Raw genomic sequence first — 56746 nt, forward strand, 5'->3', positions numbered from 1 at the left:
GCAGGTCGGAGATGAGATTCTGAGGTTCGCCGGTGGTGACGCGCAGGTAGCTGTCGACGACAGTGTCGTCGTCGATGTTCCATGCGATGCGCACGAGACCACCCGGCTCGACGACACGGTCGATCGTGACCGTGGCGCGGTCGACGGCGACGAGACGGTCTTTCGCCAGGAAGACCGTCGGCGTGCCGTCGAGGCAGAGGGCGATGCCGCGATCCGTGACGGCTACCTCACCGCGGGCCCGGTATGCGAGAGGCGACACCGCGAGACGCTCGAGCGGCTGTCCGTGCCGTGTCGTCGACACGTACAGCACCTCGTCGCGGCGGGCGACCTCCGCATGCTCGGGCACACCCAGCGGGGCCGAGAACACGGAATCGCGGCGGATTCGTCGTCGCCAGGCGCGCAGCATCACCAGCAGCACCAGGAGGGCGACCGCGATGGTGATCGCGACGGCGAGATCCCGAGCGCTCATGCGCCGAGCTCCTCGACGACGCTGCCCCCGTCGACCGTGAGGACGCCGCCGTGCACCGTGTACTCCACCCGCCCGGGAAGAGCACGGCCGAGATAGGGCGAGTTCACGCTGCGACCGTGCAGGTCTGCTTCGGTGAAGACGCCGTCCACCGACGCGTCGTAGAGCGTGAGCTGCGCCGGCTGCCCGACCTCGAGCGGTGTGCCGTGGCCGGAGAGGCGTCCGATCCGCGCCGGTGCCGCACTCATCACGCGCGCGATGTCCGCCCACTCGAGCAGCCCGGTCTGCACCATCGACTGGTGCACGACGCGCAGCGCGCTCTCGAGACCCACCATTCCGTTCGCCGCAGCCTGCCACTCGCACGCCTTGTGCTCGCTGGGGTGCGGCGCGTGGTCGGTCGCGACGATGTCGATCGTGCCGTCGGCGAGGCCCTCGCGCACGGCGAGGACATCCTCTTCCCGGCGCAGGGGCGGGTTGACCTTGTAGCGCGCGTCGTATCCCCGCACGAGCTCGTCCGTCAGCAGCAGGTGATGCGGCGTCACCTCAGCGGTGACGCTGATGCCGCGCTTCTTGGCCCACCGGATGATGTCGACGGACCCCGCCGTCGACAGGTGGCAGACGTGCAGCCGCGAGCCGACGTGCTCTGCCAGCAGCACGTCGCGCGCGATGATCGACTCCTCCGCGACCGCGGGCCAGCCGGCGAGGCCCAGCTCGGCGGACACCGTTCCCTCGTTCATCTGCGCCCCCTCGGTGAGGCGGGGATCCTGGGCGTGCTGCGCGATGACGCCGTCGAAGGACTTCACATACTCCAGAGCCCGACGCATGATGAGCGGGTCGAAGACGCAGAAGCCGTCGTCGCTGAAGACGCGCACCTGGGCGCGCGAGGTGGCCATGGCGCCGAGCTCGGCGAGACGCTCGCCCTTCTGTCCCACGGTGACGGCCCCGATGGGCTGCACCGTCGCGTAGCCGGCAGCCTCGCCGAGGGCGAGCTCCTGCTCGACCACCCCCGCCGTGTCGGCGACGGGCGAGGTGTTCGGCATCGCGAACACCGCGGTGAACCCGCCGGCGGCGGCCGCCCTGGTACCGGTGAGAATCGTCTCCGACGCCTCGTAGCCGGGTTCGCGCAGGTGGGTGTGCAGGTCGACGAGCCCCGGCAGCGCGACCAGGCCCGCAGCGTCGATCACGCGCGCACCGGTGCGGGTGAGACCCGTCCCGATCTCGGCGATCCGCCCGCCCTCGATGACGATGTCGGCGCTCTCGGCACCGAGCAGCTGCGCACCGGTGATGACGAGGGTCTCGTTCACAGGTCTCCCCCTCGTTCGTCGTCTCGTTCTCCTGCGAGCAGCAGGTACAGCACCGCCATGCGGACGGATACTCCGTTGGTGACCTGTTCCAGCACCGTCGAACGGGCGGAATCAGCAGCTTCGGAGGAGATCTCCAGTCCCCGGTTCATGGGTCCGGGGTGCATCACAATGCTACCGCCCGGAAGCGCGGCCACACGCCGTGCGTCAAGACCCCAGCGGCGGGAATACTCCCGCTCAGTCGGGAAATACGCGGCATTCATGCGTTCCAGCTGAATGCGGAGCATCATGACGGCATCCGGCTCGTCCGCCAGCGCCTCGTCGAGGTCGTAGACGACCCGGACCGGCCAGAGCGACACGTTCTGCGGAACCAGCGTCGGCGGCGCGACCAGGGTGACGTCCGCGCCGAGCGTAGTGAGCAGCCAGACGTTGGACCGTGCGACCCGCGAGTGCAGGACATCGCCGACGATCACCACCCGCAGTCCGCTGAGATCCCGTCCGCGGCTTTCGGCACCGAAACGGCGCTTGCGGATCGTGAAGGCGTCGAGCAGCGCCTGCGTGGGGTGCTCGTGGGTGCCGTCTCCGGCGTTCACCACACCGGCCGATATCCAGCCGCTGGTGGCGAGGGTCTGCGGGGCGCCGGAACCCGGGTGCCGGACCACGACCGCATCGGCGCCGATGGCCTCGAGCGTCTGGGCGGTGTCCTTGAGGCTCTCGCCCTTGGAGACGCTGGATCCCTTGGCGGCGAAGTTGATCACGTCGGCGGAAAGGCGCTTGGCAGCGGCCTCGAACGAGATGCGCGTACGGGTGGAGTCCTCGAAGAAGAGGTTCACCACGGTCTTGCCCCGCAGCGTCGGGAGTTTCTTGACCTCGCGCGACTGCGTGTCGGACATGTCCTCGGCGACGTCGAGGATGCGAAGCGCGGTGGTCCTGTCGAGGGTGCGGGTGTCGAGGAGGTGTCTCATTCGCCGATCGTCACCTCCTCCGCCCCGTCGTTCTCGAAGAGGCGCACGTTGACCCGCTCCGTGCGGGCCGAGGGGATGTTCTTGCCGACGAAGTCGGGGCGGATCGGAAGCTCCCGATGTCCGCGGTCGACGAGGATCGCCAGGCGCACGACGGAGGGGCGTCCGATCGACTGGATCGCGTCCAGCGCCGCGCGGATGCTGCGGCCCGAGAACAGCACGTCGTCCACGAGCACCACGGTCTTGCCGTCGATGCCCCCGACAGGGATCTCCGTCGGCTGCGGCGAGCGGGTCGGGTGCTTCGCGAGGTCGTCGCGGAACAGCGTCACATCGAGGGAGCCGACCGGGACGGACTGCTGCGCGATCTCGCTGATCAGCAGGCCGAGGCGATGGGCGAGAGTGACGCCGCGGGTAGGTATCCCCAGCAGGACGAGGTTCTCGGCGCCTCGATTGGATTCGAGGATCTCGTGCGCGATCCGGGTCAGCGCTCGTGAGATGTCGGCTTCGTGCAGCACAGTGCGCATGCTCATCGGCCGCTCCCTTCTCCGCCTCACAGGACGGTGTTAAAGGTTGCTTGTGATGTCAGTCTATCGGAGCGCTCAGGCCTCCGCTGATCAGCTCGCCTCCTGCAGCACGGGATCGGTGACCTCGTCGATCTTCGAGGAACGGATCGGGTGCCCGGCCGTGGACAGGCAGCGTCCCGTCTTCAGGTCCCACTTCCAGTCGTGCATACTGCACGTGAGGACGCCGTCCTCGTCGACCTTGCCGGTCTTGGTGAGGTCGGCGCGCAGATGGGGGCAGCGGCGCTGCACGACCCAGTCGCCGATCTCGGCGTCCTCCGTCTGGTCGGTCTGCTCCTGGTACCAGTTCTCGACGTACTCGATCCGGTCGACCGAGAGGCACTTGAGGAACGTGGTGAGGAACTCGTTGAACTTGCCGCTGCGGCCCACCGAGAACTGCATCGAGAGGAAGATCGAGTTCGACCAGTCGATCTCGTGGTCGACGATGTTCGTCGAGACCAGATCGGCGGGGATCGTGTACCAGTAGATGCACTCCTCGCCCGCGTACTCGCGGACCTTGGCGCGGGGGAAGTCGACCACCATGTCCAGCTCGCCGATGCGGAAGCGGACGCATCCGCCGACGCCGAGTCGGATCGTGCGGGACTTCTTCAGCAGCGGCTCCCACCACTCCTTGATCGCAGCCAGCATCTCGGCCGGCGGGATGATCTCGGCGCGGGAGGCCTCCTCGTCGCGGATCTCCTGCTGACGGGATGCGCGCTGCTCTTCGAGATACTCCCACTTCTCGTCGAAGATGTGGGCGATCTCCGCTTCGGTGTACAGGGTCTGCTCGCTCGTCACCTCTCCACCCTCGACCGTGACGACGGTGCCGGGGATGAAGAGCTGTCCGTCGTACTGCGGAGCGAGCTCCTCCATATGCGCGAGGAACTGCTTCTGGTCCGTGAAGATCGACTCGCCGTTCTTTCCGAGTCCGTTGAAGTCGAACAGGTCGTCGCGGAGGAACATGGGCGGCCCTGCCATCGGGAAGACATGCGGGGCATCGACCTTCTCGATGTAGTACATGGCGCGCTTGTTCTGCGCCTCGCGCTTGAGGCGGGCGAAGTTCTGCTTGGCGTCGAGCGGCAGGTCGTAGACCATGGGCCACCAGATCGCGCCGGAAACCTGGGTGAAGTATGCGTCGGGCTTGCCGAAGTCGAGGAGCTTCTCGAGGTCGAGCGGGTGCGAGTCGTTCTGGTTCAGCATCGAGCCGGTGCCGTCGTCGACGCTCAGCGAGGAGTCGCCGATCGGCCCGTCGCTGGGTGCTCGGAGCGGCGTGACCATCATCTTCAGCTCGCCCCGCTGGATCACCTGTCCGGCCGGGGCGTAGGTGATGTTCGTGTAGCCGAGCGCGCGGATGTCCTTCTCGAGATCATCCGTCGGGTACTCGGGCAGCAGCACCTCGATGTCCTTGCGGATGTACCGCTCGAGGAGGCGCGGGTCGAAGTGGTCGCGGTGGCGGTGCGAGATCCAGAGGAAGTCGGCGTCGCGGCCGTAGCGCTCCCAGTCCAGGCCGCGGTTGTCGGGGAACGGGAACCATGATCCGTAGAACGACGGTCCGAGGACCGGGTCACAGATGATGTTCCCGCCGACCGTCTCGATGAACATCCCGGCGTGGCCGAGTCCCGTGATCCGCATTGCATTCCTCCCGAAAGTGAACCGTTCGATTGTACCGAGGGGTCCCTGTGCGACCGGTCGGCACCGCCGTGAGTATTCCGGTCAGCCGTCGAACAGCCCGCGGATATCGTCGGCGGAGAGCGACTGCGCGAACAGCGCCTCGTCGTCCAGTACCGCGGTGAACAGCCGTGCCTTGCGGCGCTGCAGGTCGAGCACCTTCTCCTCGATCGTGCCGGTGGCGATCATCCGATAGACGAACACCTGGCTGTCCTGGCCGATGCGGTGCGTGCGGTCGACCGCCTGCGCTTCGGCGGCCGGATTCCACCACGGGTCGAGCAGGAACACGTAGTCGGCCTCGGTCAGCGTGAGACCGAATCCTCCGGCCTTCAGGCTGATCAGGAACACGGGCTGCTCGCCGGACGTGAACCCGTCGACCACCTGCTGGCGATGCCGCGTGGAACCGTCCAGGTGCGCGTACGGGATGCCTGCGGCGTCGAGGCGGGCCGCGGCCAGGTCGAGGAACGACGTGAACTGGCTGAACACGAGCGCACGGTGGCCTTCCGCCTGCAGCTCGATCACCCGCTCGATCAGCACGTCGAGCTTGCGGGAGCCGATCTTCGCGTCTTCGGGATCGATCAGCGCCGGTGCGAGGCTGAGCATGCGCATCAGGGTGAGCGAGCGGAACACGATGAATCGGTGGCGATCGAGGTCTTCCAGCAGCCCGAGGACCTTCTGGCGTTCGCGCTGCAGAACCACGTCGTAGAGGGCGCGGTGGGAGGCACTGAGTTCGACCTCGAGGATCTGCTCCTGCTTCGCCGGCAGGTCCGGCGCCACGAACTCCTTCGTACGCCGGAGCAGGAGTGGTCGGATGCGCCGACGCAGCTGCTCGAGACGACGCTGGCGATAGGCTCCGCCTTCCTCGTTCTCCGGCACCTTGCCCTGCTCGATCGGCTGGATGTACTGCTCGCGGAACTTCCGTGCAGAGGCGAAGAGTCCGGGAGCGGTGAGCTTCAGCAGAGCCCAGAGCTCGCTGAGGCTGTTCTCCATCGGTGTTCCGGTGACGGCGAACGTCACATCCGCTCGGAAGGAGGCGACGGCCCGGTGCAGCTTGGTCTCCGGGTTCTTCACGAACTGTGCTTCGTCGAGGATCAGACCCGCCCAGTCGATGCCCGCGTACTCGACCTCGTCGAGACGGGCGACAGCATAGGTCGTGATGACGACATCGGCCCCACGGATGCCCTCGTCGAGGGACGGGCCCTGTGTGGACCCCCGCAGTAGCACCCGCAAGGTCGGGGCGAACCGCGCCGCCTCGTTGCGCCAGGTGGCGAGCACCGAGGTGGGAACCACCACGAGGAAGGGCCGCCGCTCCCCCGCTTCCCGCGCGTGCACGATGAGTGCCAGCAGTTGGAGCGTCTTGCCGAGACCCATGTCGTCGGCGAGGATGCCACCGAGGCGATGGCTCCACAGGAAGACGAGCCAGTCCAGCCCTTCACGCTGGTAAGGACGGAGGTCGGCAGTGATACCCGACGGCACGGCGACGACAGGCACCGAGGCGGCGGTGCGCAGGCCCTCGGCGGTCGCGCGCCAGGTGACGGCGGGCAGAGCTTCATCCGCGAGGTCTTCGAACTCCTCCCAGAGGTCCGTCTGGTAGCGGCTGATCCGCGGGCCGGTCTCCCATTCCTCGAGCTCCCCTGCCTCGTCGATCAGCTCGCGCAGCCGATCGAGGGCACGATGATTCAGCGAGAAGTAGCTGCCGTCGACGAGGAGGAGCTTCTTCCGGCCCTTGCTGAGCGCCGTGAACAGCGGTTCGAACGGGATGGTGCGTCCGTCGATCTTGACCAGGACTCCGAGATCGAACCAGTCCCGGTCGCTGCTCTCCACGGTCGACACCGTGATCTCGGGCTCTCCCGTGAGCTCGTGATAAGTCTTCCGACGCCCCGAGACCACGACCACGACGCCCTCGGCCTCGAGAGCGGGCACGAGGCGTGTGACGAACTCGGCGGCCGCGACATCATGGAACGAGCCTGTCGAGGCGAGCTCTTCTCCGAGGTGATCGGCCCATACCGCACGCAGAGTCTCGCGGAGCACATCTTCGGCGGCGGTGTCGCGCACGGCATCCCCGTCCTGCGCGAACGGAACCCTTCCGAAGCCGCGATACTCCCACTCGAACATGTACTTGACGGTGTCGCCCCTAAGGAATGACAGCGCGAGCACCGGGCGCGGGGCGGGCAGTGCGGGGAGCTCGACACGACCGGTCGGGCGCACCTCGATCCGACGTGCCAGCAGCGGGTAGGCGTCGCGGAAGAACGCGCCCTCGTCTCCCGGGGGAACCTCGAGACCTGTCCTCGCACCGAGCAGGGCGTGCACCGGCTCGCTGAGTGGCACCTCGGCGAGCGTCACCCTGATCACACTCCCCCGCTGGGAGATCTCGTACACACCGCTGTGTCCGATGGTCTGCACCGAGGAGGGTTCCGTATCGTGCCCGTCGATCACGATGTGAGGGTGCACGGTGAGACCTCCGTCGTCGCCGCGTCCGACGGTCGCGCGGATCTCGGCACGATCGGCGAGCACGACGGTCGTGCTCTTCTGCATGGCGACGAGAGGGATCCCGACCTCCGAGGCGGCGCGAAGATGTCCCCAGAGGAGCCCTGACTCGATCAGATCGGCGACGAGCCAGTCGCCGGCCGTGCCGGACAGGAGCGTGTCACGCGCGATGCTGAGCAGGTCGGCGAACCACCGTGAGCGATCACGTCCGTACTGCGTCGGTGAGCGTCGTACCGCGTCCCAGGTCGCAGTCCCCTGCACCCAGGACCCGGTCGAGGGGCTCTGCTCGAGCGGCCGGATCCCGAGCAGGATCTCGCCTGTGCGTGTCGCGACGTCGCGGGCGGTCGCGGTCCGTTGGGGACGGGATGCCCACGGATTCGCCCCGCGGCCGTCGCGCACTCTGAGCTCGATGCCGAGTGCGAGCGGCGTATCGGCGTCGACGCGCGCCGGACCGAGGATGCTCCTCCAGTTCGCCGACGATGCGTCTTCCGGACGAGTCGGGTCAGAAGCGAGGGACATGTAGCCATCCTCTCCGACACCGCCGACAGTGCCGTCACCGACAGTGCCGCCACCGACAGGGCTGCCGTGTGCGACGGATCAGGCGGCTCGGGCCACCCGCGCGAGAACGCCGTGCACGAACGCCCCGGAGTCGTCGGTCGAGAACTCCTTCGCGAGCTCCACCGCCTCGTCGATGGCGACGGCAGTGGGAACCTCGTCGTTGTGGAGGATCTCCCACACGGCGATGCGCAGCAGGGCGCGGTCGACAGCGGGCATCCGCTCGAGCTTCCAGTCCCTGCTGTGGGTCGTGATCTGCTCGTCGATCTCGTCGCGCGAGTCGATGATGCCGTCGACGATCTCACGGGCGTACAGCCACGAGGCCTCACGGGCGGGCTCGCTCGCCGCGCGTTTCGCCTCGGCAGCCAGCGTCACCGCGAGGTCGTCTCCGCGCACGTCGGAAGAGAACAGGATGTCGAGAGCGCGCTTGCGCGCCTTCGTCCGGGCGCTCACGCCTTACTTCTCGCGGCCGAGGTAGTCACCCGTGCGAGTGTCGACCTTGACCTTCGTGCCGCTCTCGACGAACAGCGGCACCTGGATCTCGTAACCGGTCTCGAGCGTGGCGGGCTTGGTGCCGGCCGAGGAACGATCGCCCTGCAGGCCAGGCTCGGTGTAGGTGATCTCGAGGACCACCGACGCCGGCAGATCGATGTACAGCGGGTTGCCGTTGTTCAGGGCGATCGTGACGTTCTGGTTCTCGAGGAGGAAGTTCTTCGCGTCGCCGACCGTGGCGGCGCCGACCGTGATCTGGTCGAAATCGGTCTGATCCATGAAGACGTAGCCGTCGCCGTCCGTGTACAGGTACGTGTAGTCGCGGCGGTCGACGTTCTCGATCTCGATCTTCGCGCCGGCGTTGTAGGTGCGGTCGACGACCTTGCCGGAGACGACGTTCTTGAGCTTGGTGCGCACGAACGCACCGCCCTTGCCGGGCTTGACGTGCTGGAACTCGATGACGCTCCAGAGCTGCCCGTCGATGCTGAGGACGACGCCGTTCTTGATGTCTGCGGTAGATGCCATGCGCTGCGAGTTCCGTTCGTGAGTCTGCGGGGTCGGGCGGAGCCGACAGTCGATTCTAAGGGATGAGTGCTGCGAGCTGCCGCACGGCGTCCGCGTAGCCGTCCACTCCGCGCCCGACGACGCGCACGGCGGCGACGTCGTCGAGGTACGAGTGGTGCCGGAACGCCTCGCGAGCGTAGACGTCGGAGATGTGCACCTCGGCGAAGGGCAGGGACACTCCGGTGAGCGCGTCGCGAAGGACCACGGACGTGTGCGTGAGTCCGCCCGGATTGATCACGATGGCCACGCAGTCTTCACGTGCCGCGTGGATCGCGTCGATCAGCACCCCCTCGTGATTGCTCTGCACTGCGCGGACCTCGAAGCCCACGTCCGCCGCGGCATCGGCGGTGAGGCGCTCGACGTCGGCGAGCGTCGCGGTGCCGTAGATCTCCGGTTCGCGCGAGCCGAGCAGATTCAGGTTCGGCCCGTTGACGAGGAGGATGCGTCGGGTCACGCGCCCACCTCCTGGTAGGCGGCGAACATCAGCGATTCGTCCGGGGCCTGCAGCACCGTCGGCTTCGCGATGTCGTCGAGCAGGATGAACCGCAGCATGCCTCCGCGGCTCTTCTTGTCGCGCTGCATCGTGGCGAGCAGCTGCGGCCAGGCACCGGCACGGTACGACGTCGGAAGTCCCAGCGATTCCAGGATGGTGCGGTGGCGCTCGGCTGCCGTGTCCGACAGCCGTCCCGCGAGACGCGAGAGCTCGGCCGCGTACAGCATGCCGACCGAGATCGCGGCGCCGTGACGCCACCGGTAGCGCTCCGCGTGCTCGATCGCGTGGCCGAGTGTGTGGCCGTAGTTGAGGATCTCCCGCAGTCCGGCCTCGCGGAAGTCGTCCGACACGACCTCGGCCTTCATCCGGATCGCGAGCTCGACGGCACGACGGAACTCCTCGGTCGTCGGGTCCACGGCGCGTGCGGGATCTGCTTCGACGATGTCGAGGATCTCGGGCGCCCAGATGAAGCCGGCCTTCACGACCTCCGCGAAGCCCGCCGTCGCCTCGTTCGGGCTCAGGCTGGCGAGTTCGTCGAGGTCGCCGACCACAGCCGTCGGTGCCCAGAACGCTCCGACGAGGTTCTTGCCCTCGGCCGTGTTGACACCTGTCTTGCCGCCGACAGCCGCGTCCACCAGTCCGAGAACGGTCGTCGGCACCTGGATGAGCTGCACGCCGCGGAGCCAGGTCGCGGCGACGAAGCCGGCGAGGTCGGTGACGGAGCCCCCGCCGTAGCCGATCACGGCATCGGAACGCGTGAAGTCGGCCTGACCCATGACCTGCCAGCAGAAGGCGGCGACCTCGATCCGCTTGCCCTGCTCGGCATCGGGGATCTCGGCGAGGAGCACCTCGCGCGGCCCATCGGCAGCATCGGCGAGGAGGCGGTCGCGCAGTTCGGCAGCGCGGGCCGCGAGGGCCGGCGGGTGCACGACGAGCACCTTGCGCACCCCCGGTGCGAGCGCGGCCGAGACCCGATCGAGGATCCCCCGTCCGACCGTGATGTCGTAGGCGTCGTCTCCGGTGACGCTGATGGTCGTCGTGCTCATCGCTGCTCTCTCCTCCATGCCACGATGTCGTCCGCGATCTTCTGCATCGGACGACGTGAGGTGTCGAAGGTGGCCGAGGAGACCTCGTCGTACCACCCTCGACGCTCCTCGAAGATCTTCTTCCAGCGCTCCAGCGGGTCCTCCCCCGCCAGCAGCGGACGGCTGCTGCCGCGCAGCCGATCGGCGACGGCCTCGGGACTCACGGTCAGGAACACCACCGGATGCTCGGCGAGCAGATCCCGCGTCGCGGCCTTCGTCACCGCGCCTCCGCCGAGCGATATCACTCCCCCTTCGGAGAGCGCCTCGGCCACGGCCGCCCGCTCGAGGTCGCGGAAGTGCTCCTCGCCGTGCTGCTCGAAGATCACCGAGATCGGACCGTGAGCGGCGACGATCCGCTTGTCGGTGTCGATGAAGTCGACTCCGAGCCGACGCGCCACCCGCCGACCGACACTGGTCTTGCCGGCGGCCATCGGACCGACCAGCACCAGCGTCAGCGGATCAGCCGCGCTCGTCATGCGCGATGAGCGCCGCCTCGGACGCGGGGGTCGTGCGCAGCTCTTCGGGGATGCCAGCCAGGTATCCGTCAAGGTTGCGACGGGTCTCGCGGATGCTGTCTCCGCCGAACTTCTCCAGCACGGCGTTCGCGAGCTCGACCGCGACCATGGCCTCGGCGACGACGCCCGCCGCAGGCACGGCGCACACGTCGGATCGCTGGTGGTGGGCGGTGGCATCGTCTCCGGTGGAGATGTCGATCGTCCGCAGCGCATGCGGCACGGTGGCGATCGGCTTCATCCCTGCGCGCACGCGGAGCACCGTCCCCGTCGACATGCCGCCCTCGGTGCCACCGGCTCGATCGGAACCGCGGGTGATGCCCTCGGCGGTGGCGAAGAGCTCGTCGTGCGCCGCAGACCCCCGTCGGCGCGTGGTCTCGAAGCCGTCGCCGACCTCGACCCCCTTGATGGCCTGGATGCTCATGAGCGCCTGCGCGAGGCGCGCGTCCAGGCGACGGTCCCAGTGCACGTGGGAGCCCAGTCCGGGCGGCAGCCCGTACGCGAGGACCTCGACGATGCCACCGAGGGTGTCGCCGTCCTTCTTGGCGTCGTCCACCTCAGCGACCATCAGCGCGGAGGTCGTCGGGTCGAAGCACCGGAGCGGATCCGCGTCCAGAGCATCCACGTCGTCCGGTGTGGGCAGCGAAGATCCCTCCGGCACGCGGACCGGACCGATCGATAACGTGTGGCTGACGAGCCGGATACCGAGCTCGCCGAGGAACGAACGGGCGATCGCACCGAGTGCGACGCGTGCGGCGGTCTCCCTGGCGCTCGCCCTCTCGAGGATCGGACGGGCCTCGTCGAAGTCGTACTTCTGCATGCCGACGAGGTCGGCGTGACCAGGACGTGGACGCGTGAGGGGTGCGCTGCGGCCACGGGACTTGTCCGTGAGCTCCACCGGCTCGGGGTTCATGACCTCGATCCACTTCGGCCACTCGGTGTTGCCGATCCGGAGCGCGATCGGACTGCCGAGGCTCTTCCCGTGTCGCACGCCGCCCGAGATCGTCAGCTCGTCCTGCTCGAACTTCATCCGTGAACCGCGACCGTAGCCCAGCTTGCGCCGAACCAGATCGGCCTGGATGGCCTCGGAGGACACAGGGACGCCGGAGGGCAGTCCCTCCATGACGGCGATGAGTTCTGGGCCGTGCGATTCGCCGGCCGTGAGCACGCGGAGCATTGCTCCAGTCTCCCACGGGTTCGACCTGCCCCGCGCCGCGTTTCGTCGTCCGCGCCGACCGTCTCAGAGAGCGGCGCGCATGGCGGCGATCACAGAGTCCTCGTCCTGCAGCGCGATCGCCGGATCTCCGTTCCGGAAGATGCGGATCTGGCGCACGGCCTGGTGCAGCAGCATGCCGAGTCCGGAGATGGCACGGTCTCCGCCCCACAGCGCGGCGAGGGCAGATGGCCAGGGTGCGTACGCCACATCGAAGAGGACTCCGCCTGACGCGGCCAGTGCTGCGGCGACATCCGCGGAGAGCTCAGCGCCTCCGGGCAGCGTCGCCACGGTGAGGTCCACGTCAGTCAGCGGCGCGTCGAAGGAGTCGACGTCGACGATCACTCCGAGCCGTTCACCGAGTTCCACGAGTGCGGCAGCGGCTTCGGGGCGCCGCGCTCGGACGTCGACACGCACGGCGCCGAGCTCGGAGGCGGCGACGAGTGCGGACGACGCCGTGGCTCCCGCGCCGAGGATGCGCACCTGCCCCGCCTCGGGCACGTCGGCCTCGGTGAGAGCGTCGACGATGCCACCCACATCGGTGTTGAAACCGGCGAGATGCTCCCCCAACAGGAGCGTGTTGACCGCTCCGGTCAGCTCTGCGTGACGATCGACCGTCACCGCCGCACGGAACGCCGCCTCCTTCAGGGGCATGGTCAGCGAGAGGCCGCGCCACGTGTCGTCCAGCCCCGCGAGTGCCGGCTCGAACTCCTCAGCGGCGACTTGACGCCGGCCATAGACCCAGTCGAGTCCGAGCACGCGATATGCAGCGGCATGGAGCGCAGGCGACTTGGAATGCCCGATGGGATCGCCCCAGACCGCCAGACGAGACCGCGTCACCGGCTCAACAACCGGCGTCGGGGTTCGCCCGGCACCACTCGCGCCATTTCTCGATGCCCTGCTCGTGCTCGGCCATCGTCTCGGAGAACTGCGTCTCCCCCGTCGCCAGGTTGATCGTGACGAAGTACAGCCACGGGCCGTCGGCGGGCGCCATCGCGGCCTTGATGGCGGCATCGCTCGGGCTGGCGATGGGCGTGAGCGGCAGACCGGTGCGCACATAGGTGTTCCAGTCGTTGTCGTCCTCCAGAGCTTCCTTGGAGCTCGAGACGACCCCCTCATGCAGCGAGCCGTACCCGTACTGCGCCGTCGAGTCCATCTGCAGCTTCATGTCGATGTCGAGACGGTTCTGGATGACCCGCGACACCTTCGCGAAGACGTCGAGCCGGCCTTCGCGCTGGATGATCGACGCGATCGTGAGGATCCGCTCCGCATCGGCCGCGGGCACGCCTGCCGCGTCGAGCGATTCCCGCGTGCGGTCCACCATGCGCTGGATCACCTGCGGCGCCGTTACTCCCGGGTCGAACTCGTACACCGCGGGGAACAGCCAGCCTTCCAGACTCGGTGCGTCCACTCCGTACGCCGAAGGATCCTGAACCGCCGCTTCGAAGTCGGCCAGCGGAAGACCGAGCGTCTCAGCCATACCGGGGAGCGACGAGACGATCGTCCCGCCCTCGGCGACGGAGACGGCGTTGGCCATCTTGTTGCCATCGTCCTTCAGCGCCGCCAGGGCGGCTTCTGCCGTCATCTTCTTCTGTAGGCGGTACACGCCCGGATAGAAGGTCACGGCGAGGTTCTCGTCGACGATGTAGTCGTAGAAGACGTCTTCGGTCTTCGTCACACCGGCTTCATAGAGGGCGGTGGACACAGGACCCCCGGTGTCCCCCTGCTTGATGGTGACGAGGGCTTCGCCGTTGGCCAGCCCGGGCTCCCAATCCTTCGACTCGCCCCACCCCATCGCATCACTGATCTTGTCGCCGTAGGTGTTCCACACCCACGCGCCGCCGGCGGCGATCCCACCGAAGATCGCGAGAACGATCACGAGCGCGATCAAGCAGCCCTTCCGCCGCTTCTTCTTCTTGGGCTTCGCATCGATGTTCTCATCGTGGGGGACGAAGAGGGCGTCGAGGCCACCGCCGATCGCGGGCCCCGCTGCATCGGCGACGGGAGCCGACGCCGGGACGGCCTCGGCTTGTGCCCGTGTCGTCGCGTCAGCCGCGTCAGCAGAGGCCCGCACCGGAATCGGAGACGGTGCCGACGCGTCCGCGCCGACGGCGTCATCGGCAGAGGCTCGCACCGGCGCGCTCGAAGGCTGCGCCGCCGGGCCGGCGGTGCCGCGGGCCGGTGTGGCCGTCCCCTCCCCCGAGGCCGCTTCCCTCGCGGCACGTCGCGATCCGGGAGCAGGCGCGCTGTCGTCCACGGTCGGAATCTGTCTCGTCGGTTCGGGCAGATTCTCGAACAGGTCCCCCAGCCGGGCATCGGTGTCGGGCTCGGGTGTGGCGCTGTCACGTTCAGACATCGTCAGGCGTGCTCCTCGTCAGGCGAGATGGTGGCACCGGCCGGGTTTCCGGTGCTCTTCTCCACGTCGATCGCCTGCTGCAGAAGCACCACGGCGGCGACCTGATCCACAATGCTACGAGACTTCTTCTGAGATCTCCCGGAACTGCGCAATGCCGCGTGGGCGGTCACGGTGCTCAGCCGTTCGTCCACGAGCCGCACCGGGAGCCCACTGCGCACCTGGAGCGCGGCCGCGAACTCGCGGGCATCCGTCGTCGAGGGGGTGTCCGTTCCCTGCATGTTCACTGGCAATCCGACGACGAACTCCAACAGGTCGTACTCCTGTGCGATCTGGAGGATGCGGTCGATCGAGGCGTCATCCCGCGGCACGGTCTCCACCGGCACCGCGAGCATCCCGTCGGGATCGGAGCGCGCGACACCGACCCTCGCTCTTCCCACGTCGATGCCGAGACGCACCCCGCGACGGAACCCGCTCACGCGCTGTGCAGCTCCTGGGAGATGGCGTCGAGCGCCGCGGGGAGTGCGGCGACATCCGCCCCACCGCCCTGTGCGACGTCGTCTCGTCCGCCGCCGCCGCCGCCGAGCACGCCGGCTGCGCGCTTCGCCAGCGCACCGGCCTTCGCGCCGGCCGACCGCGCCGCCTCGTTGGTGGCGACGACCACGACCGGGCGTCCGTTGACCACGGCGCCCAGTGCCACGACAGCCGCCTCAGAACCGAGCCGATCACGGACACCGTTGACGAGATCGCGCACGTCATCCGCAGAAGCCACGTCACCGAGGTTCTGCGCAGCCAGACGGAACTCTCCGACGCGCGTCGCAGCCTCGACGATCGACGGGACCTGACCCGCCCGCTCCTTCGCCTCGAACTGCGCGATGCGCTTCTCCGCCGCCTTGAGGCTCGCGGTCAGATCGGCGATACGCTCGGGCAGCTGCTCGCGAGGAGTCTTCAACGAACTGGTGAGCTGCGACACGATGGCACGCTCAGCGGCGAGCTCGCGGAAGGCATCGGCGCCGACGAGCGCCTCGATACGGCGGTTCGATGCCCCGACCGACGACTCGCCGACCAGGCTCACCAGTCCGATCTCGGCACTCGTGCTCACGTGCGTACCCGCGCACAGCTCGCGGGACCACGGGCCGCCGATGTCGACCATACGCACCACGTCGCCGTACTTCTCGCCGAACAGGGCCATGGCCCCGGCTTCCTTGGCCTCGTCGAGCGAGACGATGCGCGTGGTCACTTCGAGCGAGTCCTGCACCGCGCGGTTCGTGATCTCCTCGATCTCGCTTCGGGTGTCTGCCGAGAGCGCCTGCGACCACGCGAAGTCGAAGCGCATGTAGCCGGCGCGGTTCAACGACCCTGCCTGCGTCGCCGTCGGACCGAGCGTGTCGCGGAGCGCGGCGTGCACGAGGTGCGTCGCCGAGTGCGCCTGGCGGGCGGCACGGCGGTTCGCGGCATCGACGACCGTGGTCGCGATGTCGTCGACGGCGACGCTTCCGCGCGTGACCTCGACGGTGTGGCTGATCAGACCGGGAACCGGCTTCTGCACATCCAGCACTTCGAGGACGTAGCCCGGGCCAACGATCGTGCCCTTGTCAGCGACCTGGCCGCCGGACTCTGCATACAGCGTCGTCTCGGCCAGCACGACCTCGGCGATCTGACCTTCGGCGGCGCTGCGCACCGGAACGCCGTCGACGAGGAGTCCGAGCACACGCGACTCGACCTCGAGCGCCGTGTACCCGTCGAATCCGGTCTCGCCCAGGGCGCGCAGTTCACGGTAGACCGACACATCGGCGAGCTGCCGCTTGCGGTTGCGGGCGTCGTCCTTGGCGCGCTGACGCTGCTCCTGCATGAGATTGTCGAAGGCGGCACGGTCGACGTCCAGCCCCGCCTCCTCGGCGACCTCGAGCGTGAGGTCGATGGGGAAACCGTAGGTGTCGTGCAGAAGGAACGCCTCCGGCCCGCTCAGCGTCTTCCCGCCGCCCTTCCTGGTCTCGTCGAGCGCGAGGTCGAGGATCGTGGAGCCGGCGACGAGGGTGCGACGGAACGTCTCCTCCTCGGCGAACGCCGACGCCGAGAGCACCGGCCAGTCCTTCTCGAGCTCGGGGTAGGTGGTCTTCATCACGTCGCGCGACGCGGCGAAGAGCTCGGGGAAGACCGGCTCGTCGACGCCGAGCAGCCGCATCGAACGGACCGTGCGGCGCATCAGACGGCGGAGGATGTATCCGCGCCCCTCGTTGGAGGGGCGGACTCCGTCGGAGAGGAGCATGAGCGAGGACCGGACGTGGTCGGCGACGACGCGGAACCGCACGTCGTCCTCATGCTGCACGCCATAGGGCCGTCCGGAGAGTTCGACGGCACGATCGAGCACGGGCCGCACCTGGTCGGACTCGTACATGTTGTCGACGCCCTGCTTGAGGAAGGCGACGCGCTCGAGGCCCATCCCGGTGTCGATGTTCTTCATCGGGAGCTCACCGACGATGTCGAACTCGGTCTTGCCTCGGATGTTCTCGATGAAGTCCTGCATGAACACGAGGTTCCAGATCTCCAGGAACCGCGAGTCGTCGACGGCGGGGCCGCCGTCCTTGCCGTAAGCGGGGCCACGATCGAAGAAGATCTCCGAGTCGGGGCCACCCGGGCCCGGCTGACCGGTGTTCCAGTAGTTGTCCGCGCGGCCGAGACGCTGGATGCGCTCGGGCTTGAGCCCGATGATGTCGCGCCAGATCGCTTCGGCCTCGTCATCGGTCTCGTAGACCGTGACCCAGAGGTCCTTCTCGTCGAAGCCGAGACCGCCGTCGGACTCCGCGCTGGTCAGCAGCTCCCAGGCGTAACGGATCGCGCCTTCCTTGAAGTAGTCGCCGAAGGACCAGTTGCCCAGCATCTGGAAGAACGTGCCGTGACGGGCGGTGCGGCCCACCTCTTCGATGTCGTTGGTGCGGATGCACTTCTGCACGTCCGCGATGCGCGGGTGCGGAGCGGGCACGACCCCGGTGAGGTACGGGATCATCGGCACCATTCCGGCGACGGTGAACAGCAGGGAAGGATCGTCGCTGACCAGAGAGGCGGAGGGGACGATGAGGTGGTCGTTCTTCTCGAAGAAGTCGAGGTAACGCTGCGCGATTTCCGCAGTTTTCATAGGGGTGCCAGGTGTCCTAGGTCGCGTGGAGGGATGGTCGCGTTGAGCGATGCTGCGCGAGGCGCGCGGGAGGTGTCAGTTCTGTTCGGGCTCTGCAAGCCGAGCGTCTTCGGCGCGGTAGGCGTCGCCGATCAGGGAGGTGAAGCCGTTGATGCGGGCATCGACCTCGGCGAGGATGTCACGACCCCGCGGGTCCTTGTTCATGAAATGGGCCGCGACGAAGCCGCCGATCACTCCGATCAGGAACCACTGCAACTTCTTCATGACGCCATCCTTGCCTCTGAGCCGCGAAGGCGCGGTGATCCCATCGTATGCAAAAACGACGAGAGGCGTCGGGTTTCCCCGACGCCTCTCGTGTATGCGGTGTATCAGCGAGCCGCGTAGTACTCGACGACGAGCTGCACTTCGCAGGTCACGGGGACCTCAGCGCGCTTCGGGCGACGGACCAGACGCGCCTGGAGCTTGTCGAGCTCGACCTCGAGGTAGCCGGGAACGGGGGGCAGGACCTCGGCGTGACCGCCGGCTGCTGCCACCTGGAAGGGCTCGGTGCCCTCGCTCTTGGGCTTGACGTGGATGAGCTGACCCGGCTTCACGCGGAACGACGGGCGGTCGACGAGCTGGCCGTCGACCAGGATGTGACGGTGCACGACGAGCTGGCGAGCCTGTGCGGTGGTGCGGGCGAAGCCCGAACGCACGACGAGGGCGTCGAGACGCATCTCGAGAAGCTCGACCAGGTTCTCACCGGTCAGGCCGTCCTGACGACGAGCCTCGTTGAACGTATTGCGCATCTGCTTCTCGCGGATGCCGTACTGCTCACGCAGGCGCTGCTTCTCACGCAGACGGACGGCGTAGTCGCTGTCTGCCTTGCGCTTGGTGCGGCCGTGCTCACCCGGAGCGTACGGGCGCTTCTCGAGGTAGCGGGCGGCCTTCGGGGTGAGTGCGACGCCGAGGGCGCGGCTGAGACGCACCTTGCGGCGGTCCTGGGACTTCGTGGTCACGAAGCGTTCCTTCCGATGACGCGGTCGCGGCTTTCGCGACTCGCGGACGTATCGTCCGCGTTCTGCCTTGGAGCGCACGCCGGGGCGCCAGCAAGGTGTGGTGTGAACGAGGAGATGCCCGAAAACTCGGTTTCGAGCCGCTCAAGTCTAACAGATCGTGTCTCTCGACCGGATCTGCGGGTCAGCGATCGCCGAGGATGCGACGGATGCGCTCGAGCCGGGAGCCGATGTCACGCTCCGCACCGAGGTTCTTCGGCTGGTAATAGCGTCGGCCGTCCAGCTCATCCGGCAGGTACTGCTGGGGCACGATCCCGAACTCGCTGTCATGGGAGTAGACGTACCCGCGGCCGTGCCCGAGTCGCTTCGCGCCCGGATAGTGAGCGTCGCGCAGATGAAGCGGCACCCTGCCGAAACCTCCCGCACGGATGTCGGCGATCGCGGCGTCGATGCCCACATAGGCGGCGTTCGACTTGGCTGTGGTCGCCAGGTACACGGTCGCCTCCGCGAGCGGGATGCGCCCCTCCGGCATACCGATGAATGCCACGGCATCGGCAGCGGCGACGGCGATGACCATTGCCTGCGGGTCGGCGAGGCCCACGTCCTCCGACGCGGAGATGACGAGGCGCCTGGCGATGAACCGCGGATCCTCCCCCGCCTCGATCATGCGGGCCAAGTAGTGCAGCGCCGCATCGGGGTCGGATCCCCTGATCGACTTGATGAACGCACTGATGACGTCGTAGTGCTCATCACCCTGACGGTCGTACCGCAGCAGCGCCTTGTCGACCGCCTGGGCGATGTCATCGGCAGAGACCTCGGGCGGCCCCGCACTCTCGTCCTCCTCGCCACCAGCGCCGTCACCGGGCTCTCCTGTCGTGGCGTGCGACAGGGCCACGGCCGCACCGGCCTCCAACCCCGTGAGGGCGCGCCGAGCATCCCCCGATGCGAGTCTCAGGAGGGCGGATCGAGCTTCGTCGCTGAGCGTGACGGCTCCGTTGAGTCCCCTGGCATCGGTCACCGCACGGTCGACGAGCACGCCGATGTCCTCGTCGGTCAGTGGCTGCAGGGTCAGCAGCAGAGAGCGCGAGAGCAATGGTGAGATCACGGAGAAGGACGGATTCTCCGTGGTCGCGGCGATGAGGATCACCCACCCGTTCTCGACCCCGGGGAGCAGAGCGTCCTGCTGCGCCTTCGTGAAGCGATGGATCTCGTCGAGGAAGAGGATGGTGGTCTGACCGTAGAGATCGCGTTGGTTCACCGCCTCCTGCATGACTTCGCGCACGTCCTTGACGCCGGCGGTGATGGCGGACAACTCGACGAAGCGTCGCCCCGACGAACGCGCGATGGCCTGTGCCAGCGTGGTCTTGCCGGTGCCCGGCGGCCCCCACAGGATGATCGATACGGCTCCCGGCGCTGCCGCCTTCGGATCAGCGAGGGCGACGATCGGCGAACCGGCCCGGAGCAGGTGACGCTGCCCGGCGACCTCGGCGAGGGAGGTCGGGCGCATGCGCACGGCGAGGGGCGTCTGCCCGGAGAGCAGCGGCGCGGAAGGGGTCACCCGCCAAGGCTACTCGGGGCGAGCGACATCGCCGTCTCAGGAAGTCGCCGTCACTGGAAGAGGTCGACGAACTCGAGCTGCCTCGCCTGCCCGGTCGTGCCGAGGGAGATCTGGTTGCCCGGCGCCGAGGAGACCACGCGCGGTTGCCACCCGATGCTCGACACGTGTCCTCGTCCGGACACCGTGTTGCCCGGACTCCACACCCGGAGAGCCTCCATTCGAAGCCCTCGACCGGTCGTCCCCGCCGTCACCTCGGTACCGGCACCCTGCGTGCAGACGGGTGTCATCCACCCGATGTTCTGCACATGGGCCTGAAGGCAGATGACCTTGCCGGTCTGCTGCCGCACCGCGACGGCTTCAAGACCCAGCCCCTGCCCCGTGGTGCCCCCTCCGGCGATCCATCCCCGCTGAGCGACGTGGCTGCGCACGGAGGCGTCCTGCCGCGAGACCGTCGGAGTGGGCGTCGATACCGGATACTTGGCGAACACCTGCGTGGCGTAGCCGTTGACGAGACCGATGCCGATCGTCGTGTAGTCGCCGAGGATGTTCGCGCGGTGCCCGGGCGAGTTCATCCATGCTGCGACGACGGTCGCCGACGAATAGCCGGATGCGACGTTCTCGGCTGCCCTGCTCCAACCCCCGGGAATCTGGCTCGAGTACTGCGGGTTGTGGTACATCCGGCCTTCGCGGGACTGGGTCGCCGACCAGTTCTGCGCGACCGTCGTCACATCCCCGTCCAGCACCAACGGCGCCAGTCCGTTGGCGGCCCGCGCGGCGTTCGTGTCCGCGAGGATCCGTGCGACATCCGCGTTCGGTGGTGGGATCTCCGCTGCGCTCGCCGGCGGCACGACGCCGAGCACGGCAGTCGCGCTGACGACGAGGGCCGCGACCAGGTTTCGGGTCCACCGCATGAGCGTGCTCCTTTTCGTACTGAGGCGATCAATAGCCTAAAAGTAGTCGGTCCATCACGGAATGACGAGCGTTCGCCGTTGAACCGTGCCGAACGGCCGAACGCAGCGCATCGGTGCGACGGGCCGACGACGCTAGGCTCTGAGGCGAGGTCGCACAGCGACACAGTGAGGGGAAACAGGACAGATGGCAGCACGCGGGTCCAAGAATGCACAGCAGCGCACGCAAGCGGAACGCGCCCGCATCCATGCGGCCCGCAACGCCGTGCATGAAGGACTGATCCGGCGCCGCACCCGAGACAACGCGATCGGAATCATCGTCGGCGTCGTGATCGTGTCGGCGGCGATCGCGAGCCAGGTCGTGCACGCGCAGGTCACTGCCCCCGAACCCACGCCCACACCCACGGTCGCTCCGACCGGGACACCGGCCCCCAGCGAGACACCGGCTCCCACCGAGGAGCCCGTTCCCAGCGAGGAACCGGCGCCCACCGAGTAGCCTGCACACGCTCTCCTGACGAGCGCCCTCATCGGGGCTCGTCCACCGCCAGGCGATAGCCCCGCTTGACGACCGTCTGGATGAGATCGCCACGCCCCAGGGAGTCGCGCAATCGCCCGACGGCGACTTCGACCGCTCGATCGCTGCGATGGCCGCCGGGAAGCACCTGACCGAGCTCCGCGCGCGAGAGCACGCGGCCGCGGGCGAGGAACAGCGCTTCGATCAGTGCCACCGCTCCACCCGACAGGGGGACGAAGCCGTCGTCGAGAATGACGCCTCCGCTGCGAACCTCGAGGCGTCCAGCCACCGTGAGAGCGGCTCCTGCCCCGCTCCGATAGTGCGCGAGGACGCTCTCCGCCAGCCCGGCCTGCGTCGACGGCTCGACGTGTCGAGCACGCAGCCCGATCGCCCGCAGTCGGGTGGCCTCCCGTTCCTCGACGGCGATGAGGAGCAGCCTTTCCGCCTCCGTCCGCCGCCGGTTGGCGTCGAGGGCGCCGGAACTCTCCGCCGCGTCGACCCACGCCGCCGTCGACGCCGTGAACAGCACAGCGTCAGCGCCGCCGGCACCTGCGCGGTGGACGGCGCGACACAGGGCGACCGGAGCCGGTGTCGTCACTCGAGGCGTGACGACACGCAGCAGTTCCGCCCCCGCTCTTTCCAGGACGCGACGCCAGCCGTCGTCGTTCGACCCGCCCCTCCCGGCGGAGGGACCTCCGGCGGATCGCGCCTCGTCCGACACGATGATCCTGCATCCTGCGAGCACCGGGCGTGCCCCCGAACGCCCGGTCGTCATGCGGGGTTCTCCGCGCGCAGTGGCGAGGCGCGGTGCCGACCCATCGAGTGACCTCGATCGGCCCAGCCTGCGTCCATCGCTCTGACAGCGTTCCGTGCAGCATCGCTTGACGGCCTCGGATGCGGTGACACAGACTCACCGCTGGGGAGCGACTGCTCCTGGGCATCGCCCGAGCCCGTGCGCAGCGGGGACTCTTCGCACAGGATCCCGACCGCGGCCAGCCGTTCCCGCAACGCCGAACGCTGCCCCCGACGGACTCCCCGCAGCTCGATCCGCGAGTCGACGACCTGCAGCGACAGGCCGAGGTCCAGCGCGATGCAGCCGATGTCGACGAGCTGCTGCGGGCCGAACTCCCCTCCCCCCGCTGCGGAGAGGCTCACGCGACTGCCGGCAGACGCCGACCCGACCACACGACGTGCCCGCTCGCTGGAGGCGTCTTCCCCTTTCTGCGGCAACCGCTCGTCAGCCAGCTCCAAGAGCGCACGAGCCACAGCCAGACTGCAGCGCGCACAGTCGGGCTCCCTTCCAAGACGCACCCCGAACTCGGTGAATGTGGTCAATCCTTCTGTGCGGATCACTTCCCGGAGTTCGCGCGACGACATCCCGATGTGGACGCAGGCCGGGATCGTCCCACCCTCGTCCGGAGCCGTACGCCCCAGTTCCTCGGCGACCTCGCCCCGTAGCCGTTCGCCGACGGCCCGCCGAAAGGCGACATGTCCGCTCGTATCGCCCACGAGGATGCCCCCGAGGAGAGTCTGCGCATCGTCGCTGAGGACCAGCTTGCGGTAGACACCGCCGCGACGGGAGAGCGTGACGACGTCGACCGCACCCGGAGAAGCCGCCCACGGCTCGCCGAAGCTCACGATGTCGACCCCGGCGATGGTGCGGTGGAGACAGGCTTCGTGCCCCGTGAACCGCGTCGCTCCCCCGCACGCCCGCTCCGCTGCGACCTCCGCCGTGGAGTGCGCGCCCGCGGCGGAATCGACGGCACGGTCGTCGAAGCGGGCCGCTTCGCCGATCGCGAGGATGTGTGGATCCGAAGTGACGCACCGATCGTCGATGATGACCCCGCCCTGCGCGTGCACACCGAGCCCCGCGTTGCGAGCGAGTTCGTCACGCGGACGCACGCCGACCGTGAACAGCACGACATCCGCCCGTTGGAAGGTCCCGTCCTGGAACTCGAGAGCGGTGACCGCACCCGAGTCGTCCGCGTCGAGCCGCGTCGTCCTCGTACGCGTGCGCACCGCGATGCCTCGATCTGCGAAAGCGGACTGCAGCACGCCGGCACCCACCTCATCCAACCGGTCGGGCAGCACGCGATCCGCATACTGCACGATCGTGGTTGCGACCCCCGCCGCGTCCAGAGCGACCGCCGCTTCGAGCCCGCGTCGCCCTCCCCCGATCACGACGCCGCGCAGCGGGCGCCCCAGGACGCCGGATCGCGCCTCGACGAAGGTCCGGATCGCTTCCGCGTCCTCGATCGAGTGCAGCACGAAGCACCCGGGAAGCCGAGCTCCCGATACGGCAACCTGCGAAGCGAACGAACCGGTGGCGAGCACCAGCGTGTCGTAGGAGTATGTGCGCCGGGAGCGCGTTCGCACGGTGCGGGCCGTGCGATCGATGCGCAGCACGCGGTCATCACGCACCAGCCGGACGCGGTCGTCACGGAAGACGGAGCGGTCCAGTTGGAGCTCTGCGGGATCGTCGCCGGAGAGGAGCCCCGCCACCTCGGACCTGTCGTACGGACCGTACCCCTCGTCTCCGATGACGGTGACCCGCGCGGCCGTTCCCGGGTCGCGGAGCAGCCGCTCGACGAATCGATGCGCCGCCATCCCCGCTCCGACGACGACGATCTCGCCCGGTGGGGATGTGGTGTCCTTCATACTGCTCCTGTCGACCGGATGACTGTCGTCCTGGCGACCCTAAGAGGGTCGTGTTTCCCGGAGATGACGAGCTGTGTGTCCTCCGTCGAAAGATCTCATCACAGAACGGTAACGATCCCGCGTGACGCCCGGGCCTCACCCGCGGCGCTTCGGCGTACTAGGCTGAGCCTCGTCCTTTCCGCCTCCCGCGGCCCGACCGCGCAAGGAGAATCACGTGTCTGCCAACGAGCCCACGAAGCCGACTCCGCCCATCCCCGGACCCCCCTCCGTGCCGATGCCCCGCAAGGCACCGACGCCGGCCGCCGTCGCGCCTGCCGCACCGGTACCCGCCGCATCGTCGACGTCGGCGGAATGGGGGCGCGTCACCGAGGACGGAACCGTCGAGGTCAAGGAGGGCGACGCCTGGCGCGTCGTCGGCCAGTACCCGGACGGTACGCCCGATGAGGCCCTCGCCTACTTCGTCCGCAAGTTCGACGACATCGCCTTCAAGGTGCATGCACTCGAACAGCGCCATCAGGCCGGCGGCGCATCCGCGAGCGACCTCGCCAAGCAGGCGAAGCACCTGATCGACGAAGCCACCGATGCCGCCGCGGTCGGTGACCTTGCCGGTCTTCGCGATCGACTCAACGCTCTGACCTCGTCTCTCTCGGAGGCGACGGAACAGGAGGCGAAGCAGGCGAAGGAACTCGTCGACAAGGCGATCGCCGAGCGAACCGAACTCGTCGAGCGCGCCGAGGCGATCGCCGCACGTGACCTCAGCAAGGTGCAGTGGAAGCAGGTCACGGCTGAGCTCGGAGAGCTGTTCGACGCCTGGCAGGCGCAGCAGCAGAACGGGCCGCGCCTGTCGAAGGGGATCTCCCAGCAGCTCTGGAAGCGTTTCCGGGACGCGCGGGCCGTCGTGGACAAGCAGCGCCGCGCCTTCTACTCCGAGCTCGACGACGCTCACAAGGTCGCCCGCGACGCGAAGACCCGTCTCGTGGAGCGTGCGGAAGCCCTCGCCCCCCGCGGTACCGACGGCATCCCCGCCTACCGCAACCTCCTCGACGAGTGGAAGGCGTCCGGCCGCGCCGGACGAAAGGCCGATGACGCGCTGTGGGCGCGCTTCAAGGCCGCGGGCGACGCCCTCTATGCCGCCCGTGCCGAGCAGGCTGCCGCTGAAGAAGCGGATTCCGCTCCGAAGATAGAGGCACGCGAAGCACTCCTCGAAGAGGCGAAGGGTGTCGCAGACGAGCCCAACATCAAGCGAGCTCGCGCGCTCCTGACCCGCATCCAGCGGCAGTGGGACGAGATCGGACGCATCTTCCCCCGGGACAAGGAGCGGGCGCTCGACGACAAGCTCCGCGCCATCGAACAGGGTCTCAAGGCCCGGGAAGATGTGGACTGGAAGAAGAACAACCCCGAGACCAAGGCGCGCGCGAACGACATGAGCTCCCAACTGCTGGAAGCCATCGAGAAGCTCGAGGCCGAGGTCGCCGCGGCGGAGAAGGCCGGCGACACGAAGGCTGCCAAGGCCGCAGCGGATGCTCTGGAAGCACGCCGAGCCTGGCTGAGCGCACTCGGAAGCTGACCCGTTCTCCACAGGTCCCGCACGACGACGGACGAGGCGGGGTGCACTGCGTCAGACTGACGTGATGCACCCCGCCCTTCTGTACCTGCCCGGCGTTCGGCTGAGTGAGGCGGAGCTCAGCGCGGCACGGATCGACGGGCATGTGGTCGAGGTCGGGGACGCCTATGTCCCGGCGGACCTGATCGAGGGATCGGATGTCAGGGCGAGCGCTGTCGCATCGCTGGTGCGCGCAGGAACCGCGGCGTCAGGGCCGACGGCTGCGTGGATCCATGGCGCCGGCGATGGTCCACCGGGCGTGCATCATGTGCGACGGTGCGTCGAACGACGGATCCGTGCGACGACGAACTCACGACTCGTCTTCCACGACACCGTCGTCGCCTCTTCCGAACTGGAGTCGATCGGCGGAATCCTCGTCACAACGCCGGTGCGGACCATGCTCGATCTCGCCACGACCGTGCACCGCGATCCGCGCGTGCTGACCTGGATGGACAGACTCGCGCTCGTGTCGCCCGACGTGCCGGAGGAGGCGTCCGCCATGCTGCGCCGCATGTCGCGCGTTCCTGGAAGCCGCGCGGGACGGGCCGTGCTGGACAGGCTCGCGGTCAGGAAGAGGTGACGCGATAGACGTCGTACACGGCGTCGATCCTGCGTACCGCGTTGAGCACGCGATCGAGGTGCACGGCATCACCCATCTCGAAGACGAATCGGCTCAGAGCGAGTCGCTCGTCCGTCGTGGTGACCGTCGCCGAGAGGATGTTGACATGGTGCTCGCTCAACACGCGGGTGACATCGGAGAGAAGCCCCGAACGGTCGAGCGCCTCGACCTGGATCTGCACCCTGAAGACGCTCTTGGTGGTGGGAGCCCAGGAGACCTCGACGAATCGGTCCTGTTCGGCACCCAGCGCCTTCACGTTCACGCAGTCCGCACGGTGGACCGAGACGCCGCTGCCACGGGTCACGAACCCGACGATCTGGTCGCCCGGAACCGGGGTGCAGCATTTCGCGAGCTTGACGAGGATGTCATTGGCGCCGCGCACCAGCACGCCGGAGTCACCCGACCGCGGCTCACGCGTCTGCACGCTGCCGGGAAGGTCGATGGCCCCCGTCGCGGGGTCGTTCGCCGCGACGAGTGCGGTGACCTTCTCCAGCACGGATTGGGTCGAGACGTGCCCCTCGCCGACCGCCGCATAGAGCGCGGAGACGTCCTCGTAGTGCATGCCCCGTGCCACTTCCGTGAAGGAGTCATGGCTCATGAGCCGCTGCAGCGGCAGGTTCTGTCGACGCATCGCCCTCGCGATGGCCTCCTTGCCCTGCTCGATCGCCTCCTCGCGGCGCTCCTTCGTGAACCACCCGCGGATCTTGTTGCGGGCGCGCGTGCTCGCAACGAACCCGAGCCAGTCCTGGCTGGGTCCCGCGTCGGGGTTCTTCGAGGTGAACACCTCGACGACGTCACCGCTCTTGAGCTCGGACTCCAGAGGCACCAGGCGACCGTTGACCTTGGCGCCCATCGTGCGGTGGCCGATCTCGGTGTGCACGGCGTAGGCGAAGTCCACCGGGGTCGCGCCGGAGGGCAGCCCGATCACCCGGCCCTTCGGCGTGAAGACGTAGACCTCCTTCGCGCCGATCTCGAACCGGAGGGATTCCAGGAACTCTCCAGGGTCGGCGGTCTCGGCCTGCCAGTCGGAGATGTGCGCGAGCCAGGCCATGTCGGTGTCGGACGCGCGGACCTCGGTCTTGCCGCCGCCGTTCATCCGCTCCTTGTACATCCAGTGCGCAGCGACGCCGTACTCGGCCTGCTGGTGCATCTCATGGGTGCGGATCTGGATCTCGACCGTGCGGCCGGCGGGGCCGATCACCGTGGTGTGCAGTGACTGGTAGAGGTTGAACTTGGGTGTGGCGATGTAGTCCTTGAAACGACCCGGCAGCGGAGTCCAGCGTGCGTGGATGGCGCCGAGCACCGCGTAGCAGTCGCGCACGGAGGACACCAGCACCCGGATGCCGATCAGGTCGTAGATGTCGTCGAACTCACGGCCGCGGATGACCATCTTCTGGTACACCGAGTAGAGCTGCTTGGGGCGCCCGACGACCTTGCCACGGATGCGGAGATCCCGCAGGTCTTCGTCGATCTCCTCGACGACCTGGTTCAAATACTTCTCGCGCTGCGGGGTACGCTGCGCGATGAGGCTGTGGATCTCGTTGTAGATCTTCGGGTGCAGCACCGCGAAGGAGAGATCCTCGAGCTCCGACTTGATCGCCTGGATTCCGAGGCGATTCGCCAACGGAGCGTAGATCTCCAGGGTCTCCTTGGCCTTCTTCGCCGCCTTCTCCGGCGGAACGAAACCCCAGGTGCGCGCGTTGTGGAGGCGGTCGGCGAGCTTGATCAGCAGCACTCGGATGTCCTTGGACATCGCGACGATCATCTTGCGGACCGTCTCGGCCTGCGCGCTCTCGCCGTACTTCACCTTGTCGAGCTTGGTGACGCCGTCGACGAGCATCGCGACCTCGTCGCCGAACTCGGCGGTGAGATCGGTCAGCGCGTACCCGGTGTCCTCGACGGTGTCGTGCAGCAGCGCTGCGGCGATCGCCCGCGGCCCGAGACCGAGTTCGGCGAGGATCTGGGCGACCGCGAGCGGGTGGGTGATGTACGGCTCACCGCTCTGGCGCTTCTGCCCCTCGTGCTTCTCCTTGGCGACCGCGTAGGCCCTCTCGATCACCGAGAAGTCGCCCTTGGGGTGGTTCGCCCGGACTGTGCGGATCAGATTGTCGAGGTCATTGATCCTCGACGCGCGGGAGAAGATGCGGGGAACCAGCCGTCGCAGACTCGAGCCCTGCGATGACGTCTGCGGTTCCGCCATCTACTCACCTCCTGATCGATCAATCCTACGCGTGCTGTGCGGCACCGGCCCCGCTGAGGAACCGATCAGACCTCGACGGCCGCCCTGCTGCGAGCCTCTCGGATGCGGGCATCCCGTGCCTTCAGCTGCGGCTCGTTCTCGCGGAACAGCGAGTAGAGCGGAGCAGCCACGAAGAGCGTCGAGTAGGTGGCCACGAGAATGCCGACGAAGATCGAGAGCGAGATGTCGGTGAGCGACTCCGCGCCCAGCCAGAACGCGCCGATGAAGAGCACCGCGCCGACCGGCAGAGCAGCGACGACTGACGTGTTGATGGAGCGCACGAGCGTCTGGTTCACCGCGAGGTTGACCGACTCGCCGAACAAGCGGGCGGACTTCTCCCCGTCTTCGGTCGTGTTCTCGCGGATCTTGTCGAACACGACCGTGGTGTCGTACAGCGAGTACGCGAGGATCGTGAGGAAGCCGATCACGGCCGCCGGCGAGATCTCGAAGCCGGCCAGCGCGTAGATGCCCACCGTGATCACGAGCACGTCGAGGAGACCGATGATGGCCGCGGCCGACATCTTCCAGGTGCGGAAGTAGATCGCCAGGATCAGGAAGGTCAGGGCGAGGAAGATCGCGAGACCCCACAGCGACTGCTTGGTGACGTTCTCACCCCACGCGGGTCCGATGAAGGAGGAAGTGACGTCGGACGGATCGACGCCGTATGCCTTCGCCAGTGCCTCGCCGACCTGCTGGGTCTCGGCAGCGCTCATCTGGTCGGTCTGGACGCGGACGTCCTTGCCGCTGACGACGACGACCTTGGTCGCAGCGCCGGGGACGACCGATTGCACGGCTGTGGTCGCCGTCTCCTGATCGAGGCTGTCCGGCGCCTGCACGGTGAACTGCGATCCACCCGTGAACTCGATCGAGAACTGGATAGGACGGATGAGCGGCACCAACGCCGAGCCGACGACCAGGATGATCGCGATGATGAACCACAGACGGCGCTTGCCGACGAACGGGAAGGAGGTCTTCCCGGAGTAGAGGTTGTTGCCGAACTCATTCATGGAAGGCATCAGGCGTCTCCCTCACTTCCGGCTTTGGTGGATCTCTCGCCCGTGAGGGCCTCGGCGCGCTTGCGTTCGGCGATCGTCTGTCTGCGGTCGGCCTCGCCGCGGAACCGCGCGTTCTTCGCGCCCCGCCCGACCGACGCCGTGGTGACCTCTCGGTACTGCGAGCGGCTGCGGTACACGGCCCCGAGAGCTTCGGGATCGAGTCCGGACAGCTTGTGGCCGCCGCCGAAGAAGCGGGTGCGCGCGAGAAGTTGCATCACCGGGTGCGTGAAGATCACGAAGATGAAAACGTCGATGAGCGTCGTGAGTCCGAGCGTGAAGGCGAAGCCCTTCACCGTGGCATCGGCCAGGATGTAGAGGACGACCGCCGCGAGGATGTTGATCGACTTGGAGATGTAGATCGTGCGCTTCGCACGACCCCAGCCGTCCTCGACCGCCGCGGTGATCGACTTCCCGTCACGGAGCTCGTCTCGTATTCGTTCGAAGTACACGATGAACGAGTCGGCGGTGAAGCCGATGGACACGATGAGACCGGCGACACCGGCGAGCGAGAGGCGGAACCCGATTCGCCACGCCAGGATGCAGATGATGATGTAGGTGAGCACCGCCATCACCGCGATCGACGCGATGATCACCGACCCGAGCGCTCGATAGACGATCAGCGAGTAGATCGCCACCAGCGCGAGCCCGATGAGGCCCGCGATGAGACCGATCTGCAGCTGCTGCGTACCCAGCGTCGCCGAGATCGTGTCGGAGCTCTGCACCGTGAAGCTCAGCGGAAGGGCACCGAACTTGAGCTGATCGGCGAGAGTGGTCGCGGACTCCTGCGTGAAGCTTCCGGAGATGCTGGGGCGACCATCGAGGATCTGCCCGTTCATCCGCGGAGCGCTGATCACGTTGCCGTCCAGCACGAAGGCGAACTGATCCCGCGGCGTGAGCCCGTCGATGCGGTTCTGGTTCAGGCGGGTGCTGACCTTGCCGAACGCATCGGCCCCGTCGCCGTTCATCGTGAGCTGCACCAGCCAGGCACCCGACTTCGGGTCGCGACCGGCCGAGGCGTCGGTGATGGCCGTGCCGTCGAGCTCTGCCGGTCCGAGGATGTACTTGGCGCTCCCGTCCGCCGAGCAGGCGATGAGCGGCTGGTCCTTCGGCGCCTTGGAGGCGTCGTTCTCCGGGTTCGCGCAGTCGTATGCCTGGAACTCCGCGGCCAGCTTGTCGGTGACCCAGGAGAGGTCGCTCGCGTCGGTCGGCTCGGCCGTCGGCGTCGAGTTCAGACCCGGATCCGGGCTGGGGTACGGCGTCGAGTTGCCGTCCTCGCCCACGAACTCGTTGGTCGCCGCCGTCGTGTAGAGCACGGGACGGAACTCCAGCTGAGCACTGGACTGGATCCGCTCCCGCGTCTGCGCGTCGGCCTCACCGGGGATCTGGACGACGATGTTCTGTCCGCCCTCGGTCGTGATGTCGGCCTCGGCGACGCCGGACGCATCGACACGCTGCCGGATGATCGCCGCGGCCTGGTCGAGCTGCTCGGACGACGGAGCCGCTCCGTCCTCGGTCTCCGCACTCAGCACGATCTGTGTGCCGCCCTGCAGATCGAGGGCGAGCTCAGGTGTCCACGAGCTCGCGGCCTCCCCGTTGCTGTCCTTGAAGACGTACACGCCCAGTGCGTTGATGCCGAAGAGCACGCCCGTCACGAGGAGCAGGCCGAGAAGGACCCGCCAGGCGTGACGGACGGGAGAGGATGAAGCCACGTGTGTTCAGCTTTCTGGAAGGACGGAGATCCGAGGGGCCGCGTCGGCCTCGGCGTTACTTGTCGTCGGCGTCGCGCTCGAGGCGAGCGCGGGTCTCCTCGGGGGTCTCGACAGCCGGGGCGACCGGCTCCTCGACGACACGCTCCTCGACGACACGCTCCTCGACGATGTCGTCCGACGGTGCGTCGACGACGACATCCTTGGGCTCGACCACGCGCAGGATGGCCTGGCTGTGCACGTCGATGATGGTGCCGGGAGCGATCTCGACGAGCGCGGGGGTGTCGAGGTCGTCGGGGTCGTACGCGACGATCGTCCCGTAGATGCCGCCCTGCAGGAGCACCTTGGCGCCCGGGACGGTCTTGGTGGCCTTCTCCTCCTGCTCGGCCTTCATCTGCTTCGTGCGCTTGCGCGTGTTGAAGATCATGAAGACGAGGAGAACGGCGAGGAGGCCGAAGAGCAGGAATTCCATGGGCATGGGGGAAGCGCCTTTCTCAGGTGCACGCTCCAGCCTTTGGGCGCGCGAAGGTATCCGGGAAGTCTTCAGTGATTATAGGTCATCCAACTTAAGCATCCCGTCCGGATGCGCGACACCCAGGTGCGCGTAAGCCTCCGGCATCGCCACACGGCCGCGGGGCGTGCGCCCGAGGAACCCGATGCGCACGAGGTACGGCTCGACCACGCTCTCCACGGTCTCGGCTTCCTCACCGACGGCGACAGCGAGCGTGCTGAGGCCGACCGGGCCACCGCGGAACCGTCGGACGAGCGCTTCGAGCACGGCACGGTCCAGGCGATCGAGACCGATCGGATCGACGTCGTACAGATCCAGGGCCGCACGGACCTCGCGGATGGTCGCAACTCCCCCCGTGTGCACCAGCGCATAATCGCGCACCCGGCGAAGGAGGCGGTTCGCGATGCGCGGGGTGCCGCGGGACCGTCGGGCGATCTCGGCGAGCGAGTCGGTCGGGAGGTCGACGCCGAGCACGGCCGCGGATCGTGCGATCACCTGCTCCAGCTCGCCCACCTCGTAGAACTCGAGGTGACCGGTGAACCCGAAGCGGTCGCGGAGCGGGTTGGGCAGCAGCCCGGAGCGAGTCGTCGCGCCGACCAGGGTGAACGGCGAGAGCTCGAGCGGGATGCTCGTCGCTCCCGCGCCCTTTCCCACCATGATGTCGATGCGGTAGTCCTCCATCGCGAGATAGAGCATCTCCTCGGCGGAGCGCGCCATGCGGTGGATCTCGTCGATGAAGAGCACTTCACCGGGGACCAGGCTCGAGAGCAGGGCCGCGAGATCACCGGCGTGCTGGATCGCCGGGCCGCTGGACAGCCGGAGCGGACGTTCGCTCTCGTGTGCGACGATCATCGCGAGCGTCGTCTTCCCCAGGCCGGGAGGTCCCGCCAAGAGGATGTGATCGGCGGGACGACTCTGGATGCGGGCGGCCTCGAGGAGCAGCTGCAGCTGACCGCGCACCTTCTGCTGGCCCACGAACTCTCCGAGGCTCGTCGGCCGCAGGGCGCCTTCGATGGCGAGTTCGGTCTCGTCGGAGGGCTCGCTGGCGTCGAGGGGATCAGACACGCGCCTGGCCTCCCTGCGCCGGGCCGAGCAGGGCGAGCGTACGACGAAGCAGAGAGGCGACGGACGCGCTCTCCGCCTCTGTGGCATCCGCTGCCGTCTGGGCGGCGGCGTCTGCGGCGACCTTCTCCGACCAGCCGAGCCCCACGAGTGCCGCGGCCACCTGCGTGACGACATCGGCGCCGCCGCCCGCGGCGGGCTTCGCCGGAGCCGCGAACGCCTGCACCTTGCCGGCGAGCTGCAGCACGATGAGCTTCGCCGTCTTGGGGCCGATGCCGGAAACGCGTCGGAAGGGGGCGTCATCCTCCGCGGTGACGGCCTCGGCGATCTGATCGCTCGTGAGGTGCGAGAGCACGCCGAGTGCCGACTTCGGACCGACGCCGGTCACGCTGATCAGCAGTCCGAAGATCTCGAGCTCACCACGGTCGGCGAAGCCGAACAGCGACAGCGAGTCCTCACGGACGATGAGGCTGGTGTGCAGCAGCAGCTTCTCTCCCACCGTCGCGGTGTGGGCGACATCGGCGGGCACCGCGACCGCGAATCCGACCCCGCCCACATCGATGACGACCTGATCGGATGCCGCATGCAGGACGACGCCGTGCAGAGAGGAGATCATCCCCTCAGCCTACGGCGTCGCTCGTAGGTATGTTCGACCGACACGCTTCTCGGCCTCGGCCCAGGCACGCTGAGCGGGAGTCAGAGCCCCGGGGGCGGTCGCCGCTGCTCCCCCGCGTCGCCAGGCGTGGCAGAGGGCGATGGCCAGTGCGTCGGCGGCATCGGCCGGTTGCGGCAGTGCGTCGAGGCGCAGGATGCGGGCGATCATCGTCTGCACCTGCCGTTTGTCGGCAGCACCATATCCGGTGACGGCGGCCTTGACCTCACTGGGTGTGTGCGTGGCGGCGGGGAGCCCCGACTCGGAGGCGATCAGCAACGCGACGCCACTGGCCTGTGCGGTGCCCATCACCGAGTGCGTGTTCTGCTGCGCGAAGACCCGCTCGACGGCGACGGCATCAGGTCGATGCTCGGCGATCACGGCGCGGATCCCGGCGGCCACGATCGAGAGACGCTCCCCGATCTCCGCTTCCGGCGAGGAACGGATCACCCCGACGTGCACGAGCGTTCCGCGGCGCGATCCGTCGACATCCACGACCCCCACACCGCAGCGGGTGAGACCGGGGTCGATGCCGAGCACGCGCAGAGAGGAGGTCACTCCCCCAGGCTAGGCCGCCGATCCGACACCGGTCGCCCGGCGCGCCTAGGCGTCGTCGTTCTCCAGCTCCGCCTGGACCTCGGGACTCAGATCGAAGTTGGTGAACACGTTCTGCACGTCTTCACTGTCTTCCAGGGCATCGATCAGGCGGAAGATCTTGCGCGCGGTGTCGGCGTCGATCTCGACCTTGAGGTTCGGGACGAACTCGACGTCGGCGGACTCGTAGTCGATGCCGGCCTCCTGGAGCGCGCTGCGCACAGCCACCAGGTCGGTCGCCTCCGTGATCACCTCGAAGCCCTCGGCGTGCGGTTCGATCTCCTCCGCGCCGGCCTCGAGCGCCGCCATCATCACGTCATCCTCGGTGGTGCCCTCGGAGCCGACGACGATGACGCCCTTGCGGCTGAAGTTGTAGGCCACGCTGCCGGGGTCTGCGAGCGTGCCGCCGTTGCGGCTGAGAGCCGTGCGAACCTCAGCGGCCGCCCGGTTCTTGTTGTCGGTCAGACACTCGATCATGAGCGCGACGCCGTTGGGGCCGTATCCCTCGTACATGATCGAGAGGTACTCGACGGCCTCGCCGCCGATACCGGCACCGCGCTTCACCGCGCGGTCGATGTTGTCCTTGGGGACCGAGGTCTTCTTGGCCTTCTGCACCGCGTCGAAGAGGGTGGGGTTGCCCGCCAGGTCCGGTCCGCCGAGCTTGGCGGCGACCTCGATGTTCTTGATGAGCTTGGCCCAGGACTTCGCGCGCCTGGAGTCGATGATGGCCTTCTTGTGCTTCGTGGTCGCCCACTTGGAATGCCCGGACATAAGTCTCCGCTCGTCGTATCCGCATGAGCTCGCGCTCAGCGCATCGTCCATTCTAACGAACGCCTCGGGTGGCGCAGGATGGGAGCATGCGCAGATCACGACACATCTCTCCCGCCCTCCGCTCGGCAGGGGTTCCTGACGGCGCACCGGCGCCCGCCGACACCCTGCGGTACCTGCTCCACCTCCCTGATGGCTACGACGATGATCCGCACCGGCTCTGGCCGCTCGTGCTCTTCCTGCACGGTGCAGGCGAACGGGGTTCCGACCTCGATCTCGCCGCCGTCCACGGTCCGCCCAGACTGGCGGACGACGGGCAGGAGTTCCCCTTCATCCTCGTCACACCCCAGTGCGCCGCGGCGAGTCAATGGGTCGCCGAGCTCTCGACGCTGGCCGCACTGATCGATGAGGTGAGCTCCACACACAGGGTCGACGAGGAGCGCGTTTCGGTGACAGGACTCAGCATGGGCGGTTTCGGCACCTGGTCGCTCGCGGTGCGCTACCCCGATCGATTCGCGGCCATCGCACCGATCTGCGGTGGCCTGTGGATGCAGAGCGCCGCTCCGATCCGCGCGATCCCCTCCTGGGCGTTCCACGGCGACGCGGACGACGTCGTGCCGATCGCCGCGACAGAGCAGATCGTCGACGAGCTGCAGGCCCTCGACGCTGACGTGCGTTTCACCCGGTACGCGGGCGTCGGTCACGACTCATGGACCGAGACGTACGAGAACCCCGAACTCTATGAGTGGATGCTCTCCCATCGGCGCGGAGTCGAACGCGACGGACCCGGCGTCGAGAAGACAGCACGATGACGACGGGAGCAGATCGGCTCCGGCCCGACTGGCATACGCTCCCGATGCCACTTCGATCTCGGATCATCTCCGCGATCGGGGGTGATCTCGTGCAGGAGGCGCCAGCCCATGGCGGCTTCAGCGCCTCCTACGCGGGCGTCGTCACGACCACGACGGGGCGCGCATTCGTCAAGGCCTGCGGTGCGGATTGGCACGCGGACTCGCTGCACTTCCTCCGCGAGGAGATGCGCACGCTCTCGCATCTGCCGACCGCCATCGCCCCACGACTCCTCGGAGCCATCGACGACCCGACGGGTACGGCGCTCGTGATCGAGGCGATCGACGGCCGCCACCCGGGCCAGCCGTGGACGACGGCGGACCTGCACGCCGTAGCCAAGGCCCTGCGCGTGCTGTCGACCACCCCTGCGCCTTCGGATATGCCTCGAGCAGAGGCTGTCATGATCCCCGGTTTCACCAGGTGGACGGAGATCGCTGCGGATCGGGGGATGCGCGAGGCGCTCCCCCATGGCCTCCCCGCGCGGATGCCGGCGTTGCTGCGCCTCGAGGAGAGCTTCCGCTGCGCGGTACACGGCGACGTCATCGTGCACGACGATGTGCGCGCAGACAACATCCTGATCAGCGCAGGACGGGCACACCTGCTGGACTGGCCGCACGCGCGCAGGGGCGCCGCGTGGATCGACCTCCCCTGTCTGGTCCCCAGCATCGAGGCATCCGGAGGCCCCGCCTGCGAGGAGGCGTGGGCTGTGTTCGAAGAGCACGGCGCACCACCTCAAGCTGAGCTGCTCGCCGTGATCTCCGCCTTCGCATCGTTCCTCTGGTTCCAGCAGGCGCAACCCGACATCCCGCAGCTCCCCGGCCTGCGGAAGTTCCAGCGCGCGCAGGCGATGCCGGCTCTGCGGTGGCTCTCGGGCCTGATCTGAGCCGACGACCTACCGCGCCGCAGCGCGGCGACGTGCGTCTGCGCGAGCGAGAAAGCGCTCGTGGAACCTCGTCGCTCCCGTGATCTCCGGGTGGAAGCTCAGACCGAGCAGGTCGCCCTGCTCCACGGCGACCACGCGTCCATCGGGCAGGGATGCCAGCACGTCGGCCCTAGGACCGACCGACTCGACAACCGGTCCGCGGATGAACGCGGCGGACACCGGATCCGCGCCGAGTGCGGGAACGTCGAGTCGCGCTTCGAAGGATTCGACCTGACGGCCGAAGGCGTTCCGGCGCACGACCACATCCAGCCCTCCGAACGACTCCTGTCCCTCGATGGCGTCGACGATCTCGTCGGCGAGCATGATCAGTCCCGCGCACGTGCCGAGGACCGGCATGCCTGCCGCGATGGCCTCGCGGATGGGCTGCTGCATCCCGAAAACGCGCGACAGCTTGTCGATCACGCTCGACTCGCCGCCCGGGATGACGAGCCCGTCGACCGATGCGAGGTCGTCGGGGCGTCGCACCAACGCCACGTCGGCACCGAGACTCGAGAGCAGGGCGGCGTGCTCGCGCACGTCGCCCTGCAGCGCGAGCACACCGACCCTGGTGTTACCAGCCACGCTCGGCGAGACGGTGCGGCGCGGGAAGGTCGCTGACGTTGATGCCCACCATGGCCTCACCCAATCCACGCGAGACCTCGGCGATGACCTTCGGGTCATCGAAGAAGGTCGTCGCCTTGACGATCGCCTTCGCCCGCTCCGCAGGGTTGCCCGACTTGAAGATCCCCGATCCGACGAACACGCCGTCGGCGCCGAGCTGCATCATCATGGCTGCGTCCGCAGGGGTCGCGACACCACCGGCCACGAACAGCACGACGGGAAGCTTGCCGGTCTCGGCGATCTCGGCGACCAGCTCGTACGGTGCCTGCAGTTCCTTGGCCGCCACGAACAGCTCGTCCTTGGGCAGGGACGTGAGAGCCGCGATCTCGCCGCGGATCTTGCGGATGTGCTTCATCGCCTCGGAAACGTCGCCGGTTCCCGCCTCACCCTTGGACCGGATCATGGCTGCGCCCTCGTTGATGCGGCGGAGCGCCTCTCCGAGATTGGTCGCGCCGCAGACGAACGGGACCGTGAAGCCGTACTTGTCGATGTGGTTCACGTAATCGGCAGGCGAGAGGACCTCCGACTCGTCGATGTAGTCCACGCCGAGTTCCTGCAGCACCTGCGCCTCGACGAAGTGACCGATGCGCGCCTTCGCCATCACGGGGATGGACACCGCATCGATGATGCTGTCGATCATGTCGGGGTCGCTCATGCGGGAGACACCACCCTGCGCGCGGATGTCGGCCGGGACGCGCTCGAGCGCCATGACGGCGACGGCTCCGGCGTCTTCGGCGATCTTCGCCTGATCCGCCGTGACGACGTCCATGATGACGCCGCCCTTCAGCATCTCGGCGAGGCCGCGCTTGACGCGCGGCGATCCGGTGGTTGTCTGGTCTGCCATGGGAACTCCTGTCGGATGCACCGAAGTCGGGTTTGATCTAGATCAAACATAGCACTGTCCGATTCGACCTAGAATCGCTGAGGAGGACCATGAGCGACCAGATCACAGGCACCACCGCAGCGGACATCGCCGACAGCGTGCGCTCCCTGCGCGACCGCGGAATCCTCCGCCCCGGCAGCGTCCTCCCCCCGGTGCGGGAGCTCGCCGCCACGCTCGGCGTCAACCGGAACACCGCCGTCGCCGCGTATCGACAGCTCGCTCAGGCGGGGCTCGTGCTGTCTCGCGGACGAGCAGGGACCATCGTCGCCGGCTTGGAGGCAGTGGCGCAGGAAGGCTATGCCCCCGACACCGTCCTCCGCGACATCGGCACAGGGAACCCCGACCCCCGCCTGATCCCCGATCCTGCACCGGCCCTGATGACCATCGCCTCCCGCCCTGTGCTCTACGGCGAGCCCGTGATCGATCGTGGACTCGAGGAGTGGTCGACGCGCTGGATCTCGCGCGACCTCGACGGCGTCGACTTCCGTATCACCGTGACCAGTGGAGCGGTCGACGCCGTCGAGCGGCTGCTCGCCCAGGCGCTGATGCGCGATGACGCCGTCGCCCTGGAGGATCCCTGTTTCCTCGCGAGCATCCACACGGTGCGGCTGGGCGGCTATCGCGCGGTTCCCGTCCCCGTCGACGCCGAGGGCATGACCGTCGACGGTCTGCGAACCGCGCTGGAGGCGGGCGTCCGTGCCATCATCTGCACGCCGCGGGCGCAGAATCCGACCGGCGCGAGCCTCACCGCTTCCCGGGCCGCCGAACTCCGTGCCGTGCTCGCCGACCACCCGTATGTGCTGATCATCGAGGACGACCACTTCTCGATGCTCTCGCAGCGACCCTACGAGTCGCTCATCGGCCCCGAGCATCGCCGGTTCGCCCTCGTACGCTCTGTCTCGAAGTTCCTTGGTCCGGACATGTGCCTCGCGATCGCAGCGACGGACGCGGAGACCGCCGAGCGCCTCGCGATGCGGCTGAGCCCCGGAACGACATGGGTGAGCCACCTGCTGCAGCGTCTCGCCCTTACACAGCTGACCGACGAGACGGCGATGTCGGAGGTGGCAGCGGCTGCGGAGCACTACGCGCAGCGCAACGCCGCCTTCGCCGAACGACTCCGAGCGAGCGGTATCGAGGCCACGGTGTCCGACGGCATGAGCCTGTGGGTCGAGTTCTCCCAGCCGGCTCGGACCATCGCCGACCGCCTCATGCGCCGCGGATGGCTCGCCCGCACCGGCGACGACTTCGCGCTCGATGAGAAGGCGGAGCCCTCTCATCATCTGCGTCTCACCGTGCATGACCTGTCCGACGATGAAGCAGAGTCGCTGGTCGCAGACCTCGTCGCCGCCGGGCGATGACCACACCTCGCGGGCACCGGCCCGCCCTGAACGAAAGAGTCGGAGAATGAAGATCCTCTCCATCCAGTCAGCCGTGGCCTACGGGCATGTGGGGAACTCGGCCGCCGTGTTCCCGCTGCAGCGCATCGGTGTCGAGGTACTGCCCGTCTACACCGTGAACTTCTCCAACCACACCGGCTACGGCGCCTGGCGCGGTCCCCTGATCGCCCCGGGTGACGTCCGCGAGGTCATCACCGGCATCGAGGAACGCGGTGTCTTCGGCCAGATCGACGCCGTTCTCAGCGGCTACCAGGGCGGAGAGGGCATCGGAGACGTGATCATCGACGCCGTCGCACGAGTGAAGGCGTCGAACCCGAACGCGGTGTACGCCTGCGACCCGGTCATGGGCAACGCGAAGTCGGGATGTTTCGTCGCCCCCGCGATCCCGGTGCTGCTGCGTGAGCGCGTGGTTCCCGTCGCCGACATCATCACCCCGAACCAGTTCGAGCTCGGCTTCCTCACCGACACCGAGCCTGACACGCTGGAGTCCACTCTCGCGTCGGTCGATCTCGCGCACGCGATGGGTCCGCGCACCGTGCTCGTCACCAGTGTCGAGCGCCCCGATCGCGAAGAGGGGACGATCGAGATGCTCGCCGCCGATGAGAAGGGTGCCTGGCTCGTGCAGACCCCGCACCTGCCCATGAAGGCGAATGGTTCCGGGGACGTGACCGCCGCGCTCTTCACTGCGCACTACGTCGAGACCGGCAGCGCCAAGGTCGCGCTCGAGCGCACGGCGTCCAGCGTGTACGACCTGCTCAAGGCGACGCTCGAGTCCGGAGAGCGCGAGCTGCAGCTCGTCGAGGCCCAGGAGTTCTACGCGAACCCGCGGCTGCAGTTCACGGCGCGCCAGGTGCGCTGAGCCGGGCGTCCGTCATCCGGTGGGGATGGGCAGCTCGCGATACGCGGCGAGCCAACCGGGGTGGTCATCGGGGCAGAGATACTTCATGCCTGAGATCGCCAGGCCTCCGAGCATGAAAGGCAGACCGGGGTCGCTCTCTTCGAACGCATTCGACCAGGAGCCGATGATCTCGGAGGAATCGATGTGGTCACCGACCTTGCCCGCATCGACCCGGTGCTCGGACTCGATCGCGACGAGGCAGACGTCGATCGTGAGCTCGAGGCTCATCCAGGCGACGTCCTCATCGGGTATGCCTGCCCAGACTCCGCTCTCGATCACGTCGTCGACCAGCGTCTGCTGTGCCGGGGTCTTCGGAGAGAGGCGTCCCTCGTTCTCCGCGAACCCCTGGGCGAGGTAGAAGGCGCGCCCCTCGTCCTCTACGCTCGTCGGTGCCGCAGTCGGTGTCGCCGTCCGCTGGGGATCGGGCTGCGGTGCACAGGCGGCCATGGACGAGGCGACGCCGAGGACGATCGCTGCTGCGGCGAAGCGATGCCGGAGAGCCATCGGGTTCAGCACACCGCGAGTCACGCGTTCAGGCGAGGCCAGGCGTCAGCCACGGCTTCGCGCACCTCGCCCAGCAGCTGCGGGAGCGCCTTGGTCTTCGCGATGATCGGGAAGAAGTTCGCGTCCGACGTCCACCGTGGCACCACGTGCTGGTGCAGGTGGGCGTCGACGCCGGCCCCCGCCACGGCGCCCTGATTCATGCCCAGGTTGAAGCCGTCGCAGCGCGAGACCTCGCGCAGCACGCGCATCGCCGTCTGGGTGAGCGCGCCGATCTCGGCGACCTCCTCCGGCGTCGCCTGGTCGTAGGTGGCGATGTGACGGTAGGGGCAGACCAGCAGATGGCCGGAGTTGTACGGGAAGAGGTTCAGCAACACGTACGCCGTCTCGCCGCGTGCGACGACCAGCCGCTCGGCATCCGGGAACTTCGGCGCCTCGCAGAACGGGCACTCTTCGCGCAGGGGCTCCGGTCCCGCCTGGATGTACGCCATCCGGTGCGGGGTCCACAACCGCTGGAACTCGTCCGGCACCCCGGCGAGGCGTCCGGCATCCTCCAGCGGCTGCTCCCCGTCGGTCACGCCAGGTCCCCTGCTGTCTGCACGAGGGCGTGGGAGTCGATGGCCGCGCGGATGCGCGCTACGGCGTCCGCGATCGGTACACCGTTCTCCTGCGCCCCGTCGCGGTAGCGGAAAGAGACGGTGCCAGCGTCGCGGTCCTTCTCCCCCGCGATCAGCAGCAGCGGCACCTTGCCGGTCGTGTGCGTCCGGATCTTCTTCTGCATGCGATCGTCGGACGTGTCGAGCTCGGCACGCACGCCCTGAGAGCGCAGTGTGTCGATCACGTCGCCCAAGTAGTCGGCGAAGTCGTCCGCCACCGGGATGCCCACGACCTGCACGGGAGACAGCCACACCGGGAAGTCACCCGCGTAGTGCTCGAGCAGGATCGCGAAGAACCGCTCGATCGAGCCGAACAGCGCGCGGTGGATCATGATCGGGCGCTTCTTCTGCCCGTCCTTGTCCATGAACTCGAGGTCGAAGCGCTCCGGCAGGTTCGGGTCGACCTGCACAGTCGAGAGCTGCCAGGTGCGACCGATCGCATCACGCGTCTTGAGGTCGATCTTCGGGCCGTAGAACGCGGCCTCACCGGGGACCTCTGTGAGCTTGAGCCCTGAGGCCACCGCGACACGGCGCAGCGCGTCGGTCGACGACTCCCAGAACTCGTCCGAGCCGATCCACTTGGACTTCTCGTCGTCCTTCATCGACAGCTCGAGTTCGAAGTCGGTCAGACCGAAATCGCGGAGCATCGAGAGGATGAAGTCGAGGACCTTGGCGACCTCGGCCTCGAGCTGGTCGGGCGTGACGAACAGGTGCGAGTCGTCCTGGGTGAAGCCTCGCACGCGCGTGAGACCGTGCAGTGCGCCGGAGAGCTCGTTGCGGTAGACCGTGCCGTTCTCCGCGAAGCGCAGCGGGAGGTCGCGGTAGCTCCGGGCGCGCTCCTTGTAGATGAGGATGTGCATCGGGCAGTTCATGGGCTTCAGGTAGTAGTCCTGGCCCTGCTTGGTGATGTTGCCCTCATCGTCGCGCTCCTCGTCCATCACGATCGGCGGGAACATGCCCTCCTTGTACGTGACGAGGTGGTTCGAGGTGAGGAAGAGGTCTTCCTTCGAGATGTGCGGGGTGTACACGTAGGTGTAGCCGCCCTCGATGTGGCGCTTGCGCGCGTGCTGCTCCATCTCACCGCGGATCACGCCGCCGCGCGGGTGCCACACGGACAGGCCCGACCCGATCTCCTCGGGGAACGAGAACAGATCGAGTTCCTTGCCGAGGCGGCGGTGATCGCGCTTGGCTGCTTCCTCGAGACGGTGCTGATACGCGCGGAGCTCGTCCTTCGTCGGCCAGGCCGTGCCGTAGATGCGCTGCAGCTGCGGGTTCTTCTCGCTGCCGCGCCAGTACGCGGCAGCGATGCGGGTGAGGTCCCATCCGTTGCCGATCATGCGCGTATTGGGCAGGTGCGGTCCGCGGCAGAGGTCCTTCCAGACGACCTCGCCGTCACGGGTGGTGTTGTCGTAGATCGTCAGCTCGCCCTCGCCGACCTCGACAGAGGCGCCTTCGGCGACCTCCTTGCCCGGGCCCTTGAGCCCGATGAGCTCGAGCTTGAACGGCTCGTTCGCGAGCTCGGCGCGGGCCTCCTCGTCGGTCACCACACGGCGGACGAACCGCTGGCCCTCGCGGACGATGCGCTGCATCTCCTTGGTGATGGCCTTGATGTCCTCCGGCGTGAACGGGGTCTCCACGCCGAAGTCGTAGTAGAAGCCGTCGGTGATGGGCGGGCCGATCCCGAGGTTCGCCTGCGGGTTGATGCGCTGCACCGCCTGCGCCAGCACGTGGGCAGCCGAGTGACGGAGGATGTTCAATCCGTCCGTGCTGTCGATCGTGACCGCCTCGACCTCGTCGGTCTCGGTCACGGTCGTGGCGAGGTCCTTGAGCTCGCCGTTGACGCGCATCGCGACGACGTTTCGGTCAGTGAACAGGGCGAAGCCGTCATTCGGCCGGGCGTTTTCAGGCACAGAAACTCTCTCCATCTGGGTCGATACCCAGGTTACTCGCATGATCCCGTCGTCCTGACCGCCACGAGCATGTCCGGCCCCGTCGTCTCACGGGAGGCCGTTCACGCCCCGGGGATCACGACTCCCGACTCGTAGGCACGGATCACCAGTTGGGCCCGATCGCGCGCCTGCAGCTTGGACATGATGCGATTCACATGGGTCTTCGCGGTGTGGGGTGAGATCACGAGTGCTTCGGCGATGTCCTGGTTCGAATCGCCCCGCGCCACGAGGAGCAGCACCTCACGCTCGCGGTCGGTGAGCTGTCGCAACGGCTCATCGTGCCATGCTTCAGCACGCGGGAGCTGCGGCAGCACCGAACGCTCGATCAGCGAACGAGTCGCCGCCGAGGAGAGGAGCGCATCCCCCCGGTGCACGACCCGCACGGCGTCGACGATCTCCTCCGGCTCCGCTCCCTTGCCCACGAAGCCGCTGGCGCCGGCTCGAAGGGCTGCCACGACATAGTCGTCCTCCTCGAAAGTCGTCAGGATGAGCACGCGGGTCGCCGAGGACGGGGACGAACCCGTGATCTGGGCGGTGGCCGCGATCCCATCGAGCTCAGGCATCCTGATGTCCATCACGACGACATCGGGGCTGGACCGGCGCACCTGCGCGACGGCGTCTCGCCCGTTCGCCGCTTCGCCGATCACCTCGACGCCGCCGTCGATCAGGATGTCACGAACGGCCTGGCGAACCAGCGGCTGGTCATCGACCACGAGCACACGGATCATCGCTGACCTCCTTCCAGCGGAATCCGCACATCCAGTCGGAACTCCTCGCCGACCCTGCCGGTCTGCACGTCGCCGCGAACGGCGACGACGCGCTCGCGAAGCCCTCGTAGCCCGTGACCCCCTGACGCGGCAGGAGCCCCCGCCTCATCTACCGCGGGATTGACGATGGTGAGTCGGAGCGAGTCCTGCTCAGTGCGGATCCGGACGAGCGCCGCGTCACCTGCCCCGTGCTTGTGGGCGTTCGTCAGACCTTCGAGGATCACGAGGAACGCGACGTGGTCGCTTGCCGGCGACAGCTGCGGTCGATCCGGGGCGTCCTGCAGCTCGACACGGAGCCCTGCCTCGCGGAACTGCGCGACCAGAGCGTCGAGATCGGCGAGTCCCCGCTGCGGGCGCAGATCACGGACGTCCTCAGGGTCGTCGGACCGAAGAAGTGCCATCAGTCCCCCGATGTCGGCGAGAACCGTGCGCGAGGAACGACGGATCGTGCTCAGCGCCTCCCGCGCCCGCTCCGGCCGGAGGTCCAACGCGGATGAGGCGACGCCGGCGTTCAGACTGATGACCGAGATCTGGTGCGCCACCACGTCATGCAGGTCGCGAGCGATGCGCACCCGCTCCTCGGCGACCCGACGTCGCGCTTCCTCCTCGCGTCCCTGCTCCGCACGTTCCGCGCGTTCGGTCATCGCGATGACGAATTCCCTGCGAGACCGGGTGGCGTCTCCCAGCGCGCCTGCGAGAGCGACGATGAACACGAACTGCAGCGCGCGGGCGTCCCAGAGATCGCCGCCGAGCGGAATCGCACTGACGAAGAACACGATCACCGTCGCCGCGCCAACGGCGGTGACCCCCACGAGACGCCCGCGCCGATCCACGGTGGCGAATGCACTGATCGCCACAGCGATGAGCGCACTCGGTGACACCACTCCGGCGAACGCCAGGAACACGGCGCATGCCAGGCTGACGGCGAGCGTGAAGAGCGGGAAACGGCGACGGAGCAGCATCGCGGCCGCCGGCAGGAGCGCGACCACCATCAGCCATCCGTCCGCGCGGAAGCCGTCGTCGGGGAACGGCGACACGGCGAACAGCGTCACGACGAGCACGGCGAGCACGTCGCCGAACAGCGACGCGATTCGTGGAGGACGAGCTGCCGACATCAGACCAGTATTCCGCGCACCGTCGCGCCGGGGATCCCCCGGCGGGATGAGACGGGATACCGCGATCGCGGTACACGAATGCCCACGGCACGACGATGCGGTAGCGCACGCGCATCGGAAAGCTGGAAGGGAGGCTGCACACGGAGTGCGCTCGGAGAGGTCTGCATGAACAAGCACGTCAAGAGAACGCTCATCGCGGTCGCCTCCGTCACCGGGGTGGTCGCGCTGGGCCTTGCGACGACCACCGTGGGAAACGTGGTCGCGACCGCGATCGAACAGGATCGCATCGAACCCTACGGGCAGAAGGTCGCTGTGGACGGTCGGGAGATGAACGTGCTGATCGTCGGCGAGGGCGCGGAGGACGTGGTGCTCCTTCCCGGCTTCGGCACCGCATCGCCCGTCCTCGACTTCGAGCCGCTCGTCGCCGAGCTCGCGCAGGACCATCGCGTGATCGTGGTGGAGCCCTTCGGCTATGGGCTGAGCGACGGTACGGATCAGCCGCGCACCACCGAGAACATCGTGAGCGAGACCCACTCCGCCCTGCAGCAGCTCGGGGTCGACGAGTACGTGCTGATGGGGCATTCCATCGCGGGCCTCTACGGCATCCAGTTCGCGAATCGCTATCCCGACGAGGTGCGGGCGTTCGTGGGGATCGACAGCAGCGTCCCCGGCCAGCCGGGCTCCGACACGGAGCTGCCGGTCGGGCTGTTCGGCGCTGCGAAGAACCTCGGACTCGCTCGTCTCATCGCCTCGATTCGCGGCACGGGGTACGACGAGGCCGTCTACTCCGAAGAAGCACGCGCGCAGATCGCCCTGCTCACCGATCGGAACACGCTGAGTCCGACCTACCTGAACGCGATGTCACTGCTCCCCGTGAACTTCCGAGACGCACTCGGAACGACGTTCCCCGAAGACCTTCCCCTGCTGCTGTTCGTCGTCTCCGACAATCCGACCGTGCCCACGTGGCTGCAGGTGCACGAGGAGCAGGCCGCAACCGTCGCGGATGGCACCGTCGTGCCGCTCGACGGCGAGCACTACCTCCATCACACCCGCACTCCGCAGATCGTCGATGCGTTCCGCTCCTGGGAGAGCGAGAGGCCGTCCCTCGTGGAGTGAGGCGGAACTCACAGCGGACGTCATCCGCGCACCGGGGAGCATCACGTAACGTGAACGGATGGACAGAGCAGTCGCACGATGGATCCTGGCGATCGCGCTCGGCGCGATCGGGGTCGGCCACTTCCTCAGCACCCGCGGATTCCGTGTGGTCGTGCCCGATTGGGCCACCCGCCTGACTCGACTCGACAAGGACACGATCGTGATCGCCTCGGGCGCCGCCGAGATCGCGCTCGCCGCAGGACTGCTCGTCCTCCCGAAGGAACGCCGCCGCATCGGCTGGGCGACCGCCGCGTTCTTCGTCGCAGTGATGCCGGGCAACGTCCACCAGTGGCGGACCAAGCGCTCGACGCCGGGACTCGACACGGATGCACGACGTCTCGGCAGGCTCTTCCTGCAGCCGCTCCTGGTCCTGTGGGCGCTGTGGTCCACAGGCGACTCGACCCCACGCGGCCGACGCAGCCACCGGCGTCGCGCGTGACCCGAGATCGCGCACTCCACGAGAATGACATCATGACGTCCCCCTCGCTCGTATGGTTCCGAGATGATCTCCGGCTCGCAGACAACCCGGCGCTTCGGGCTGCCATCGATCGAGGGGAACCGGTGCTCGCGCTCTACGTGCTCGACGAGGAATCCCCCGGTGTCCGACCTCTCGGCGGTGCGGCCCGCTGGTGGCTCCATCATTCGCTCGCGTCGCTCGGGGAGCGCCTGCGCGAGCGTGGCGGTGATCTCGTGCTGCGCCGCGGCGCCGCCGAGCGTGTCGTGCGCGAGCTGGTTTCGGAGATCGACGCGGGAGCCGTGTTCTGGAACCGACGGTACGGCGGCGCCGAGCGCGAGATCGATTCGTCTCTGAAGACCGCCCTGCGGGCGGATGGGATCGAGACCGTCTCGTTCGCGGGCTCCCTGCTGCACGAGCCGTGGACTGTGACGACGGGCAGCGGAACGCACTACTCCGTCTACACGCCGTTCTGGCGCGCGTGCCTCTCTCTTCCCGCCCCCCGCGCTCCCTTTCCGGAGCCCCGCTCGATTCCGGGCGTGGGCGATGCACCCGCATCCGATGACCTCGGCGACTGGGGTCTGCTGCCCACCCGGCCCGACTGGGCAGGCGGACTTCGCGAGGCCTGGGAACCCGGCGAGCCCGCGGCGCGACGACGTCTGCGTCGGTTCCTCGACGAGGACCTCCGGGACTACGACCGGGCGCGGGACGAACCTGCCGCCGGAGCCACGTCGCTGCTGTCTCCGCACCTCCGCTGGGGGGAGATCAGTCCCTTCGCGGTATGGCAAGAGGCTGTCGGCGTCGAGGGGGCGGGCGGGTTCCTCTCCGAGCTGGGGTGGCGCGAGTTCGCCTGGCACACGCTGTACCACTCCCCCGATCTCGCCACCGAGAACCTCCGTCCGGAGTTCGACGCCTTCCCCTGGCCGCCGCTGGACCCCGCGCACCTGGACGCCTGGCAGCACGGCGAGACAGGTGTACCGCTCGTGGATGCCGGGATGCGCGAACTCTGGCACACCGGCTACATGCACAACCGGGTGCGGATGGTCGTCGCCTCTTTCCTGGTGAAGAACCTGCTCATCGACTGGCGCCGCGGAGAGGAGTGGTTCTGGGACACGCTGGTCGACGCCGACGAGGCGAACAACCCGTTCAACTGGCAGTGGGTCGCGGGCTCGGGCGCCGATGCGGCGCCGTACTTCCGCGTGTTCAACCCCGAGCTCCAGGCGAAGAAGTTCGACCCCCAGAACCTCTACATCTCCCGTTGGGCAGCCGACGCTCCCACAGAGCCGATCGTCGACCTCGGCGAGACGCGGAAGGCTGCGCTCTCCGCATACGACGTCGTGAAGAGAGCGCCGAAGTCACCGCGCGAATGAGCTGAGAGCGGACGCGGCGCTGCGGCATGCGATGAGGTGTCCGCGCCGTCCATGCCAGACTGGTGCCGTGACCGAGTCCAGGAAGCCAGCCGTCATCCGCGGCTTCGCTGCTTCCTCCCTGGCGATCTTCGTCGCCCTCGCCGGTCACGTCACCGGCGGAGGGCAGATGCCGGGGCCGCTCGGCATCCTCGTGCCGTGGGTGTTCTCATTCATGATCTGCGTGCTCCTCGCCGGGCGGTCGCTCTCGCTGATCCGCCTCGGGCTGTCCGTGGCGATGAGCCAGTTCCTCTTCCACACGCTCTTCATACTCGGCACGGTCACGCCGTCCGGCGTCTCGACACCACACGTGCACGGCGGCCCTCTGGTGATTCCCCCGACGACGGGCATTCCGGCGGAAGTGAGCGCTGACGCGTCCATGTGGGTCGGACACGCTCTCGCCGCCGTGCTGACGATCGCGGCGCTGTACCGCGGTGAGCGCCTGCTCATCGCCGTGCGGGATCTCGCCGCTCAGCTCATCCGGTGGGTGCGTCGGCGTGTCGATCACGTCCTCGTGCTCCCCGGTATCGACGTCGTCGATGCGTTTCCCGGGCGGTTCGACGTCGATGAGGCCACCAGCCTCATCCTTCTCGCGACTCTCAGAGGTCGTGCACCCCCTCTCGCCGCTGCGATCTGATCCGCGCCCTGGGCCCACCGGCCCCGTGGTGCGTCACCGCCGCGCGCTCGATGCGCGCGGGTTCTGAACGCATGCATGAACGTCGCGCACGCGACGTCTGATGAGAGGCCATTCCCATGTCCCCTGTCCGCAGGATTGCGGCCGGGCTGGCGTTGGCGACGGTCGCGACCCTCGCGATCGCCACACCCGCGTCTGCCCACGACCAGCTGGTATTCAGCACTCCGGCCGCCGATGAGCGGTTGGCATCCGCCCCCGGAAGCATCACGATGACGTTCTCCGGCGAGCTCCTGATCCTCGACGAGTCGCTGACCGGGGCCGTCGTCCTGGTCGTCGACGCCTCGGGAAAGGACTGGGTCGCCGGCGACGTCACGGTCGCCGGGCGCACCGTCACGGCCCCGCTCGCTCCCGAGATGCCTGTCGCGGGCTATCAGGTGCGCTGGCAGGTCGTGTCGGAGGACGGCCACCCGATCGCGGGCGTCATCCCCTTCACGGTCGGCGATGCCGAGCCGATGCGGGCCCCGACGGCCGGCGGCTCGACAGAGAACCCTCCGGCATCCGCAGGACAGTCGGATCAGACCGCAGCAGATTCCGGCGGCATCCCCAGGGTGCTGCTCATCGGCGCAGGCGGGGCGACGATCGCCGTCCTCGTCTTCGTCGCCATTCGATTCCTTCGCCGTCCTCGGACGGCAGCCGCACCGCCGGAAGCCGGCGGTTCCGCGGCAGATGACCTGTGAAAGACACCATCATGAACACCACGAAGAACCTTCCCCGTCTGGCAGCTGTGATCGCTGTCTCCCTCCTCGCACTCACGGGGTGCACTCCGGAGAGCACTCCGACCGAATCGGCGCCGCGCCCGGCCGGCGAGACCGTGACTATCGAGGATGCCTGGGTCAAGTCGGCCGACGAGGGCATGTCGGCAGGATTCGGCACACTCGTCAACAGCGGAGACGACGATGTGACCGTCGTCTCCGTCGCGTCCGAGGCGTCGAACATGCTCGAGCTGCACGAGACTGTCGAGAACGAGGCCGGAGAGATGGTGATGCGCGAGAAGGACGGCGGCTTCATCATTCCCGCCGGCGGGAGCCTCCCTCTGGAGCCCGGCGCCAACCACATCATGATGATGGATCTGACGGGTCCCCTCACCGCAGGCAGTGACGTCACCTTCACCCTGACCTTCTCCGACGACTCGACATTCGAGTTCACCGCACCCGTCAAGGAATACTCCGGTGCGAACGAGAACTACGAGGGCGGCGACATGCAAGACGGCTCGGGGCAGTGATGTCGGCGCCCGCTGAGGGCGCCCGCTCCCGTCGCACCGGGTCGACCCGGCGACAGTTCCTCCTCGGAGGAGCTGTCGCCGGCGTCGGCGCGGTCGCGGCGGTCGGAGTGGATCTCGCCCTGAACGATCAGAAGGACGACGCGAAGCCGGTCGCCGCTCCGATGAACGGCGACCAGTCGGTGCCCTTCTTCGGCACGCACCAGGCCGGTGTCGACACCGCAGCGCAAGCTCACGGTGTTTTCGTGGGCCTCGACCTCCATGATGACGTGGACCGCGAAGGGCTCGTCCGCCTGATGCGGATCCTGACGGACGACGCGGCCCGGCTCACACAGGGGGTCCCCGCCCTCGCTGATTCCGAGCCGGAGCTCGCCCTCGCACCGGCACGGCTGACCATCACCTTCGGCTTCGGCCCCGACCTGGTCGCCCGCGCTGGCAGAACGAGCCCGACGTGGCTCGCGCCTCTGCCGGCGTTCGGTGTGGATCAGCTGCGGCCGGAGTTCTCGGACGGCGACCTTCTGATCCAGATCGCCGGTGACGACCCGCTGACGGTCGCCCACGCGACGAGGATGCTGTTGAAGGATGCCCGTGGCTTCGCGAGCATCCGATGGACCCAGCAGGGCTTCCGTCGCGCCTACGGTACAGAGCGCCCAGGGACGACGATGCGCAACCTCTTCGGGCAGGTCGACGGCACCACCAACACCGAACCGGGAACGGCGGACTTCGACGGGGTCGTGTGGAGCGCGGACGGGTGGCTGGCGGGCGGGACGGGCATGGTGCTCCGCCGCATCCGGATGGACCTCGACAAGTGGGACCGGCTGGACCGCGGCGGTCGGGATGCCTCCGTGGGGAGGACCCTCGCCAACGGGGCGCCACTGACCGGGACGGAGGAGTTCGACGAACCGGACTTCGAGGCCAAGACATCGATCGGGTTCCCCGTGATCCCGCAGTTCGCGCACATCCGGCGCGCGCGCGGCGATGGCAGCGAGAGGATCTTCCGCCGCGCGTACAACTACGACGAACGTCCGGTCGGCTCCGAAGTCTCCGAGTCCGGGCTGATCTTCATCTCATTCCAGGCCGACATCGAGCGGCAGTTCATCCCCATGCAGCGTCGACTGGACGAGCTCGACCTGCTCAACGAATGGACGGTCCCGATCGGGTCCGCGGTGTTCGCCATCCCGCCCGGATGTACGGAGGGCGGGTACATCGGGGAGACGCTTCTCGCGTGAGCCGGCGGCGGATGTCGGGTCCGGTGAACGGATGTCGGGGCGAAAGCCTGATTCGGGCCCGACATCCGTTCACCGGTCCGACATCCCTGCGCTCCGCCGTGCGGAGCGACGTGGAACACGAAAAAACCCCCGGAGAACCGGGGGTTTCTGTCTGTGCGCGATACTGGGATCGAACCAGTGACCTCTTCCGTGTCAGGGAAGCGCGCTACCGCTGCGCCAATCGCGCCCGTTGGGGCTATTCAGTTTTCCCGTGAGGTGGCGACGGGATTCGAACCCGTGTAAACGGCTTTGCAGGCCGGTGCCTAGCCGCTCGGCCACGCCACCGTGTGGATTGACCCCACGTGCTGCACGCCTTCCTGAGAAGACCTGCTGCACTCGAGCGGATGACGAGACTCGAACTCGCGACCCCAACCTTGGCAAGGTTGTGCGCTACCAACTGCGCTACATCCGCATTTCGTTCCCGGTTGTCCCGGGCACTCATGAAACATTAGCCGAAGATCCGCACTCCGCCAAACCGGCAGCGAATCTCGCGCGTGTCTCGCTGAGTGGTCTTCACCGCCCCGTAGCGTCCGGTAGTATCGGTTGACGTACCCCAGAGGTATGGGCGATTGGCGCAGTTGGTAGCGCGCTTCCTTCACACGGAAGAGGTCATCGGTTCGAGTCCGGTATCGCCCACCATCCAGCCCCCGGTCTGCCCGGGGGCTTTCTTGTTCTCTCATCACGTGCCCCGCGAGTTTCCTGAGAACTTGCTATGGTCGAAAGACGCTCATCCCCCGGAGCGATGGTCACGCGTTCACGGTGATCTCAGGCGTCAGATGCCCGGAGGCTCACCGACGCGATCCACGAATCCCGTTCGAGGATGCACTGCTGTTCGGTGCGCCCGGAAACGGCCGTCCCGAAAGGAGCCGCACCCCGGGCCACTCGTCTGTGTGCTGCGATGCGCCTCAGTGGTCCAGGTTCGTTCTCGCCATGTCGACCGCTTACCGCAGGCCCCGCAATCCCCAACACCAGACGACGCAGTACTCCCCCACCTAGCGGGACTCGTTCTCCATCGACACGCGGCAACGCCGCATCACGACGAGAAAGCGAGTACCCGGTGGAAGAATTCACCACACTGTCAGGCCCGATCGTGGTCCTGCTCATGCTGCTGTTCTTCGGCGGCAGCCTCTACATGTCCATCCGCATCTCCCGAAGAAAGGAGAACGCCGACGGATACATGACCGGCGGCGGCAAGATCGGCTTCGGTATCTCGGCCGCGTCGATGACGGCCACCTGGATCTGGGCATCCTCGATGTACGCCTCTGCGACATCCGGATACACCTACGGCATCTCCGGGCCCATCCACTACGGCCTCTGGGGCGCGCTGATGATCCTGCTCATCTACCCCTTCGGTCGACGCATCCGCAAGGTCGCGCCCCACGCGCACACGATCGCCGAAGTGATGTTCGCCCGCCACGGGCGCTCGAGCCAGCTCATGCTCGCCGGCTCCAACGTGCTCGGGAGCCTCATCAGCCTCACGTCGAACCTGATCGCCGGCGGAGCACTGGTCGCGATGCTGTCACCGTTCACGTTCACGCAGGGCATCGTCGCCATCGCGATCGGCGTTCTGGCCTACACGCTGTGGTCGGGGTTCCGGGCCTCCGTGCTGACCGACTTCGCGCAGGTCATCGCCATGCTGGGAGCGGTCGCGATCATCGTCCCGGTGATCTTCTTCGCCGCGGGGGGACCTGAATTGTTCGTCACGGGCGCGTCGAACCTCACTCCGCAGCAGCGAGACTTCTTCTCCTCGGATGCCTTCTTCAACCAGGGAGCGCCGTACATCGCTGCCGTGCTCGCCTACGCCATCGGGAACCAGACCATCGCACAGCGGCTCTTCGCGGTTCGCGAAGACTTGATCAAGAAGACCTTCGTCACGGCGACCTTCGGTTATGGCGCATCGATCATCGGCATCGGCATGCTGGGCGTGCTCGCCCTGTACGCGGGAGTCCAGCCCATGGACGGCGACGTGAACAACCTGATCCCGCAGATGGCGTCGACCTATCTGCCGCCGATCCTGATCTGCGTGTTCTTCGTCATGATCATCGGATCGCTGTCCTCCACCGCGGATGCCGATATGACAGCGCTCTCGTCGATCATGATGGCCGACGTCTACGGCCAGAACATCGCGGGGAAGAAGAACGCGAACCCGAAGACGATGCTGCTCGTCGGCCGACTCACGATGATCGGCGCGACGGCCGCAGCGCTCTGCTTCGCGTCGACGCAGTTCAACATCCTCGACCTGCTGGTCTTCGTCGGCGCGATGTGGGGAGCGCTCGTGTTCCCCGTCATCGCGAGCTTCTACTGGGATCGCGTCACGAACTCCGCGTTCAGCATCGCCGTGATCGCCGCCCTCGCCGCGTTCCTGCCGGTGCGATTCGAGTGGATCTCCCTGTCCGGCGGCTGGGGGCTCGTGAGTGACATCCTGTCGGTCATCGGGATCGGGGTGGTCCTCGCTCTGATGTCGTTCGGCTTCTTCGGCCTGCGGGTGGCACTGATCGTCGGTGGGCTCGCCACCGTCATATCGGCTCCGTTCGCGATCGGCTTCCTCCACGAGTATCCGGTGCTGTCGGGCTCGCTGGTGGCCTACGCGGTGAGCACGCTCGTCTGCGTCGGCCTCACGATGATGAACAGGACGAGGAGATTCGACTTCGACCTGATCAAGGAACGCACCGGCCGCTTCGACACCGTGGCGGTCGCGCCGACAGCCGATGTGAAGGGCGACAACACGCTCGCCGGAAAGGACGCCTGATGGAGACCCTGCTGTTGACCGCCTACGTGCTGGTGTGGCCGATCATCGTCGTCGGCGTGCTCGCCGTCGTGATCCGCGCATTCGTGAAGGATGCCAAGGAAGCGAAACGCGAAGGACGCGACATCATCTGACGATCGAAGACCCCGCGCAGGCATAGACGAACCGTCTGTGCGGGGTCTGCCGGGTACTGACCGTACCTCCCACGCTCTGACGACCGGGCATAGCGTCGAGTCATGACCACTCACCTCACCTTGAACAACGGGGTCGCGATGCCCGCACTGGGTTTCGGCGTCTTCCAGACTCCCCCCGCCGAGACGGCGGACGCCGTCGCTTCCGCTCTGGAGGTTGGATACCGACTCATCGACACCGCGGCGGCCTACGGGAACGAACGCGGCGTGGGCGACGCGCTCCGGGCGTCGGGTCTCCGCCGCGACGAGGTCTTCCTCGAGACGAAGGTCTGGATCTCCGACTACGGGTATTCGGAGACGCTCCACGCGTGGGAGAAGAGCGTCCGCAAGCTGCAGGTCGACGTGATCGACCTCTTCATCCTCCACCAGGCCCTCCCCGGAGAGTTCGATCGCACCATCAGCGCCTACAGGGCTCTCGAGGCCCTGCTCGCGGAGGGCAAGGTACGAGCGATCGGCGTGAGCAACTTCATGGTGCCCCATCTCGAACGGCTGCTCGCGGAGACCACCATCGTGCCGGCGGTGAACCAGATCGAGGTGCACCCGTACTTCTCGCGGAAGCCGCTGCAGCGGCTCGGCACGGAGCACGGCATCCTCACCCAGGCATGGTCGCCGATCGGCGGCATCACGTCTTACCGAGGGGACGAGTCCCGAAGCACGTTCAACGACCCCGTGATCCGTGCGATCGCCGAGGCGCATGGCAAGACGACCGCTCAGGTTATGTTGCGCTGGCATCTCCAGAACGGCGTCCAGGCCATTCCGAAGTCCATCACGCCCGCTCGCATCGCCGAGAACTTCGACGTCTTCGACTTCGTGCTCAGCGCCGACGAGATCGGTCGCATCGACGATCTCGACTCCGGTGTGCGCGGTGGACCTGAGCCTGAGGCCATCACGCTCGAGGCGTTCGGGCGCGAGATTCCCGAAGAGTGAGGTCGGCGCCGGCCGCCGCGCTACTCGATCTGGATACGGACGACGCGGTCGTCGCCTTCGCGCGGATCACCACGCCCGTCCGTGTTGTTCGTGAGGATCCAGAGCGCCCCGTCGGGAGCGACCGTGACGTCGCGCAGCCTCCCGAGCGCGCCGACCAAGTGCTCCTCGGCGATGCGGAGAGCGGAGAGCGGCGCTTCCCGGAGCCGCTCCCCTCGGAGGTTCGCAATGAAGATCGATCCCGACGCGATCGCGATGCCGCTCGGACTCGCGGTGTCCGGCGGCCACTGCTGGATCGGATCGACGAACTCCTTCCGATCGGCGATGCCCTCGACCGTCGGCCACCCGTAGTTGCCACCGGGCTCGATCACGTTCAGTTCGTCCCAGGCGTCCTGACCGAACTCACTCGCATACAGGGTTCCATCCTCATCCCACGCGAGTCCCTGCGGGTTCCGGTGTCCGAAGCTGTAGACGGCTGATCCGGCAACAGGATTGTCCTCCGGGATCTCCCCGTCGGGCGTGATGCGGAGGATCTTCCCTGCCAGCGACTCCAGGTCCTGTGCGCCATCGCGATCTCCTGCGTCTCCGACCGTGACGTAGAGCATGCCGTCGGGGCCGAAGGCGATCCGTCCGCCGTTGTGGTTCCCGGCGGCCGGGAGATCGGAGAGGATCGTCTCCGAGCGGCCGAGCTCCATCGCCCCCGGCAGCCCCGACAGGGCGAAACGCTGCACCCTGTTCTCGTCGGCGGCCGTCGAGTACGCGTACAGCCACGCATCCCGTACGGCGATGCCGAGGAGCCCGCCCTCGCCGCGCGGCTCGACGCCGGGAACCACGCCGACCTC

55 protein-coding genes and 4 tRNA genes (1 of these 59 cut by a window edge) are annotated in these 56746 nt (G+C 67.7%); 18 read left to right on the forward strand and 41 right to left on the reverse strand.

The window, feature by feature from the left end:
• The 20 genes from AX744_RS19075 to AX744_RS19170 all read right to left on the reverse strand — a co-directional run.
• Window positions 1-469 (reverse strand): PH-like domain-containing protein (locus AX744_RS19075; protein ID WP_061018696.1); only part of this gene is annotated, 469 nt, incomplete at its 3' end.
• Complete coding sequence (locus AX744_RS19080) at window positions 466-1770, reverse strand: dihydroorotase (protein WP_061018698.1); 1305 nt, start codon at window positions 1768-1770, stop codon at window positions 466-468. The genes AX744_RS19080 and AX744_RS19075, both read right to left, overlap by 4 nt.
• A complete protein-coding gene (locus AX744_RS19085; protein WP_046747141.1) occupies window positions 1767-2732 on the reverse strand; it encodes an aspartate carbamoyltransferase catalytic subunit in 966 nt (321 codons plus the stop codon). The genes AX744_RS19080 and AX744_RS19085 overlap by 4 nt, the downstream gene beginning before the upstream one ends.
• Complete coding sequence (gene pyrR / locus AX744_RS19090; protein WP_046747142.1) at window positions 2729-3259, reverse strand: bifunctional pyr operon transcriptional regulator/uracil phosphoribosyltransferase PyrR; 531 nt, start codon at window positions 3257-3259, stop codon at window positions 2729-2731. The genes AX744_RS19085 and pyrR overlap by 4 nt, the downstream gene beginning before the upstream one ends.
• An 84-nt stretch (window positions 3260-3343) precedes the next feature.
• Window positions 3344-4921: a Rieske 2Fe-2S domain-containing protein gene (locus tag AX744_RS19095; protein WP_061018700.1), complete on the reverse strand. Its 1578-nt coding sequence runs from the start codon at window positions 4919-4921 to the stop codon at window positions 3344-3346.
• Window positions 4922-5002: 81 nt separating this feature from the next.
• Complete coding sequence (locus AX744_RS19100; RefSeq protein WP_061018702.1) at window positions 5003-7963, reverse strand: DEAD/DEAH box helicase; 2961 nt, start codon at window positions 7961-7963, stop codon at window positions 5003-5005.
• A 78-nt stretch (window positions 7964-8041) separates the two neighbouring features.
• Window positions 8042-8452, reverse strand: coding sequence for a transcription antitermination factor NusB (gene nusB, locus AX744_RS19105; protein WP_045265339.1), 411 nt, complete (start codon window positions 8450-8452; stop codon window positions 8042-8044).
• A 3-nt stretch (window positions 8453-8455) separates the two neighbouring features.
• Entirely contained in the window at window positions 8456-9016 is a 561-nt protein-coding gene (efp, locus tag AX744_RS19110; RefSeq protein ID WP_046747145.1) for an elongation factor P, read from the reverse strand.
• Window positions 9017-9071: 55 nt separating this feature from the next.
• Window positions 9072-9509 carry a type II 3-dehydroquinate dehydratase gene (locus tag AX744_RS19115; RefSeq protein ID WP_046747146.1) on the reverse strand — a complete coding sequence of 146 codons (438 nt, stop codon included), beginning with the start codon at window positions 9507-9509 and terminating at the stop codon, window positions 9072-9074.
• The gene (gene aroB, locus AX744_RS19120; RefSeq protein ID WP_061018704.1) at window positions 9506-10594 is read right to left on the reverse strand and encodes a 3-dehydroquinate synthase; all 1089 of its coding nucleotides are present in this window, start codon (window positions 10592-10594) and stop codon (window positions 9506-9508) included. Before aroB ends, AX744_RS19115 begins: the two co-directional genes overlap by 4 nt.
• Window positions 10591-11109 carry a shikimate kinase gene (locus tag AX744_RS19125; protein ID WP_058631206.1) on the reverse strand — a complete coding sequence of 173 codons (519 nt, stop codon included), beginning with the start codon at window positions 11107-11109 and terminating at the stop codon, window positions 10591-10593. The genes aroB and AX744_RS19125 overlap by 4 nt, the downstream gene beginning before the upstream one ends.
• On the reverse strand, window positions 11093-12322 hold the full coding sequence (aroC, locus tag AX744_RS19130) for a chorismate synthase (protein WP_061018705.1): 1230 nt from the start codon (window positions 12320-12322) through the stop codon (window positions 11093-11095). Before aroC ends, AX744_RS19125 begins: the two co-directional genes overlap by 17 nt.
• 63 nt (window positions 12323-12385) lie before the next feature.
• Entirely contained in the window at window positions 12386-13198 is an 813-nt protein-coding gene (locus AX744_RS19135; RefSeq protein ID WP_061018707.1) for a shikimate dehydrogenase family protein, read from the reverse strand.
• 4 nt (window positions 13199-13202) lie between these two features.
• Window positions 13203-14714 carry an endolytic transglycosylase MltG gene (gene mltG, locus AX744_RS19140; protein ID WP_061018709.1) on the reverse strand — a complete coding sequence of 504 codons (1512 nt, stop codon included), beginning with the start codon at window positions 14712-14714 and terminating at the stop codon, window positions 13203-13205.
• 2 nt (window positions 14715-14716) lie between these two features.
• Window positions 14717-15190, reverse strand: coding sequence for a Holliday junction resolvase RuvX (ruvX, locus tag AX744_RS19145; RefSeq protein ID WP_061018711.1), 474 nt, complete (start codon window positions 15188-15190; stop codon window positions 14717-14719).
• The gene (alaS, locus tag AX744_RS19150) at window positions 15187-17847 is read right to left on the reverse strand and encodes an alanine--tRNA ligase (protein ID WP_061018713.1); all 2661 of its coding nucleotides are present in this window, start codon (window positions 17845-17847) and stop codon (window positions 15187-15189) included. Before alaS ends, ruvX begins: the two co-directional genes overlap by 4 nt.
• Before the next feature lie 75 nt (window positions 17848-17922).
• Window positions 17923-18111 carry a hypothetical protein gene (locus AX744_RS19155; RefSeq protein WP_046747154.1) on the reverse strand — a complete coding sequence of 63 codons (189 nt, stop codon included), beginning with the start codon at window positions 18109-18111 and terminating at the stop codon, window positions 17923-17925.
• Between the two features lie 104 nt (window positions 18112-18215).
• A complete protein-coding gene (rpsD, locus tag AX744_RS19160) occupies window positions 18216-18845 on the reverse strand; it encodes a 30S ribosomal protein S4 (RefSeq protein WP_052748643.1) in 630 nt (209 codons plus the stop codon).
• A gap of 181 nt (window positions 18846-19026) precedes the next feature.
• Window positions 19027-20349 carry a replication-associated recombination protein A gene (locus AX744_RS19165; RefSeq protein WP_058631218.1) on the reverse strand — a complete coding sequence of 441 codons (1323 nt, stop codon included), beginning with the start codon at window positions 20347-20349 and terminating at the stop codon, window positions 19027-19029.
• Window positions 20350-20450: 101 nt separating this feature from the next.
• Entirely contained in the window at window positions 20451-21311 is an 861-nt protein-coding gene (locus AX744_RS19170; RefSeq protein WP_061018715.1) for a CAP domain-containing protein, read from the reverse strand.
• Window positions 21312-21495: 184 nt separating this feature from the next.
• Between AX744_RS19170 and AX744_RS19175 the strand changes: the two genes are divergently transcribed.
• Window positions 21496-21804 (forward strand): hypothetical protein, encoded by a 309-nt coding sequence (locus tag AX744_RS19175; protein ID WP_046747155.1) that lies wholly within the window; start codon window positions 21496-21498, stop codon window positions 21802-21804.
• A 28-nt stretch (window positions 21805-21832) separates the two neighbouring features.
• Here AX744_RS19175 and AX744_RS19180 read toward each other — a convergent pair whose 3' ends face one another.
• Both AX744_RS19180 and AX744_RS19185 read right to left on the reverse strand, forming a co-directional pair.
• Window positions 21833-22597: a winged helix-turn-helix domain-containing protein gene (locus AX744_RS19180; RefSeq protein WP_061018716.1), complete on the reverse strand. Its 765-nt coding sequence runs from the start codon at window positions 22595-22597 to the stop codon at window positions 21833-21835.
• Window positions 22594-24480, reverse strand: coding sequence for an NAD(P)/FAD-dependent oxidoreductase (locus AX744_RS19185; RefSeq protein ID WP_061018718.1), 1887 nt, complete (start codon window positions 24478-24480; stop codon window positions 22594-22596). The genes AX744_RS19180 and AX744_RS19185 overlap by 4 nt, the downstream gene beginning before the upstream one ends.
• A gap of 214 nt (window positions 24481-24694) precedes the next feature.
• On the opposite strand from AX744_RS19185, the gene AX744_RS19190 reads away from it, so the two are divergent.
• Both AX744_RS19190 and AX744_RS19195 read left to right on the forward strand, forming a co-directional pair.
• Window positions 24695-26047: a DUF349 domain-containing protein gene (locus AX744_RS19190; RefSeq protein WP_197429286.1), complete on the forward strand. Its 1353-nt coding sequence runs from the start codon at window positions 24695-24697 to the stop codon at window positions 26045-26047.
• A gap of 64 nt (window positions 26048-26111) precedes the next feature.
• Complete coding sequence (locus AX744_RS19195) at window positions 26112-26663, forward strand: hypothetical protein (protein WP_058633073.1); 552 nt, start codon at window positions 26112-26114, stop codon at window positions 26661-26663.
• Here AX744_RS19195 and AX744_RS19200 read toward each other — a convergent pair.
• The 8 genes from AX744_RS19200 to AX744_RS19235 all read right to left on the reverse strand — a co-directional run bounded on the left by AX744_RS19200 (window position 26650) and on the right by AX744_RS19235 (window position 35292).
• Window positions 26650-28902 carry a RelA/SpoT family protein gene (locus AX744_RS19200; RefSeq protein WP_046747156.1) on the reverse strand — a complete coding sequence of 751 codons (2253 nt, stop codon included), beginning with the start codon at window positions 28900-28902 and terminating at the stop codon, window positions 26650-26652. The two genes, AX744_RS19195 and AX744_RS19200, sit on opposite strands and share 14 nt — an antisense overlap.
• A gap of 65 nt (window positions 28903-28967) precedes the next feature.
• Window positions 28968-29957 carry a protein translocase subunit SecF gene (secF, locus tag AX744_RS19205; protein ID WP_046747157.1) on the reverse strand — a complete coding sequence of 330 codons (990 nt, stop codon included), beginning with the start codon at window positions 29955-29957 and terminating at the stop codon, window positions 28968-28970.
• Complete coding sequence (gene secD / locus AX744_RS19210; protein ID WP_061018720.1) at window positions 29957-31705, reverse strand: protein translocase subunit SecD; 1749 nt, start codon at window positions 31703-31705, stop codon at window positions 29957-29959. Before secD ends, secF begins: the two co-directional genes overlap by 1 nt.
• 55 nt (window positions 31706-31760) lie before the next feature.
• Window positions 31761-32180 carry a preprotein translocase subunit YajC gene (locus AX744_RS19215; RefSeq protein WP_371861855.1) on the reverse strand — a complete coding sequence of 140 codons (420 nt, stop codon included), beginning with the start codon at window positions 32178-32180 and terminating at the stop codon, window positions 31761-31763.
• Window positions 32181-32252: 72 nt separating this feature from the next.
• Window positions 32253-33278 (reverse strand): Holliday junction branch migration DNA helicase RuvB, encoded by a 1026-nt coding sequence (ruvB, locus tag AX744_RS19220; protein ID WP_058633076.1) that lies wholly within the window; start codon window positions 33276-33278, stop codon window positions 32253-32255.
• A complete protein-coding gene (gene ruvA, locus AX744_RS19225; protein WP_046747161.1) occupies window positions 33271-33891 on the reverse strand; it encodes a Holliday junction branch migration protein RuvA in 621 nt (206 codons plus the stop codon). Before ruvA ends, ruvB begins: the two co-directional genes overlap by 8 nt.
• Before the next feature lie 9 nt (window positions 33892-33900).
• A complete protein-coding gene (gene ruvC, locus AX744_RS19230) occupies window positions 33901-34485 on the reverse strand; it encodes a crossover junction endodeoxyribonuclease RuvC (protein WP_046747162.1) in 585 nt (194 codons plus the stop codon).
• Between the two features lie 45 nt (window positions 34486-34530).
• A complete protein-coding gene (locus tag AX744_RS19235; RefSeq protein WP_046747163.1) occupies window positions 34531-35292 on the reverse strand; it encodes a YebC/PmpR family DNA-binding transcriptional regulator in 762 nt (253 codons plus the stop codon).
• A gap of 86 nt (window positions 35293-35378) precedes the next feature.
• On the opposite strand from AX744_RS19235, the gene AX744_RS19240 reads away from it, so the two are divergent.
• Together AX744_RS19240 and AX744_RS19245 are read left to right on the forward strand one after the other, a co-directional pair.
• Window positions 35379-36101: a dienelactone hydrolase family protein gene (locus AX744_RS19240; RefSeq protein WP_082682737.1), complete on the forward strand. Its 723-nt coding sequence runs from the start codon at window positions 35379-35381 to the stop codon at window positions 36099-36101.
• Window positions 36102-36145: 44 nt separating this feature from the next.
• Window positions 36146-37021 (forward strand): aminoglycoside phosphotransferase family protein, encoded by an 876-nt coding sequence (locus AX744_RS19245; protein WP_231728854.1) that lies wholly within the window; start codon window positions 36146-36148, stop codon window positions 37019-37021.
• A gap of 9 nt (window positions 37022-37030) precedes the next feature.
• Here the strand turns inward: AX744_RS19245 and pdxT are convergent, their stop codons facing one another.
• Both pdxT and pdxS read right to left on the reverse strand, forming a co-directional pair.
• Complete coding sequence (gene pdxT / locus AX744_RS19250; RefSeq protein ID WP_061018726.1) at window positions 37031-37642, reverse strand: pyridoxal 5'-phosphate synthase glutaminase subunit PdxT; 612 nt, start codon at window positions 37640-37642, stop codon at window positions 37031-37033.
• Window positions 37632-38525: a pyridoxal 5'-phosphate synthase lyase subunit PdxS gene (gene pdxS, locus AX744_RS19255; protein ID WP_046747166.1), complete on the reverse strand. Its 894-nt coding sequence runs from the start codon at window positions 38523-38525 to the stop codon at window positions 37632-37634. Before pdxS ends, pdxT begins: the two co-directional genes overlap by 11 nt.
• Window positions 38526-38614: 89 nt before the next feature.
• Between pdxS and AX744_RS19260 the strand changes: the two genes are divergently transcribed.
• Both AX744_RS19260 and pdxY read left to right on the forward strand, forming a co-directional pair.
• Window positions 38615-39922, forward strand: coding sequence for an aminotransferase class I/II-fold pyridoxal phosphate-dependent enzyme (locus AX744_RS19260; protein ID WP_058633079.1), 1308 nt, complete (start codon window positions 38615-38617; stop codon window positions 39920-39922).
• 46 nt (window positions 39923-39968) lie between these two features.
• Window positions 39969-40820 (forward strand): pyridoxal kinase PdxY, encoded by an 852-nt coding sequence (gene pdxY, locus AX744_RS19265; protein WP_058633080.1) that lies wholly within the window; start codon window positions 39969-39971, stop codon window positions 40818-40820.
• Window positions 40821-40832: 12 nt separating this feature from the next.
• On the opposite strand, the gene AX744_RS19270 is transcribed toward pdxY, so the two are convergent.
• From AX744_RS19270 to AX744_RS19290, 5 genes are all read right to left on the reverse strand, one after another.
• Window positions 40833-41387, reverse strand: coding sequence for a hypothetical protein (locus AX744_RS19270; protein WP_061018729.1), 555 nt, complete (start codon window positions 41385-41387; stop codon window positions 40833-40835).
• Complete coding sequence (locus AX744_RS19275; protein ID WP_061018731.1) at window positions 41384-41938, reverse strand: HIT family protein; 555 nt, start codon at window positions 41936-41938, stop codon at window positions 41384-41386. The genes AX744_RS19270 and AX744_RS19275 overlap by 4 nt, the downstream gene beginning before the upstream one ends.
• Window positions 41935-43863, reverse strand: a complete 1929-nt coding sequence (thrS, locus tag AX744_RS19280) for a threonine--tRNA ligase (protein ID WP_231589656.1) — start codon at window positions 43861-43863, stop codon at window positions 41935-41937. The genes AX744_RS19275 and thrS overlap by 4 nt, the downstream gene beginning before the upstream one ends.
• 164 nt (window positions 43864-44027) lie before the next feature.
• Window positions 44028-44693, reverse strand: a complete 666-nt coding sequence (locus tag AX744_RS19285) for a response regulator transcription factor (protein ID WP_046747172.1) — start codon at window positions 44691-44693, stop codon at window positions 44028-44030.
• Window positions 44690-45847, reverse strand: coding sequence for a histidine kinase (locus AX744_RS19290; protein WP_061018736.1), 1158 nt, complete (start codon window positions 45845-45847; stop codon window positions 44690-44692). Before AX744_RS19290 ends, AX744_RS19285 begins: the two co-directional genes overlap by 4 nt.
• A gap of 165 nt (window positions 45848-46012) precedes the next feature.
• On the opposite strand from AX744_RS19290, the gene AX744_RS19295 reads away from it, so the two are divergent.
• The 7 genes from AX744_RS19295 (at window position 46013) to AX744_RS19325 (ending at window position 52004) form a co-directional block, all read left to right on the forward strand.
• On the forward strand, window positions 46013-46963 hold the full coding sequence (locus tag AX744_RS19295; RefSeq protein WP_061018738.1) for an alpha/beta fold hydrolase: 951 nt from the start codon (window positions 46013-46015) through the stop codon (window positions 46961-46963).
• Between the two features lie 58 nt (window positions 46964-47021).
• The gene (locus AX744_RS19300; protein ID WP_061018740.1) at window positions 47022-47441 is read left to right on the forward strand and encodes a DoxX family protein; all 420 of its coding nucleotides are present in this window, start codon (window positions 47022-47024) and stop codon (window positions 47439-47441) included.
• A 32-nt stretch (window positions 47442-47473) separates the two neighbouring features.
• On the forward strand, window positions 47474-48826 hold the full coding sequence (locus AX744_RS19305; protein ID WP_061018761.1) for a cryptochrome/photolyase family protein: 1353 nt from the start codon (window positions 47474-47476) through the stop codon (window positions 48824-48826).
• Window positions 48827-48893: 67 nt separating this feature from the next.
• On the forward strand, window positions 48894-49499 hold the full coding sequence (locus tag AX744_RS19310) for a hypothetical protein (protein ID WP_052748648.1): 606 nt from the start codon (window positions 48894-48896) through the stop codon (window positions 49497-49499).
• A 116-nt stretch (window positions 49500-49615) separates the two neighbouring features.
• Window positions 49616-50233, forward strand: coding sequence for a copper resistance CopC family protein (locus tag AX744_RS19315; RefSeq protein ID WP_061018742.1), 618 nt, complete (start codon window positions 49616-49618; stop codon window positions 50231-50233).
• Between the two features lie 11 nt (window positions 50234-50244).
• On the forward strand, window positions 50245-50778 hold the full coding sequence (locus AX744_RS19320) for a copper chaperone PCu(A)C (protein WP_061018763.1): 534 nt from the start codon (window positions 50245-50247) through the stop codon (window positions 50776-50778).
• On the forward strand, window positions 50778-52004 hold the full coding sequence (locus AX744_RS19325) for a Dyp-type peroxidase (protein ID WP_061018744.1): 1227 nt from the start codon (window positions 50778-50780) through the stop codon (window positions 52002-52004). Before AX744_RS19320 ends, AX744_RS19325 begins: the two co-directional genes overlap by 1 nt.
• A gap of 154 nt (window positions 52005-52158) precedes the next feature.
• Here the strand turns inward: AX744_RS19325 and AX744_RS19330 are convergent.
• The 3 genes from AX744_RS19330 to AX744_RS19340 all read right to left on the reverse strand — a co-directional run bounded on the left by AX744_RS19330 (window position 52159) and on the right by AX744_RS19340 (window position 52455).
• Window positions 52159-52230: transfer RNA gene (locus AX744_RS19330), tRNA-Val, on the reverse strand.
• A gap of 27 nt (window positions 52231-52257) precedes the next feature.
• Window positions 52258-52328, reverse strand: a tRNA-Cys gene (locus AX744_RS19335).
• Between the two features lie 54 nt (window positions 52329-52382).
• Window positions 52383-52455, reverse strand: a tRNA-Gly gene (locus AX744_RS19340).
• Between the two features lie 151 nt (window positions 52456-52606).
• On the opposite strand from AX744_RS19340, the gene AX744_RS19345 reads away from it, so the two are divergent.
• From AX744_RS19345 to AX744_RS19355, 4 genes are all read left to right on the forward strand, one after another.
• Window positions 52607-52682 (forward strand) — tRNA-Val (locus tag AX744_RS19345).
• A 463-nt stretch (window positions 52683-53145) separates the two neighbouring features.
• Entirely contained in the window at window positions 53146-54792 is a 1647-nt protein-coding gene (locus tag AX744_RS19350; RefSeq protein WP_061018765.1) for a sodium:solute symporter family protein, read from the forward strand.
• Entirely contained in the window at window positions 54792-54923 is a 132-nt protein-coding gene (locus AX744_RS21120) for a putative transporter small subunit (RefSeq protein ID WP_211368750.1), read from the forward strand. Before AX744_RS19350 ends, AX744_RS21120 begins: the two co-directional genes overlap by 1 nt.
• 102 nt (window positions 54924-55025) lie before the next feature.
• On the forward strand, window positions 55026-55907 hold the full coding sequence (locus tag AX744_RS19355) for an aldo/keto reductase (protein ID WP_061018746.1): 882 nt from the start codon (window positions 55026-55028) through the stop codon (window positions 55905-55907).
• A 20-nt stretch (window positions 55908-55927) separates the two neighbouring features.
• Here AX744_RS19355 and AX744_RS19360 read toward each other — a convergent pair whose 3' ends face one another.
• Window positions 55928-56746: the 3' portion of a PQQ-dependent sugar dehydrogenase gene (locus AX744_RS19360; protein WP_197429287.1), read on the reverse strand. The gene runs 279 nt beyond the window's last position; only the last 819 of its 1098 coding nucleotides appear in the window; its start codon lies beyond the right edge, outside the window; the stop codon is at window positions 55928-55930.

Origin of the sequence: Microbacterium sp. CCH5-D1, assembly GCF_001557335.1 — a bacterium.
Lineage (GTDB): Bacteria > Actinomycetota > Actinomycetes > Actinomycetales > Microbacteriaceae > Microbacterium > Microbacterium oxydans.

Excerpts from the sequence above, each read along its gene's own strand:
- AX744_RS19285 (WP_046747172.1), bottom strand. The coding sequence starts at position 44,693 with ATGATCCGTGTGCTCGTGGTCGATGACCAGCCGCTGGTTCGCCAGGCC.
- pdxS (WP_046747166.1), bottom strand. The coding sequence starts at position 38,525 with ATGGCAGACCAGACAACCACCGGATCGCCGCGCGTCAAGCGCGGCCTC.
- AX744_RS19170 (WP_061018715.1), bottom strand. The coding sequence starts at position 21,311 with ATGCGGTGGACCCGAAACCTGGTCGCGGCCCTCGTCGTCAGCGCGACT.
- AX744_RS19260 (WP_058633079.1), top strand. The coding sequence starts at position 38,615 with ATGAGCGACCAGATCACAGGCACCACCGCAGCGGACATCGCCGACAGC.
- AX744_RS19315 (WP_061018742.1), top strand. The coding sequence starts at position 49,616 with ATGTCCCCTGTCCGCAGGATTGCGGCCGGGCTGGCGTTGGCGACGGTC.
- pdxY (WP_058633080.1), top strand. The coding sequence starts at position 39,969 with ATGAAGATCCTCTCCATCCAGTCAGCCGTGGCCTACGGGCATGTGGGG.
- AX744_RS19165 (WP_058631218.1), bottom strand. The coding sequence starts at position 20,349 with ATGCGCCCGACCTCCCTCGCCGAGGTCGCCGGGCAGCGTCACCTGCTC.
- secF (WP_046747157.1), bottom strand. The coding sequence starts at position 29,957 with ATGCCTTCCATGAATGAGTTCGGCAACAACCTCTACTCCGGGAAGACC.
- AX744_RS19095 (WP_061018700.1), bottom strand. The coding sequence starts at position 4,921 with ATGCGGATCACGGGACTCGGCCACGCCGGGATGTTCATCGAGACGGTC.
- AX744_RS19245 (WP_231728854.1), top strand. The coding sequence starts at position 36,146 with ATGCCACTTCGATCTCGGATCATCTCCGCGATCGGGGGTGATCTCGTG.
- AX744_RS19295 (WP_061018738.1), top strand. The coding sequence starts at position 46,013 with ATGAACAAGCACGTCAAGAGAACGCTCATCGCGGTCGCCTCCGTCACC.
- AX744_RS19215 (WP_371861855.1), bottom strand. The coding sequence starts at position 32,180 with ATGCCCATGGAATTCCTGCTCTTCGGCCTCCTCGCCGTTCTCCTCGTC.
- aroB (WP_061018704.1), bottom strand. The coding sequence starts at position 10,594 with ATGAGCACGACGACCATCAGCGTCACCGGAGACGACGCCTACGACATC.
- pyrR (WP_046747142.1), bottom strand. The coding sequence starts at position 3,259 with ATGAGCATGCGCACTGTGCTGCACGAAGCCGACATCTCACGAGCGCTG.
- AX744_RS19325 (WP_061018744.1), top strand. The coding sequence starts at position 50,778 with ATGTCGGCGCCCGCTGAGGGCGCCCGCTCCCGTCGCACCGGGTCGACC.
- AX744_RS19155 (WP_046747154.1), bottom strand. The coding sequence starts at position 18,111 with ATGAAGAAGTTGCAGTGGTTCCTGATCGGAGTGATCGGCGGCTTCGTC.
- AX744_RS19200 (WP_046747156.1), bottom strand. The coding sequence starts at position 28,902 with ATGGCGGAACCGCAGACGTCATCGCAGGGCTCGAGTCTGCGACGGCTG.
- AX744_RS19235 (WP_046747163.1), bottom strand. The coding sequence starts at position 35,292 with ATGTCCGGGCATTCCAAGTGGGCGACCACGAAGCACAAGAAGGCCATC.
- AX744_RS19290 (WP_061018736.1), bottom strand. The coding sequence starts at position 45,847 with ATGTCGGCAGCTCGTCCTCCACGAATCGCGTCGCTGTTCGGCGACGTG.
- AX744_RS19350 (WP_061018765.1), top strand. The coding sequence starts at position 53,146 with ATGCTGCTGTTCTTCGGCGGCAGCCTCTACATGTCCATCCGCATCTCC.
- AX744_RS19300 (WP_061018740.1), top strand. The coding sequence starts at position 47,022 with ATGGACAGAGCAGTCGCACGATGGATCCTGGCGATCGCGCTCGGCGCG.
- aroC (WP_061018705.1), bottom strand. The coding sequence starts at position 12,322 with ATGCTCCGCGTGCTCACGGCCGGCGAATCGCACGGCCCAGAACTCATC.
- AX744_RS21120 (WP_211368750.1), top strand. The coding sequence starts at position 54,792 with ATGGAGACCCTGCTGTTGACCGCCTACGTGCTGGTGTGGCCGATCATC.
- AX744_RS19305 (WP_061018761.1), top strand. The coding sequence starts at position 47,474 with ATGACGTCCCCCTCGCTCGTATGGTTCCGAGATGATCTCCGGCTCGCA.
- AX744_RS19355 (WP_061018746.1), top strand. The coding sequence starts at position 55,026 with ATGACCACTCACCTCACCTTGAACAACGGGGTCGCGATGCCCGCACTG.
- AX744_RS19125 (WP_058631206.1), bottom strand. The coding sequence starts at position 11,109 with ATGACGAGCGCGGCTGATCCGCTGACGCTGGTGCTGGTCGGTCCGATG.
- efp (WP_046747145.1), bottom strand. The coding sequence starts at position 9,016 with ATGGCATCTACCGCAGACATCAAGAACGGCGTCGTCCTCAGCATCGAC.
- AX744_RS19180 (WP_061018716.1), bottom strand. The coding sequence starts at position 22,597 with ATGACGACCGGGCGTTCGGGGGCACGCCCGGTGCTCGCAGGATGCAGG.
- AX744_RS19185 (WP_061018718.1), bottom strand. The coding sequence starts at position 24,480 with ATGAAGGACACCACATCCCCACCGGGCGAGATCGTCGTCGTCGGAGCG.
- AX744_RS19175 (WP_046747155.1), top strand. The coding sequence starts at position 21,496 with ATGGCAGCACGCGGGTCCAAGAATGCACAGCAGCGCACGCAAGCGGAA.
- AX744_RS19240 (WP_082682737.1), top strand. The coding sequence starts at position 35,379 with ATGCGCAGATCACGACACATCTCTCCCGCCCTCCGCTCGGCAGGGGTT.
- AX744_RS19100 (WP_061018702.1), bottom strand. The coding sequence starts at position 7,963 with ATGTCCCTCGCTTCTGACCCGACTCGTCCGGAAGACGCATCGTCGGCG.
- mltG (WP_061018709.1), bottom strand. The coding sequence starts at position 14,714 with ATGTCTGAACGTGACAGCGCCACACCCGAGCCCGACACCGATGCCCGG.
- AX744_RS19085 (WP_046747141.1), bottom strand. The coding sequence starts at position 2,732 with ATGAGACACCTCCTCGACACCCGCACCCTCGACAGGACCACCGCGCTT.
- AX744_RS19320 (WP_061018763.1), top strand. The coding sequence starts at position 50,245 with ATGAACACCACGAAGAACCTTCCCCGTCTGGCAGCTGTGATCGCTGTC.
- AX744_RS19195 (WP_058633073.1), top strand. The coding sequence starts at position 26,112 with ATGCACCCCGCCCTTCTGTACCTGCCCGGCGTTCGGCTGAGTGAGGCG.
- alaS (WP_061018713.1), bottom strand. The coding sequence starts at position 17,847 with ATGAAAACTGCGGAAATCGCGCAGCGTTACCTCGACTTCTTCGAGAAG.
- thrS (WP_231589656.1), bottom strand. The coding sequence starts at position 43,863 with ATGCGCGTCAACGGCGAGCTCAAGGACCTCGCCACGACCGTGACCGAG.
- ruvA (WP_046747161.1), bottom strand. The coding sequence starts at position 33,891 with ATGATCTCCTCTCTGCACGGCGTCGTCCTGCATGCGGCATCCGATCAG.